General features: G+C 35.1%; 51 protein-coding genes and 1 pseudogene (2 of these 52 cut by a window edge). 31 read left to right on the plus strand and 21 right to left on the minus strand.

What is annotated here, in order from left to right; translation table 11 throughout:
* The 7 genes from C8N46_RS16870 to C8N46_RS16905 form a co-directional block, all read left to right on the plus strand.
* Positions 1-54: the end of a Crp/Fnr family transcriptional regulator gene (locus tag C8N46_RS16870; protein WP_108116202.1), read on the plus strand. The gene continues 534 nt to the left of window position 1, outside the view; the window shows 54 of its 588 coding nt (coding positions 535-588); the start codon falls outside the window, past its left edge; the stop codon is at positions 52-54.
* Between the two features lie 99 nt (positions 55-153).
* A complete protein-coding gene (locus C8N46_RS16875; protein WP_108116204.1) occupies positions 154-819 on the plus strand; it encodes a peroxiredoxin-like family protein in 666 nt (221 codons plus the stop codon).
* A 4-nt stretch (positions 820-823) separates the two neighbouring features.
* On the plus strand, positions 824-1,672 hold the full coding sequence (locus tag C8N46_RS16880; protein WP_108116206.1) for an oxidoreductase: 849 nt from the start codon (positions 824-826) through the stop codon (positions 1,670-1,672).
* A gap of 177 nt (positions 1,673-1,849) precedes the next feature.
* Positions 1,850-5,290, plus strand: a complete 3,441-nt coding sequence (locus C8N46_RS16885; RefSeq protein ID WP_108116208.1) for a methylmalonyl-CoA mutase family protein — start codon at positions 1,850-1,852, stop codon at positions 5,288-5,290.
* A gap of 31 nt (positions 5,291-5,321) precedes the next feature.
* Complete coding sequence (locus C8N46_RS16890) at positions 5,322-5,780, plus strand: DUF1877 family protein (protein WP_108116210.1); 459 nt, start codon at positions 5,322-5,324, stop codon at positions 5,778-5,780.
* Between the two features lie 174 nt (positions 5,781-5,954).
* The gene (locus tag C8N46_RS16895) at positions 5,955-8,990 is read left to right on the plus strand and encodes a T9SS type A sorting domain-containing protein (RefSeq protein ID WP_108116212.1); all 3,036 of its coding nucleotides are present in this window, start codon (positions 5,955-5,957) and stop codon (positions 8,988-8,990) included.
* A 300-nt stretch (positions 8,991-9,290) separates the two neighbouring features.
* Positions 9,291-10,679 (plus strand): hypothetical protein, encoded by a 1,389-nt coding sequence (locus C8N46_RS16905; RefSeq protein ID WP_146169868.1) that lies wholly within the window; start codon positions 9,291-9,293, stop codon positions 10,677-10,679.
* Between the two features lie 176 nt (positions 10,680-10,855).
* Here C8N46_RS16905 and C8N46_RS16910 read toward each other — a convergent pair whose 3' ends face one another.
* Entirely contained in the window at positions 10,856-11,965 is a 1,110-nt protein-coding gene (locus tag C8N46_RS16910; protein ID WP_108116218.1) for a helix-turn-helix domain-containing protein, read from the minus strand.
* 106 nt (positions 11,966-12,071) lie between these two features.
* Here C8N46_RS16910 and C8N46_RS20620 point away from each other — a divergent pair, with 106 nt between their 5' ends.
* Both C8N46_RS20620 and C8N46_RS16915 read left to right on the plus strand, forming a co-directional pair.
* Positions 12,072-12,227: a hypothetical protein gene (locus tag C8N46_RS20620; RefSeq protein ID WP_158269189.1), complete on the plus strand. Its 156-nt coding sequence runs from the start codon at positions 12,072-12,074 to the stop codon at positions 12,225-12,227.
* Between the two features lie 261 nt (positions 12,228-12,488).
* The gene (locus C8N46_RS16915; RefSeq protein ID WP_108116220.1) at positions 12,489-12,686 is read left to right on the plus strand and encodes a hypothetical protein; all 198 of its coding nucleotides are present in this window, start codon (positions 12,489-12,491) and stop codon (positions 12,684-12,686) included.
* A 103-nt stretch (positions 12,687-12,789) separates the two neighbouring features.
* On the opposite strand, the gene C8N46_RS16920 is transcribed toward C8N46_RS16915, so the two are convergent.
* The 6 genes from C8N46_RS16920 to C8N46_RS16945 form a co-directional block, all read right to left on the minus strand.
* Positions 12,790-14,436, minus strand: a complete 1,647-nt coding sequence (locus C8N46_RS16920) for a TlpA family protein disulfide reductase (RefSeq protein ID WP_108116222.1) — start codon at positions 14,434-14,436, stop codon at positions 12,790-12,792.
* A gap of 121 nt (positions 14,437-14,557) precedes the next feature.
* Positions 14,558-14,722 (minus strand): hypothetical protein, encoded by a 165-nt coding sequence (locus C8N46_RS20625; RefSeq protein WP_158269190.1) that lies wholly within the window; start codon positions 14,720-14,722, stop codon positions 14,558-14,560.
* A gap of 110 nt (positions 14,723-14,832) precedes the next feature.
* A complete protein-coding gene (locus tag C8N46_RS16930; protein ID WP_108116226.1) occupies positions 14,833-16,395 on the minus strand; it encodes a thioredoxin domain-containing protein in 1,563 nt (520 codons plus the stop codon).
* A 230-nt stretch (positions 16,396-16,625) separates the two neighbouring features.
* Complete coding sequence (locus tag C8N46_RS16935; RefSeq protein ID WP_108116228.1) at positions 16,626-18,200, minus strand: TlpA family protein disulfide reductase; 1,575 nt, start codon at positions 18,198-18,200, stop codon at positions 16,626-16,628.
* Between the two features lie 866 nt (positions 18,201-19,066).
* Positions 19,067-19,771, minus strand: a complete 705-nt coding sequence (locus tag C8N46_RS16940) for a DUF4328 domain-containing protein (protein ID WP_108116230.1) — start codon at positions 19,769-19,771, stop codon at positions 19,067-19,069.
* Between the two features lies 1 nt (position 19,772).
* A complete protein-coding gene (locus C8N46_RS16945) occupies positions 19,773-20,537 on the minus strand; it encodes a DJ-1/PfpI family protein (RefSeq protein WP_245896923.1) in 765 nt (254 codons plus the stop codon).
* Positions 20,538-20,692: 155 nt separating this feature from the next.
* Here C8N46_RS16945 and C8N46_RS16950 point away from each other — a divergent pair, with 155 nt between their 5' ends.
* The gene (locus C8N46_RS16950; RefSeq protein ID WP_108116232.1) at positions 20,693-22,621 is read left to right on the plus strand and encodes a CocE/NonD family hydrolase; all 1,929 of its coding nucleotides are present in this window, start codon (positions 20,693-20,695) and stop codon (positions 22,619-22,621) included.
* Positions 22,622-23,075: 454 nt separating this feature from the next.
* Here C8N46_RS16950 and C8N46_RS16955 read toward each other — a convergent pair.
* The 6 genes and pseudogenes from C8N46_RS16955 to C8N46_RS16980 form a co-directional block, all read right to left on the minus strand.
* A pseudogene (locus C8N46_RS16955) lies at positions 23,076-24,240 on the minus strand (sigma-54-dependent transcriptional regulator).
* A 6-nt stretch (positions 24,241-24,246) separates the two neighbouring features.
* Positions 24,247-25,074 (minus strand): mechanosensitive ion channel family protein, encoded by an 828-nt coding sequence (locus tag C8N46_RS16960; RefSeq protein ID WP_108116234.1) that lies wholly within the window; start codon positions 25,072-25,074, stop codon positions 24,247-24,249.
* Entirely contained in the window at positions 25,075-26,397 is a 1,323-nt protein-coding gene (locus C8N46_RS16965; RefSeq protein WP_170110097.1) for an ABC transporter permease, read from the minus strand.
* A 2-nt stretch (positions 26,398-26,399) separates the two neighbouring features.
* Positions 26,400-27,329 carry an ABC transporter ATP-binding protein gene (locus C8N46_RS16970; RefSeq protein ID WP_108116237.1) on the minus strand — a complete coding sequence of 310 codons (930 nt, stop codon included), beginning with the start codon at positions 27,327-27,329 and terminating at the stop codon, positions 26,400-26,402.
* 258 nt (positions 27,330-27,587) lie between these two features.
* Entirely contained in the window at positions 27,588-28,715 is a 1,128-nt protein-coding gene (gene dnaJ / locus C8N46_RS16975; RefSeq protein ID WP_108116239.1) for a molecular chaperone DnaJ, read from the minus strand.
* Between the two features lie 53 nt (positions 28,716-28,768).
* Positions 28,769-29,329: a nucleotide exchange factor GrpE gene (locus tag C8N46_RS16980; protein ID WP_108116241.1), complete on the minus strand. Its 561-nt coding sequence runs from the start codon at positions 29,327-29,329 to the stop codon at positions 28,769-28,771.
* Between the two features lie 169 nt (positions 29,330-29,498).
* Between C8N46_RS16980 and C8N46_RS16985 the strand changes: the two genes are divergently transcribed.
* Positions 29,499-30,170, plus strand: a complete 672-nt coding sequence (locus C8N46_RS16985) for a YceI family protein (RefSeq protein ID WP_108116243.1) — start codon at positions 29,499-29,501, stop codon at positions 30,168-30,170.
* Between the two features lie 191 nt (positions 30,171-30,361).
* Here the strand turns inward: C8N46_RS16985 and C8N46_RS16990 are convergent, their stop codons facing one another.
* From C8N46_RS16990 to C8N46_RS17000, 3 genes are all read right to left on the minus strand, one after another.
* Positions 30,362-31,273: a TIGR01777 family oxidoreductase gene (locus tag C8N46_RS16990; RefSeq protein WP_108116245.1), complete on the minus strand. Its 912-nt coding sequence runs from the start codon at positions 31,271-31,273 to the stop codon at positions 30,362-30,364.
* A 114-nt stretch (positions 31,274-31,387) separates the two neighbouring features.
* Positions 31,388-32,062, minus strand: a complete 675-nt coding sequence (mnmD, locus tag C8N46_RS16995) for a tRNA (5-methylaminomethyl-2-thiouridine)(34)-methyltransferase MnmD (RefSeq protein ID WP_108116247.1) — start codon at positions 32,060-32,062, stop codon at positions 31,388-31,390.
* A 2-nt stretch (positions 32,063-32,064) separates the two neighbouring features.
* Positions 32,065-32,577, minus strand: coding sequence for a DUF4920 domain-containing protein (locus C8N46_RS17000; protein WP_108116249.1), 513 nt, complete (start codon positions 32,575-32,577; stop codon positions 32,065-32,067).
* A 135-nt stretch (positions 32,578-32,712) separates the two neighbouring features.
* Between C8N46_RS17000 and C8N46_RS17005 the strand changes: the two genes are divergently transcribed.
* A complete protein-coding gene (locus C8N46_RS17005) occupies positions 32,713-33,777 on the plus strand; it encodes a branched-chain amino acid aminotransferase (protein WP_108116251.1) in 1,065 nt (354 codons plus the stop codon).
* Between the two features lie 334 nt (positions 33,778-34,111).
* Here C8N46_RS17005 and C8N46_RS17010 read toward each other — a convergent pair whose 3' ends face one another.
* Positions 34,112-34,498 carry a pyrophosphohydrolase domain-containing protein gene (locus tag C8N46_RS17010; RefSeq protein ID WP_108116253.1) on the minus strand — a complete coding sequence of 129 codons (387 nt, stop codon included), beginning with the start codon at positions 34,496-34,498 and terminating at the stop codon, positions 34,112-34,114.
* A 141-nt stretch (positions 34,499-34,639) separates the two neighbouring features.
* Here C8N46_RS17010 and C8N46_RS17015 point away from each other — a divergent pair, with 141 nt between their 5' ends.
* The 8 genes from C8N46_RS17015 to C8N46_RS17045 all read left to right on the plus strand — a co-directional run bounded on the left by C8N46_RS17015 (position 34,640) and on the right by C8N46_RS17045 (position 42,929).
* Positions 34,640-34,828 (plus strand): hypothetical protein, encoded by a 189-nt coding sequence (locus tag C8N46_RS17015; protein WP_108116255.1) that lies wholly within the window; start codon positions 34,640-34,642, stop codon positions 34,826-34,828.
* Between the two features lie 172 nt (positions 34,829-35,000).
* Positions 35,001-35,615 (plus strand): response regulator, encoded by a 615-nt coding sequence (locus C8N46_RS17020; protein ID WP_108116258.1) that lies wholly within the window; start codon positions 35,001-35,003, stop codon positions 35,613-35,615.
* A 101-nt stretch (positions 35,616-35,716) separates the two neighbouring features.
* Positions 35,717-36,727 (plus strand): trypsin-like serine protease, encoded by a 1,011-nt coding sequence (locus C8N46_RS17025; RefSeq protein ID WP_108116260.1) that lies wholly within the window; start codon positions 35,717-35,719, stop codon positions 36,725-36,727.
* Positions 36,724-37,176 (plus strand): hypothetical protein, encoded by a 453-nt coding sequence (locus C8N46_RS17030; protein WP_108116262.1) that lies wholly within the window; start codon positions 36,724-36,726, stop codon positions 37,174-37,176. The genes C8N46_RS17025 and C8N46_RS17030 overlap by 4 nt, the downstream gene beginning before the upstream one ends.
* Before the next feature lies 1 nt (position 37,177).
* Complete coding sequence (locus C8N46_RS17035; protein WP_108116264.1) at positions 37,178-38,920, plus strand: tetratricopeptide repeat-containing sensor histidine kinase; 1,743 nt, start codon at positions 37,178-37,180, stop codon at positions 38,918-38,920.
* Between the two features lie 60 nt (positions 38,921-38,980).
* Positions 38,981-39,130, plus strand: coding sequence for a hypothetical protein (locus tag C8N46_RS20630; RefSeq protein ID WP_158269191.1), 150 nt, complete (start codon positions 38,981-38,983; stop codon positions 39,128-39,130).
* A gap of 273 nt (positions 39,131-39,403) precedes the next feature.
* Complete coding sequence (locus C8N46_RS17040) at positions 39,404-40,240, plus strand: caspase family protein (RefSeq protein ID WP_108116266.1); 837 nt, start codon at positions 39,404-39,406, stop codon at positions 40,238-40,240.
* Positions 40,241-40,310: 70 nt separating this feature from the next.
* The gene (locus C8N46_RS17045) at positions 40,311-42,929 is read left to right on the plus strand and encodes a coiled-coil domain-containing protein (protein ID WP_108116269.1); all 2,619 of its coding nucleotides are present in this window, start codon (positions 40,311-40,313) and stop codon (positions 42,927-42,929) included.
* A 3-nt stretch (positions 42,930-42,932) separates the two neighbouring features.
* Here the strand turns inward: C8N46_RS17045 and ade are convergent, their stop codons facing one another.
* On the minus strand, positions 42,933-44,552 hold the full coding sequence (ade, locus tag C8N46_RS17050; RefSeq protein WP_108116271.1) for an adenine deaminase: 1,620 nt from the start codon (positions 44,550-44,552) through the stop codon (positions 42,933-42,935).
* Positions 44,553-44,647: 95 nt separating this feature from the next.
* Between ade and C8N46_RS20200 the strand changes: the two genes are divergently transcribed.
* The gene (locus tag C8N46_RS20200; protein ID WP_146169869.1) at positions 44,648-44,884 is read left to right on the plus strand and encodes a hypothetical protein; all 237 of its coding nucleotides are present in this window, start codon (positions 44,648-44,650) and stop codon (positions 44,882-44,884) included.
* A 60-nt stretch (positions 44,885-44,944) separates the two neighbouring features.
* On the opposite strand, the gene C8N46_RS17055 is transcribed toward C8N46_RS20200, so the two are convergent.
* On the minus strand, positions 44,945-46,999 hold the full coding sequence (locus C8N46_RS17055; RefSeq protein WP_108116273.1) for a dipeptidyl-peptidase 3 family protein: 2,055 nt from the start codon (positions 46,997-46,999) through the stop codon (positions 44,945-44,947).
* Positions 47,000-47,220: 221 nt separating this feature from the next.
* Here C8N46_RS17055 and C8N46_RS17060 point away from each other — a divergent pair, with 221 nt between their 5' ends.
* From C8N46_RS17060 to C8N46_RS17075, 4 genes are all read left to right on the plus strand, one after another.
* Positions 47,221-48,267, plus strand: a complete 1,047-nt coding sequence (locus C8N46_RS17060) for an SRPBCC family protein (RefSeq protein WP_108116275.1) — start codon at positions 47,221-47,223, stop codon at positions 48,265-48,267.
* Between the two features lie 267 nt (positions 48,268-48,534).
* Complete coding sequence (crcB, locus tag C8N46_RS17065) at positions 48,535-48,906, plus strand: fluoride efflux transporter CrcB (RefSeq protein ID WP_108116277.1); 372 nt, start codon at positions 48,535-48,537, stop codon at positions 48,904-48,906.
* A 192-nt stretch (positions 48,907-49,098) separates the two neighbouring features.
* The gene (locus tag C8N46_RS17070) at positions 49,099-49,437 is read left to right on the plus strand and encodes a P-II family nitrogen regulator (protein WP_108116279.1); all 339 of its coding nucleotides are present in this window, start codon (positions 49,099-49,101) and stop codon (positions 49,435-49,437) included.
* 8 nt (positions 49,438-49,445) lie between these two features.
* On the plus strand, positions 49,446-50,678 hold the full coding sequence (locus C8N46_RS17075; protein WP_108116280.1) for an ammonium transporter: 1,233 nt from the start codon (positions 49,446-49,448) through the stop codon (positions 50,676-50,678).
* Positions 50,679-50,841: 163 nt separating this feature from the next.
* Here the strand turns inward: C8N46_RS17075 and C8N46_RS17080 are convergent, their stop codons facing one another.
* The gene (locus C8N46_RS17080; RefSeq protein ID WP_108116282.1) at positions 50,842-51,447 is read right to left on the minus strand and encodes a DUF1684 domain-containing protein; all 606 of its coding nucleotides are present in this window, start codon (positions 51,445-51,447) and stop codon (positions 50,842-50,844) included.
* Between the two features lie 192 nt (positions 51,448-51,639).
* On the opposite strand from C8N46_RS17080, the gene C8N46_RS17085 reads away from it, so the two are divergent.
* From C8N46_RS17085 to C8N46_RS17110, 6 genes are all read left to right on the plus strand, one after another.
* Complete coding sequence (locus C8N46_RS17085; RefSeq protein ID WP_108116285.1) at positions 51,640-53,121, plus strand: tail fiber domain-containing protein; 1,482 nt, start codon at positions 51,640-51,642, stop codon at positions 53,119-53,121.
* Positions 53,122-53,342: 221 nt separating this feature from the next.
* Positions 53,343-54,833 (plus strand): tail fiber domain-containing protein, encoded by a 1,491-nt coding sequence (locus tag C8N46_RS17090; RefSeq protein WP_108116287.1) that lies wholly within the window; start codon positions 53,343-53,345, stop codon positions 54,831-54,833.
* A 353-nt stretch (positions 54,834-55,186) separates the two neighbouring features.
* A complete protein-coding gene (locus C8N46_RS17095; protein ID WP_108116289.1) occupies positions 55,187-56,398 on the plus strand; it encodes an MFS transporter in 1,212 nt (403 codons plus the stop codon).
* Between the two features lie 89 nt (positions 56,399-56,487).
* Positions 56,488-56,691, plus strand: coding sequence for a hypothetical protein (locus tag C8N46_RS17100; protein WP_108116291.1), 204 nt, complete (start codon positions 56,488-56,490; stop codon positions 56,689-56,691).
* Between the two features lie 11 nt (positions 56,692-56,702).
* The gene (locus tag C8N46_RS17105; protein ID WP_108116293.1) at positions 56,703-56,888 is read left to right on the plus strand and encodes a hypothetical protein; all 186 of its coding nucleotides are present in this window, start codon (positions 56,703-56,705) and stop codon (positions 56,886-56,888) included.
* 6 nt (positions 56,889-56,894) lie between these two features.
* The gene (locus tag C8N46_RS17110) at positions 56,895-57,443 is read left to right on the plus strand and encodes a GNAT family N-acetyltransferase (protein ID WP_108116294.1); all 549 of its coding nucleotides are present in this window, start codon (positions 56,895-56,897) and stop codon (positions 57,441-57,443) included.
* Positions 57,444-57,476: 33 nt separating this feature from the next.
* Here the strand turns inward: C8N46_RS17110 and C8N46_RS17115 are convergent, their stop codons facing one another.
* Positions 57,477-57,671, minus strand: the end of a protein-coding gene (locus tag C8N46_RS17115) for a hypothetical protein (RefSeq protein WP_108116296.1). Its footprint extends 1,017 nt past the window's final position; only the last 195 of its 1,212 coding nucleotides appear in the window; its start codon lies off the right edge, out of view — the gene reads right to left on this strand; it ends in the stop codon at positions 57,477-57,479.

Raw genomic sequence — 57,671 nt, forward strand, 5'->3', positions numbered from 1 at the left:
ATGTCTGCAGAATTTTTAAGCAAGATTCGGAAACGTTTGACACAAAAATCTTGAACTAGTTCAAGATGATTTCTTAAATCAGTTCATTTTTTATCAACGCTGCAAGCTGCAATTTTGTACTGTCAATATTGGCATTATCAAAATCACACGAAAATGAATTCAAACAAAAACATTCCTTCCTATGCAGAAGGGTTAGAAGAATTACAAAACAATTTAGGAAACATGTTGCCCAAAGAAGCATTAGCCATATTTGAATCTGATGCTGCGCAGTTACAAGCAACACACACAACAATTTTACAACTTCAAAAAGGAGATACCGCACCTGACTTTTCTTTGTCCAATGCCATTGGAGAAACCATCACGCTAAATGTGCTTTTGCAAAAAAGCAAAGTCGTTTTAACATTTTACAGAGGTACTTGGTGTCCGTATTGTAATTTACAATTGCATCAATACCAACAAGTATTGGGGGAAATAACATCACTCGGAGCTCAATTAGTTGCAATTTCTCCACAAACACCTGACGAATCACTAACCATCAAAGAAAAAAACAATTTGCAATTTGAAGTGTTGAGTGACAACGGAAATATAGTGGCAAAACAATTTACAACAGTATTTAAAAATGATGAAAAGCCTATTGCAGCGATGATCGACTTGGGCATCAATTTTGACAATCACTATGCAGATGATTCACAAGAATTGCCAATACCAGCTGTATTCATCATTGAAAAAGACCGAACAATTTCTTTTGCAAAAGCCATTGATGGTGACTATAGAAATAGAGTAGAAGCTTCCGAAATTATCAATGCATTAAAAAAATAATACGATGAATCAAAAAATATGGTATATCACGGGAATTTCTAGCGGATTGGGTAAAGCTTTGGCGAACGCTGTCATGGAAAAAGGCGATTTTGTCATTGGAACGTTTAGGAATTCAACGCAAGTAGATACCTTCAATTCAAATCATAAAGGCAAAGGATTTGCTGTTAAACTAGATATTACAAATCATGAAGAAATAGACCAAACAACAAACATGCTAATAGAAAAGTTTAAGCGAATCGATGTACTGGTCAATAATGCAGGTATTGGATTTGTAGGAGCTATTGAAGAAGCTAGTATTCAAGAAGTTAGAAATGTTTTTGAAGCAAACTTTTTTGGTGTTTTAAAACTAACACAGAATATATTGCCATTCATGCGAAAAGAACACAAAGGACACATTGTTCAAATTTCTTCGCACGGAGGTATCAAAGCATTTGCAGGATTTGGAATTTACAATGCCAGTAAATTTGCTTTAGAAGGATTTAGTGAAGCTTTGGCGCAAGAAGTTGCTGCGCTTGGTATTAAAGTGTCCATCATAGAACCAGGACCATTTCGAACCAATTTTGCGAGTAGTAATTTAGGAGAAGCTCAAAAAATCATAAAAGCGTATGAAGCAACTGCTGGAGCTTTTCGGACGAAGCTAAAAAGTGTACACGGCAAACAAGAAGGAAATCCTGAAAAAGCAGCACAAGCAATCATTCAGTTGGTTTCCTCAGAAAAATCACCATTACGCTTGCCTCTAGGGAAAATTGCGTTGATGACAATCAAAATGAAATTAGAAAGTGTACAATCTGATGTAGAGTCGGGAAGAAGCATTGCAGAAAATGCGGTTTATGAGTCAACTATCTCGGGGTAAGTCCACGAAGCATCAAATAGAAACTATTGAAACATTCGATGCAAGCGTCGGAGCATTATTAATCTCGATTATCGAGTAAAAGTTTCATAAGTCCAACTCTTATATATTTCTTAAAAAATTCCCGTTTTTTTTGAATATTCCGTAAATTGCACCCTCAAAATTAAGACTTCATTACCAATGGAACAAGTGCAACCTTATAAGCCAACTCATAAAGTTCGAATCGTAACTGCCGCATCACTTTTTGACGGACACGATGCCGCTATCAATATCATGCGAAGAATCATTCAATCTACAGGTGTGGAAGTGATTCATCTCGGGCACGATAGAAGTGTGGAAGAAGTAGTCAATACTGCCATTCAAGAAGATGCCAATGCGATTGCGATGACGTCGTATCAAGGTGGACACAACGAGTATTTTAAATACATGTACGATTTGTTGCAAGAAAAAGGTGCAGGTCACATCAAAATTTTTGGCGGCGGTGGCGGCGTTATCCTTCCGGAAGAAATCAAAGAACTGATGGACTACGGAATCACGCGAATCTATTCACCCGACGATGGACGCGAAATGGGCTTGCAAGGCATGATTAATGATTTAGTGAAGCAATCTGATTTTGCTATTGGCGATACGTTAAATGGTGAAGTCAATATATTACACGAAAAAAATCCAAAAGCGATTGCACGTGTCATTTCTTCGGCAGAAAACTTTCCAGAAGTCGCAAAAGATGCCTTAGAAACGATTCACATCAAAAATAAAAACTCAAAAACTCCAGTTTTAGGAATCACAGGAACTGGTGGCGCAGGAAAATCGAGTTTGGTAGACGAATTGGTACGCCGATTTTTAATCGATTTCCCAGAAAAAACCATCGGACTCATTTCGGTAGATCCTTCCAAACGAAAAACGGGTGGCGCGTTGTTGGGCGATCGTATTCGTATGAACGCGATTAATTCGCCAAGAGTCTACATGCGTAGTTTGGCTACGCGGCAATCGAATTTGGCATTGTCAAAATATGTAAATGAAGCGATTGAAGTTTTAAAAGCTGCGGAATACGATTTAATTATTCTAGAAACCTCCGGAATTGGTCAGTCGGATACTGAAATCATGGAACACAGCGATGTGGCGTTGTATGTAATGACACCAGAATTTGGAGCGGCAACGCAATTGGAAAAAATTGACATGCTCGATTTTGCCGATTTGGTGGCGATTAACAAATTTGACAAACGCGGTTCGTTAGATGCCTTACGCGATGTAAAAAAGCAGTACATGCGCAACAACAATTTGTGGGATACACCACAAGATGAATTGCCAGTGTACGGAACCATTGCATCACAGTTCAACGATCCTGGCATGAATACCTTGTACAAAGCGGTGATGGACAAATTGGTTGAAAAAACCAACGCCGATTTGCAATCTACCTCAAAAATATCTGGGGAAATGAGCGAAAAAATCTTTGTCATTCCACCATCGCGTACACGTTATTTATCTGAAATTGCAGAAAACAATCGCGCGTATGACAAAACGGCTTCAGAGCAAGTAGAAGTCGCACAAAAACTCTACGGAATCTACAAAACCATTGGTTCTGTCGCAAATGTAAAATCGCACGAGGTCGAGATGAAATTCATGTCCAAAACTGGTTTGGATGAAAACATTATTTTAGAGCGATTGGACAGCGAATCGGATATCGAATTGGTCAAATTATTACTGAAAGAGTTCGATCGCGTCAAGCTCAATCTCGATCCGTATAACTGGGAAATCATCAACGGTTGGAATGATAAAGTCAACAAATACAAAAACCCGATTTACACGTTTAAAGTTCGTGACAAAGAAATCAAGATAAACACACATACCGAATCCTTATCACACTTGCAAATTCCTAAAGTTGCCTTGCCAAAATATCAAGCTTGGGGCGACATCCTAAAATGGTGTTTGCAGGAAAATGTACCAGGAGAATTTCCATATACCTCAGGATTGTATCCTTTCAAACGTACAGGAGAAGATCCAGCGCGTATGTTTGCGGGAGAAGGTGGTCCAGAACGTACCAATAAACGTTTTCACTATGTAAGTGCTGGCATGCCTGCAAAGCGTTTATCCACAGCGTTTGACAGTGTAACCTTGTACGGAAACGATCCGGATTTGCGACCAGATATTTATGGTAAAATTGGAAACGCAGGAGTTTCTATTTGTTGTTTGGACGATGCGAAAAAGCTTTATTCTGGGTTTAATTTAGCCGATAAAATGACGTCAGTAAGTATGACGATTAACGGTCCAGCGCCAATGTTATTAGGATTTTTCATGAATGCTGCCATCGATCAACAATGTGAAATTTACATCAAAGAAAACGGACTAGAAGCTGAGGTAGAAGCTAAAATCGCGGAAATTTATAAAGATAAGGAACGTCCAAAATACAATGGCGAATTGCCAGAAGGAAACGACGGTTTAGGATTGATGTTACTTGGCGTAACAGGTGATCAAGTGTTGCCAAAAGAAATTTACGAAGACATCAAAACCAACACCATTGCACAAGTTCGCGGAACGGTTCAGGCAGATATTTTAAAAGAAGATCAGGCGCAAAATACCTGTATTTTCTCAACAGAATTCGCCTTGCGTTTGATGGGGGACGTACAAGAATACTTCATCGAAAATAATGTGCGTAACTTCTATTCGGTGTCTATTTCTGGATATCACATCGCGGAAGCTGGCGCGAATCCAATTACGCAATTGGCATTGACCTTATCCAACGGATTTACCTATGTTGAGTACTATCTGAGCAGAGGAATGGACATTAATAAATTTGGTCCAAACTTATCGTTCTTTTTCTCTAACGGAATTGATCCAGAATATGCGGTCATTGGTCGTGTAGCGCGTAAAATCTGGGCGAAAGCCTTAAAACATAAATACGGAGCCAATGCACGTGCGCAAATGTTAAAATATCACATTCAGACGTCTGGACGTAGTTTGCATGCGCAGGAAATCGATTTCAATGATATTCGTACAACCTTACAAGCCTTATACGCGATTTACGATAACTGTAACTCGTTGCACACCAACGCGTATGACGAAGCGATTACCACACCAACAGAAGAATCGGTGCGTAGAGCGATGGCAATTCAGTTGATTATCAACAAAGAATTAGGATTGGCGAAGAACGAAAATCCAATTCAGGGCTCGTTTATCATTGAAGAATTGACCGATTTGGTAGAAGAAGCTGTCTTAGCAGAATTTGACCGAATTACAGAACGTGGCGGCGTATTAGGCGCGATGGAAACCATGTATCAACGTTCTAAAATTCAGGAAGAGAGTTTGTATTACGAGACCTTAAAACACAACGGACAATTCCCGATTATCGGTGTAAATACCTTCTTGAGTAGTAAAGGTTCGCCAACGGTCATTCCAAAAGAAGTCATTCGTGCCACGGAAGAAGAAAAGCAATATCAAATCAAAATATTGAACAACTTACACAACGCACACGACACTAAAGACTTATTGCGCGACTTGCAACAAAAAGCGGTCAACAACGAAAACATTTTTGAGGCCTTAATGGAAGTTTGTAAAGTCTGTTCATTAGGGCAAATTACTTTGGCGTTATTTGAAGTTGGTGGACAATATCGAAGAAATATGTAAATCGAATATCAATTTATTTAGCTGATATAAGTTGGGACGCGTATGTGAACTTTACAGGATTTCTGATGTTGATATTGATGAACTATCTAAGCTTTCTTATGAAGAATCAGAGAATTTTCTAGATGAGAAATATGCTTGTGTTGATGGTGAGTTACATCATAAAAATGATACGGTATTTAGTATGGATAAAGGTTGGGATATTGTAAAGTTTTTACTCAAAAAAGTAGCATATCCAAAACATGAAATACTAAATCAACTTGATACACGATTTATAAAATCGAAAGAAGTGAAATTGATTCATAAAACGATCAAGGACATTACTATTGATGATATAATGAAAGTTTTGAATATCCCTGAAATGATAGAACAAAAAGTATACAAAGCCGGAGTTGATGATAAAAACTATATCAATTACCATTTAAAGACTTATAAAACCGCATTTAAAAAAGCTTCGGAACTTAATAATGGAATTGTAATACATTTCTACTAAAAAACACTTAGATAATTAATTTCCAAACTACACCGAAAAAATCCGTAGTTCATCTAAACAAAAAATAAACCCTACCAAAAATGTATGAATCGTGTCGGTTCATACATTTTTTGTTTCTAAGTAGTTGTAAACAAAGTAATTTGTGATTCGTAAAACTAACTAGGGGCAAATTACATGAAAACAAGACTACTTTTTTTAACAATATTTTTTTTAACAACTTTTTTCTGTTACGCACAACCCGCTAATGACGATTGTGCCAATGCAGAAATCATAAACGTTACCACCGCAACAACCACACTAGTTACTTTCAACAACGGAACCGCAACAGAAAGCTTACAAAGTAGTTGTGAAAATGCAAGCAATACCTATTTCGATGTTTGGTATGAATTTACCATGCCTGTCAACGGAAACATTCAAATTACAGGCGTAAATTTTGCAGATGGTTTCGCATTATACGATACCTGTGGAGGTACAGAAATCGCTTGTTTTTATGATGGTGGATTTATCTACAGTCTTTCCGTCGGAACCTATAAGTTACGAGCTTCCAGTCTTGATATACAAGCTGGCGCCGATAGTTTTAGCATTCAGGCGTTTGAAACTCCAACAAATGACGAATGTACTACGCCAATTGTCATTACCGACGATATTACCACGCAACGCTCTTTCAGTTATGATAACCGAGGCGCTACCGAAAGTTTGGACGCTAGTTGTGACAATGCTTCTAGCACGTATTTAGATATATGGTATGAATTTACCATGCCCGTGAATGGAAATGTACATATTACGGGTGTGAATATTTTTGACAGATTCACGTTGTACGATTCCTGTGGTGGCACTGAAATTATATGTGATGTTGATGATTCCTTTGCGTACAATCTCTCAACGGGAACGTATCTTTTACGCGTTTCCAAGCAATCCATTTACGCTTCGGTAGACAATTTTAACATACAAGCATTTGCCACGGTTGCAAACGATGAATGCGCCACAGCGGAAGTCATTACCGACGATATCAGCACGGAAAGAATCATTACATATGAAAGCCGAGGCGCTACCGAAAGTTTGGACGCCAGTTGCGATACCGCTACCAACACACACTTAGATGTTTGGTACGAATTTACCATGCCTGTCAATGGAAACTTGCGTATTTCAGGTGTGAATATTTTTGACAGATTTACGCTGTATGATAGCTGTGGCGGAACTGAAATTAGTTGTTTTTCTAGCGAAGGATTTGTGTACAATTTAACCACAGGAACTTATATTCTCAGAGCCTATAAGCAGGACATTTATGCTTCCGCAGATAGTTTCCGAATTCAAGCATTTGCTACAGTTGCCAATGACGAATGTGCTACAGCAGAAGTCATTACAGACGATATTACTACGGAAAGAACCATCAATTTTGACAACAGAAACGCAACCGAAAGTTTAGATGCCAGTTGCGATACGGCTAGCAATACCTATTTAGACGTTTGGTATGAATTTACCATGCCAGTCAATGGAAATTTACAAATTACTGGGACTGGCTCTTTAGATCGATTCACGCTGTACGATTCGTGTGGTGGAAGCGAAATACACTGTGGTGCAGCCAACTTTTTTGCATACAATCTCTCAACAGGAACCTATTATCTTCGAGCGTATAGTCAATCTATTTACGCTTCCGCAGATAGTTTCCGAATTCAGGCTTTTGCCTCTGCAGCAAATGATGAATGCGCTGCGGCCGAACTTATTACGGATGACATTTCCACGCAAAGAATCATCAATTACGACAACAGAAGCGCTACCGAAAGCTTGGATGCAAGTTGCGACAGTGCCAGCAATACCTACTTGGATTTATGGTACGAATTTACCATGCCATTTGCTGGAAACGTAGAAATAACAGGAGTTGGTAGCTTGGACAGATTTACGTTTTATGACAGTTGCGGCGGAACAGAAATTAATTGTTTCAGTAACAACGGATTTGCCTTTGGACTCAGTGCAGGAAATTACATACTCAGAGTCAGTAGTCAATCCATTTATGCATCAGCAGATAGTTTTAGAATTCAAGCGTTTCAAGCATTGCCAAATGACGATTGTGCAAATGCCGAAATGATTTCTGTAGCAGGTGTTGGTGCATGTAGTTCACAAAATATTACGGTTGATACACGCAGAGCTTCCGAAACCTTTGCTCCTGATATTGGAAACTGTTTCAGTACGTCACAAACGTGGTTAGATGCTTGGTATAGTTTTGAAGCTCCAATAACAGGAAATATAACCTTAAACTCTTCAAGTTTTAACAATACGTTTGCCGTGTATGAAAGTTGTGGTGGAACAGAAGTGGCTTGTTTTGGGCAAAATGGAGTCATTCCAGTAGTCTTTGGAAACACCTATTACATCCAAGTCGCAAGAACTACAATATCCGCAGGAGAACTTACCTTTTGTCTAGAAGGCGCTCCAGATGTCGCACTCGGAACTGCAGGAGTTTGTGAAGCCATTCCAACAGTAGATATATCAACTGCGCAAGGAAATACCAACGAATGGGTGCCGATTTTAGACGCTGCTGGCGATATTGTAGCAGCTATTAATGCCAATGGAAACGATTTAGGAACTGTAACAACTACACTATTTATTGAAAATACTGATACAAGAGACTTCTCTGGGCAACCGTATTTACGGCGAGAAGTCTCTATCAGTACCTCAAATGTACCTTCAAGTGCGGTGAATGTTCGATTGTATCTTTTAGGTGATGAGGTAGACGATTTGATACTGGCTGATAGTAACTTAACCGCAATTTCAGGGTTGGAACTCATGAAAGTCAACGGAAACACATGTACCACAGGTTATACTTCTGGCGGCGATTATATCATTGCTAGCGGGAGTTCATATTTGAATAATTATTACCTGCAATTTTCAACCAATTCGTTTTCAGTTTTCTATCCAACATCCACCAATTTAGATACCACATTAAGTATTCCGTCCGTAGCAACTAATGAATTAGGCATTACGATAGCACCAACAGTCACAGATGGAATCATTCAGATACATACAGAAAATACGCTTACAGATGTCACCGTGAATATTTTTGATATTACAGGAAGAGCAATCTATCAAGCAGATTTTGAAACGCTCAATCAAGTTCCGCAATCAATACATTTGCGTGGATATCAATCGGGCATGTATTTTATGAAAATTTCGCATCAGCAAAAACAAATAACTAAAAGAATCATATTAAAATAGTTAGTAATATGATATTTCGAGAAACAGTATCACAGCATTTTTTAGTCTTTATGCCACGTGATGCTGTTTTTTTATAGCAATCGTTTAAAAACATATTCTGCTTTTTCTGCAACCCAAACATGTTGGTCATTGGCATCAAAAACATAATCTCAATTTTCAATTGCATTGGGTATAATCGTGACTATTGATGCAAGTAAAACAAATATCAGTTTAGTTTTCAAATGCTGTATTGTTGCATACAAAATGTTAAAAATAGGGATGCTTTCTGTAAAATTGATACCTTTAAAGAAACTGTTTTGCATGCGTTTTGTGTATTTCTTTGTGTTGAATTTTTATGCTTTCATCGGATTTTCGCAACCAAATTCGTTTGAGAAAGGAAAAATTTTACCTGAAATTTCTGTGAATAATAGCTCAGAAACCTACGCTTTGTATCTTCCAAAATCCTTTGATGAAACGGTATTGTCGGCAGTAGTTTTTATTTTTGATCCAAGTGGAAATGGTGTGAATGGAATGCAGCACTTTGTCACTTCTGCTGAAAAGTTCAATTACATCTTGGTGGCTTCTAATAATACAAAAAACGGTGTTCCGTACGATACGAATTTTGAAATTACAAATCGTTTATTTGCGACGATTTTTAGCACTTTTAAGATAGACGAACGTCAGATTTACGCAGCAGGATTTTCAGGCGGTTCGCGTTTGGCAACAGCAATTGCGGCGTTGACAGGAAAAATACAAGGTGTCATTGCTTGTGGCGCAGGTTTGGCAATTAATAAATCAGTTACACCTACTCAAAAAATGTTTTCCTTTATTGGTTTGGTAGGAGATGAAGATATGAATTACCAAGAAATGTTCAATACCAAAACATGGCTTGATCAATTTTCGGTAGCTAATGAATTGTTTGTGTACAACGATACGCATCGTTGGCCGCCAAGCGAGCAGATAGAGCGTGCATTCGGTTGGTTGGAATTGCAAGCCTACAAAAAGGCTATCCGTAGTATTGATTCGCAGTTTGTACAATCGTATTTTGAAACGCAGTATAAAATTGCCGATTCACTTGTGATTCACAATAAATTTCGCGCTGTTCATGAATATGAAAGCATCATGCGTAATTTTGCGCCGTATTTTGAGATTGATGCGACGCAGCAAAAAGTAATTGCTATTAAAAAATCACCTGAATATCAACAACAAGTTGCTGCGCGTGCTGCAATTATTCAAGAAGAAAATGATTTGTATGAGAAGTTTTCTAAAGTATATTCTAACGATATTTTGGCAGCTGAATCGACCGATAATTTTCAATGGTGGCGCAAAGAATTGCATCAACTCAATACTGCTATTACACAACAAGCAAATTCACCAAGAGGAAAAATGTTGAAACGTTTAAAATACTCCATTTTTGCAGGTGCTTACGAGTCTTCAGAAAGTTATGTAGCAGCTAAAAAGTACAAACATGCTTTGTATTGCAATCAGTTGTTGGTGTATTTTAATCCCGAAAAAGCCTATTGGTACTTTCGTGTAGCGCAGAGTTATGCTCATACAAATGATTTTAAGAATACGATTCGAAATTTAAAAAAAGCAAAAGATTTAGGATTGCCACAATTTGAGCGTATTCAGCAATTGCCACTTTTTGCAAAATTCAAACAAAAAAGAAGGTTTCAAAAGTTGTTTGAAGTTTCTGAAAAAGACAAATAAACAACGAAGTGATTTAAACTTTTTCTTATGGCTGCAAATTTATCTTGTTTCGCCCTGATTTTGACTTTTTTTCGTAACGTAGCTACGGCTATGCTACTCAAAAAAGGCTTCATCAGGTCAAAAAATCTATAATTTTCGCTACAAAACAAAAAGGTTAAACCACTTCAACATCAAAATTACGACGAAAACTTCTTTTCAATATAGCTTGATGGTGTATCGTTCATCAGTAATTTAAACGTTTTATTGAAAGTCGATTTTGAATTAAATCCCGCATCCATAGCAATGGCAAGTAGGGTTTGTTTTTTGTGTTCGCCAGCTTCTATTTTTTTTAAAAACGCTTGTATGCGAAATTCATTAATGTACTCGTAAAAAGTTTTTTCATACACTGAATTGAGCAGCCATGAAAGGTTATTGGCTGATGTATGCAATTCTTTGGCTAAAATTTTTAAGCTCAAATCAGCGCGTGTATAAATATGTTCTTCTTCAATAAGGATTTGTAACTTTTGTTGGATTTCGGAGATTTCTTTTTTAGTCAATCGGTCTTTTTGTGGTGTTTTTTTAGGAACAGGCAAGCGTATGATTTCAGGTTGTGTAAAACTAAAATATCCTACAATAAAGAGAAAAACAGCAATACAAAACCAAATCAATTTGTAGCTGATAACAGCATCGTAATTTTTTAAAATGTACCTATTAAAAACACCAATTCCCCAACAGATAGCAATAAACGAGATTCCCACCGTAACATACTGTATATATCTTGCTATTTTTTGCGTATACTCCGTGGCATGTTCCGAATTTCTAATTTGACGTACAATTTTAAAAGACAAATACGCGTATATGGCAAAGGAAAGCACTCCTGTAAGCTCCATCGTAATATAGATGGTAAACATGCCTACAGGACCAAGGATAGCTCTGTATTCTTCAAAAGTGAACGAAAGTGTCCATAAGAAATACAAAAGCATCAAAATGGAAGGAATATAGTGTTTGAGCTTAAGTGTTTGTTCGGAAGCATTCTTAAAGACCAATCTTTTGAAATACAAATACAAAAACGGACCAAAAATGTACATGGTGGATTCTGTCAAAATCGCGGTTCGCCAAAAGATGTTTCTGTCTAATCGATAGCTTAGCATTTCTCTCACAAAAACGATGACAGAAATTCCAATAAGAATCATTAAAATTTTGTTGGCGGCTTTATGTTTCTTTGAAATGAATTGTAGCGAAATCATTAAAAAGATGCCTTGAATGATTCCCGTAAATAAAATAAGGTCTATAAAGGTAAATGACATCAGATTTTTTGAGTAAATATAGTCAGAAAATGTTTCGAATAGTATTAAGAATACACGAATGCGTTCCTTTTTTGTATCTTATCTTTTAAACCAAAAATACATAATCATGAAAAAACAAAACATTAAAAGTTTAGCAATTCACAAAAAAACAATTTCAACATTGACAGCAGCAAACACACTAAAAGGCGGCACAGGAACATCGCACACAAGTTGTTTGTGTATGGACACAGTTTGTGAGTGTGAGATGGAAGCTCCGTATTAATCAACAAGTAGAAAAATGACGAAAAGATGCGAAATCGCATCTTTTTTTGTTTATAAAAAATGTTTATGACGATTATAAAATTAACATTAAATCATTATCCTTTTTTATAAAAAATAAGATGTAATATATTGAATTGTAGTTAGTTGTTTGTTTTTTTATCAACAGCGTATTCATAAAGAGAGAGAAATTATTTTATAATTTAATTGTGAGAAATTTAACACTTTTACTCGTAGCTTTGTAAGAAATCAAAAAAAATTAATTATGAAAAAGAAGCACATTAAAAGCCTAAAATTACACAAAAATGTTGTGTCAAAAATCAGCGAATTGAACAAAACCGTTGGAGGAACCGACAGTTTCGGTCCAGAAGAATGTATGGAAGAATTCACGCTAGGTTGCAGTCCATCGTTTTTACGTCAATGCCCAATTACAAAAGACACCGATCCGCAGTATTGTTGGTAAACGTTTATTGAATTCCGAAAGTATAAAATGAAGAAGGAATGCCATTTGGCATTCCTTTTTTTTGTTTTAGTATTTTAAAGATAACACAGACTAACTTATATAATTATTCTCGGTATGTTAGTAAAGCACTTGGTTTTATTTCATCAATGATTTTTTCAAAAGCTTCCTCGTTATTTGGACTTGGAGCATTGTTTACAACAATTTTATTTTGTTCGTTAATGATAAGATATCTTGGAATTTGCTGCACATTTAATGCTTTCGCCAAAGAAGATTTTTTGCCTTTTAATAGTAAATAGGAATTTCTAAAATGTAATGTTTCGCTCAGTTCTTCTTGTTTGGCTAGCCATTTTTCTTTGTCGGTATCAATGGAGAGATAAATCCACTCAACATTATTTTCTACAGAAAGACGATCTTTAAATGGTTTATTTTCCTTGATTTGTTTGATACACGGCGGACACCAACTCGCCCAGAAATCAATTACTTTTACACGCTGATGCGACCGATCAAAAATTGATTGTAAGGTGATTGTATCTCCTAAGTGGTTAATCATTTTGGCATTTAAAGCACTTTCAGAGAGTTTAAAGTCATATGTGTTAATATCCTTCAGAATTGTTTGCATAGCTTCGATATGCATTGTTTTTCCTTTAACAGAAGCCATATACTCATCAATTTTTTTCTGCATAAATTGAATACGATGCAAACCGAAAGCAAACCCTTTGTTGTAATAATCTACAATCATTCTCCCAAGGGCGTAATCACGAATTTCCCCAGAAAAGTTAGTTTCAATAAATTCTTTTTCCGCTATAAAATATTCTTTTGAAAAATACGGAGCAGTCGTTTTTACGAAGTAATGACGAATACAGGCAGTTAAACTATTTTTTAAAAAATCGGTATGCCGCATGGCGGAAAAATCTTGAAAATCTTTTACGGTAATATTATCCAAATATGAAGTCAAATCAAATGGAATTTCACTATTCCCATATTCCTTTTCAATGAGCGATGGCAATGCATCGTAATCATTGACATAAAATTTACCATTTTGAACCGAAATTGTTCGTGGACTTACCAAATTATCAACATATTCAAACTTTAAGTGCTTTTTAAAAATTGCCACAAACTCTGGCGATAGGGAATTTTCGGTTTGATACTTTTCTAAAAAAGCTTGTTTTTGCTCGTAAATAGATTGAATACCATTTTTATACAAAAAAAGATTTCCGTTGTAAGGAAATCTTGAATAATCGGGTGTTTGCGCTTCTAGTGCTGCATATAAATTGTTTTGAGCGGCGTTTTTTCCCGTAAATTTCAAAACATTATTTTTTATTTCAAATTTCACTGTATCCGTTGGTTGAATGAAAATTCGAGATGAAAAAAAGTTTTCATCTCCACTTGGGCTAAATTCCATATACAGTGGTTTTTCTATGTTCTTCAGCACAAAAGTGATAGAATCTTTTTGAATCGTTTTTTCGATATCTTGATGCGGCTTTCCAAACAAATACGTATTGTTTAGAAAATTCGGACGTTCAAACACACCAGCATCATCAGAAGTTCCTGTAACAACAATTGTTTGCTCACTTTTCAGAGTCGAAATGTTGTCTTTTTTAGTATTTTTTTTTAAGCTAATTTCAGAAGAATTTCCAGAAAGTGTGGAATGCTCTTTTTGTGGAATACAGACATACAATGTGCTAATTGCAGTAAACACCGTAATACCAAAAACGATTTTTTTGTTTTTTTTAGATAGTGATCGTAGCATTGCGTAATATAAGATAATTAGGTACTATAAACCTTACGGGTTTCCGTAAGAGAAAAGAATTTTGAATTTTTAATTAAAAAAAGAGAGCGCCATTTGTTAAAAACAACGCTCTCAATCTGTTTTAATTTTCGCCTCCAGAACAAATCTTAGCACCACCATTCAAACTACATGCTTCTTCCATGGTATCGCAGCTCTTTATAGAGTATTCTTTTCCGTCATTGCATAATACAGTAGCATTATTGTGCAATTCAGGAGCATTTCCAAATCCGGCAAGGATGGATTTCATTTCCGATCTGCTTAAGTTTTTTCGGGTTTTTAGGTTGATTGTTGTTTTCATAATAAAAATAAATTAATTAGTAAATGCCTACTCTATTACTAGCTTTTCGGCTTCCGCTTTTATGGTTTTGAAGTATCTTCTATTAAATCATCAATAAAATGGCTGAGGTCATCAATAGCATACGATTCGGGAAGGATATAGCTATTTACTAAAAGAGCAGGAGTGAAGGTAATTTTGTGCTGTAGGCACCAATTTCGTTGTTGTTGTAGTATGTAAAGAATTCTATTTGCATCAATGTTTTGTCGGTATTTCGCTAACCATTTTTCATAATCTTGAGTTTGATACCAAAAATTCAAAGCTTTAAAAAACGCTTCATCACCTTTTGTTTCATGCAAATGATATAACTGTTGTAAAAAATGTATATCATCGTCATGTAAATGCTTAAAGTTTACGTTGTAGATAAACCTAACAGCAATTGCGTCAGCGTACGTTTCTAATAGTTTTCTTAGTTGTTGTAATGGCTTTTTGCAATATCTGCAGTATGGACTCGTAATAAAATCAAGAGTCACAAGCGCATCAGGATTTCCAAAAGTTAAGGTAGGTGGAGTAGCAACTGTTTTAGAAGTTGAAGTAAGGGTGTTTTTGAAAACCGTATAATTGCGTTTAAATTTTTGAGCGAGAATTTGTTTCTGTTTTAGTGTTTGATTTTCAATTAAAATATTTTTTAAAAAATACCAGCCAAGTGCAATTGCGAAGAAGAGAAAAGCAGTAAAATTGTACTGTGAAAATGGTATTTGATCAAAAGAAGTAATATTTGATAAGGTAGTTATGTATACCAATTCCAACAGAATAATACCTGCAATAGACATACAAATTGCACACCGTTTTTTTACGACAGCAAACTGATAATACAGTGAAAAAAGGATAACAGGAATAGTTGTAAATACTATTATTTTTTGGAGAGAAAGATACCATTGAAATGTTTGCGTAGCTACAGAAATCGTAAATGCAAGAAGTTGATATGTAAAAAAGACAAAACATAAATCGCTCAGAATAGTCAATTTTCCAGCGGTTTGCATCACACTTTTACAATTTGTCGTTGTTTCTCCATCGCACAAAGCGGCTACAACAGGATTTTTTATATTGAAAACATCCTTCAAAGCCACTATTGAAAGCGTACAACCGATAACGGGCAATAGAAAGAAAACGAAATATGGAAGCGATTGAACATACGCTGTACACAATCCAAAAAAAGATAAAACACAAAGAGTCAATAGTATATGTTTCCACGAATAGCGTATTTTTTTTAGGTTAGTTTCTTCGGTATTCTCAATTAGAAATACAATGCCTAGCCATTCTTGCAATAGATTGCTTTTGGAAATAGTTCGCTTGTTGGAGTTTTCGTAAATAGTGTATCGATGGGAATTTTTAATTTCTACAAGCGCTAGTGAGTCTTCTTGTGCGTGTTTAAACTTTGTCATGAAGAAGTTCGGCAATGCGTCAATTTCGGAAGATTGTACATGCAAGGCACCATTTTCCACATTAAAAAAACGCAGGGTATCACTTAAAGCCAATAACGATGGAAACGCTGGATGCGATTCGTATTGTACAATAAACTCTCGTCTATTAAGATGAATATTTCGTTTTTTCAAATACAAGAACAAAAAGCGTAGATTGTTCATTTACTTAGTCTTAGTTTGAAGCTAAATATAGAAACTTTTGTAAGTTAAAAATTACGGAAAACCTTAATTTGACTAAAAATACTTACAAATAAGGAGGCACTCTCATTAATTTTGTGGAGTATGTATGTAATTGATATTTAGTTTTTTGCTAAAAAAGCAATTATAAAAAGGCAATGATGAATGCCTTTTTACAACTGACTTTTAAATATTTACTTTTGAAGAAAAATATTTTATGGAATGAATGTTTGTGGTTGAATATCGTCAATCATGCGTTCAAAAACATCATTATTTGAAGGACTTGGCGCGCTATTCATCAAAATTTCACCGTTTCTACCAAAAATGACATAGCGTGGAATTTGTTGTACCTGCAAGGCTTTCGCCAAAGATGATTTATTGCCTTTTAGAAGCAAATAGGAATTCCTAAAATGTAATGTTTCGCTCAGTTCTTCTTGTTTGGCTAGCCATTTTTCTTTGTCGGTATCAATGGAGAGATAAATCCATTCTACATTGTTTTCCACGGAAAGCCGATCCTTAAACGGTTTATGTTCTTTAATTTCTTTGATACATGGCGGGCACCAACTTGCCCAAAAATCGACTACTTTTATTCGTTTTGTGGAGCGGTCAAAAATATCTTGCAAGGTTATCGTATCGCCCAAATGATTCACCATTTTTGCATACAAAGCTGACTCGGATAACTTAAAATCATATCGCAATATATCTTTTTTAATCGCTTCCATTTTAGACGTATACGATGCTTTGTCTTGAATGGTTTTGGAGAAGTTGTCAATCAGTTGCAACATATATTTTCTATTTTCCTCATTATAGGCAAATCCTTCATTGTAATAATCCCAAATCATTCTTCCTGTTGCATACTCTTTTAAATCGCCATCCAAATGATTGTCAATATACATTTTCTCAGCTTCTAGCTTTTCCTTTGAATACAATGGATAATCAGAGGTTTCAAAATAATGACGGATAAAATCGTTTAGACAATTTTTAAAATAGTGACTATGATTCAATGCACTACGTGAGGCTATAAAGTCCTTAATTTTAATATTGTCAAGATAATCTGAAATATCAAAAATAATTTCTTTTTCAATCGCTTCTTTTTGTATCAAATTTTTTAAAACATCAGATTGGTTAAGGTAGATATCCAAGCTAGTTGACTTTACATTTCTTGGGTTGATTAAATTAAAATAGTATTCAAACTTTAAAAAATCATTGAAAACTTTTGTAAAATTCTCAGAGAGAGAATGTTTGTGATAATATTTTGTGGCAAATTCTAGTTTGTCATCATAAATAGATTGAATTGTCGCCTTGTAACGATGAATGTCGTTTTGATAATATTGTTTGGAATAATCACGCGTATTTTCTTCTAACAATGTATATAAATTGTTTTGCGCTGCGTTTTTTCCAGTAAAAAGAATTTTTTTATTCTTGACCTCAAAAGAAACGTTATCACCAGGAGAAACATAAATATAGGTGCGATAAAAAGCTTCATCTCCAGAAGGACTAAACTCCATCAGCATAGGTTTTTTTATATCTTTTAGGACAATTTCACCAGAATTTTTATTGATAGTTTTTTCAACTTTTTCATGTGATTTACCAAAAAGATATGTACTGTTCATTAAATTTGGACGTTTAAAAATGCCCATATCTTTTGATTTTCCTGCAATAACAATATTCCCCTCTGAAAAATTGTTACCAATCTTACCAGATTCTTCCTTTGTGTAATTAGTAATTAATATGATTACAAATATTACTGCAATAAATGGTATATACGAAGAATAGATTTTTTTTGACATACATCTTTATATAATATGTGATGAGATAATTATGAATCAATATCCTTTAAGGAAATTGACAATTTAGGTTGCAGTATACAAATCAAAAACATTACAAATTTGTCTTTTAAATGTACCTGATAATTGAGAAGAATCTAAAAGTACAATTAATACAACTCAAAAAGTAAGTATTTGCATGTGAATTACTGCAACTACAGCCAAACATAGAAGAAACATTGACCAAATAACTCATTAAATAATCTATTTTGTCATAAAAGCTTTTCTATTATTTATAACTTAGGTCAATTCAGGAGTATTTCCTCTGCCAACATGTAATCTCGCGGATCTCTATTCTAGTAAGCTTGTGTAAGTTTTTTGAATTCTTTTTTTTCATGATGTAAAGTTTTAGTGTTAACTGTTGATTGACGGCTTTTTTGCTATCAATGAATAAAATGATTCTCTAATTTTGGCTTAAAAGGGTACGGAGCAAGTAATTTTAGTATTAAAAGGTGCAAACTTTCTGGGAAGAGGTAAAGGGATATTTTTTTTAAATGAAGAAATATGCGCATAAACAATGAACAGCTTATAACTTGAAATGTTCGTGGCAAATTCATTCTGATATAATTTTAATGAAACGTATGTTTTTTCGATTTTAAAATTATGCGAAATAGTAAAATCCTACATAAATGTAAGAAAATATATTAAATAAAATGAATTTTGACAGTTTTTTAACTAAAAACATGACAAAAAGTAAGCTTTTATCCTCAGAATTGATGATTTTAGTATGTGATTGTGCTATGCAAATGTCGTAGAAATATGATATGAATGGCGATTCAAAAACGTGCTAAAATGAAGCTAGATATTTAAAAACGTATCAATACGCATATTTATTCCATCGCTTTTCCGATATCGTCTATTTCAGAAAACGTACTACTTGTTTCTCTGAGTGTTGTCTCTAATTTAGAAATTTTATGAATAAAATATAAAGCGCATGCAATAGCGATAAGTGTCATTACTTTTGATGCAATAACATATCCGTTTGCGTCCGAAAAAGCATCAATATCTCCAGCAGATATAGCCTTTTCTTGTACTCTTGCCGCAAAGCTTTCAAAAAAAATACTTCCAATATATAAAAACCACCAAAGGCCAACAAAAGTAGCATCTTTATCAATCCTGAAACTACTGTTTAACTCTTTAATTGCATATTGAGTTTTTAAGAAGATTTCTTTTCCCTCCTTATATGGACGATAAAAATTGAGTAAAGGGATGAAAAATCCCCAAGCAGCACCATTTTCACTATATTCCATTGGTTGATGTCTACGTATCAAGTTACCGTAAGCTCTTTTAAACCAGCGTACAAAAAATACAATTATAACAATGTATAGTACCAATCTAAACACATAAGTAATTTTTAATACCAAATCTAGGAACTCAATACTCTCCAGTTCTTCTCTCTTGTATGAAAAATTTTGTAAAAGACTATTTTGATAAAAAATAAGAAGTATCAATATAACATTAATACAAGCTGCAACAATAAATACCAATATGGTATCCTTACTTCTTGAAGAATTATCTTTAACGTGTTCTATCATATTATTTTGTTATTATCGTATGCGGATAACCATCCAAGGTCCAATCAATTACCAAACCGCCAGCCAAACTTTTCGCAATCGCTTTTCCATACAAATATTCACACAAATACAAAGCGGCTTCAAAAGATTTTGCACCGCCAGCAGACGTAATATACTTTCCATCGTGTACAAATAACGTGTTGTCTCTGATGTCTAACTTCGGAAACATTTTGCGCATCTTCTCAATATCGCTTGGAAACGTTGTGGAAGCTACATCATCCAACAAACCTGCTTTTGCCAACACAAACGCACCATCGCAATGTGAAGTGACAAATTGTGCCTCTTTCGCAACGTTTTGTACAAAAGAAATCATGGCTTCATCTTCCAAATCACTATCTAAATGATGCTCCGCACTCGGAACGACCAATATATCAATTTTTGGCAAACTATCTTTCAAATAATTAAAATCAGGGAGAATACGCATACCTTCAAACGTTCGCACAGGTTCGTCGGTATTGGCAACCGTAAATACATTCATCGCTTTGATATTTTCACGATATATCGTGTGTTGAAAAATATCATACGGCGCAGTCAATTCGGTATTATACACGCCATCCATAATCAAAAAACCAACATTATAACGATTCGGTTCCAGCGTTGGGAATTGCTTTTTTGGAGTGCTTTCTTCTTGAATTTCCGTTGACGAAATGTTTGCATCTTTCGAAGCATTCGTTTCACAACTCACAATACAAAGCATAAACGTTAAAATGAGGAGTATTTTTTTTATCATCATATAATAGCGATTAATAATTTGTAAATTTAGCCATTAAAAAATTACAAATCCTAAGGAATGAAATGAACCTTCACACTATTTTGACAAAAACTCAAAATAATGATGAGACATTCTATCCGACCAAACCTGAAAAATAATAAAAATCATAGATGAAAACCTTTCTAAAATTCACCCTAATTCTAGCATTTTTAGGTGTTTCCTGTACCAAAACGTCAAAAACGACCAAAGACACCGCTGAAGTTGAAGATACCTATGTACAAGATCATTATGACAAAAAAGAAGTGACAATTGAAATGCGCGACGGAATTAAATTGCATACAACCATCTATTCGCCAAAAGATAAAAGTCAAACCTATCCTATCTTGATGATGCGAACGCCGTACAGTTGCAGACCGTATGGCGAGGATAAATTCCGCAAAAAAATTGGTCCAAATGTACATTTGATGAAAGAAGGCAACATCATTGTATATCAAGATGTTCGTGGTCGTTGGATGAGTGAAGGTGTGTATGACAATATGCGTGCCTACATTCCAAATAAAACAGATAATACACAAATTGATGAGTCTTCCGATACGTATGACACAATTGAATGGCTGGTAAATAATGTGGAAAATAATAACGGAAGAGTAGGAACGTGGGGAATTTCATATCCAGGTTTTTATGCTACGTATTCTACGATTGACGCGCATCCAGCACTAAAAGCGGCTTCTCCGCAAGCGTGTATTGGCGATTTCTTTTTTGATGATTTTCATCACAATGGCGCGTTTTTGCTAAGCTATTTTAGAGCGGTTTCTCTATTTGGAACGATGAAAGATGTGCCGAAAGATTCTGCTTGGTACAAATTACCCGATTTAGGCACCAAAGACCAATACCAATTCTTTTTAGATGCTGGACCGTTGAGCAATTTGAACAGTTATTTTGAATACGAAAAATTAGACAATGTCATCACGTCAAAATCTGATGAGGTAGACGATGTATTTTGGAAAGAAATCATTGATCATCCAAATTATGACAGCGTTTGGAAGCCGAAAGGATTGATTCAAAATTTAAAAAACATAAAACCATCTGTTGCCACGATGATTGTAGGCGGATTGTTTGATGCGGAAGATTTATACGGACCTTTTGAAACCTATAAAACCATCGAAAAATACAATCCCGAAAATTATAACACTATGGTTTTTGGCCCTTGGGATCACGGAAGATGGTCGAGTAGTGATGTGAAAAATTTTGTAGGGAATTACTATTTTGGCGATTCTATTTCGCTCAATTTTCAACGCGATGTGGAAACGAAATTTTTCAATCATTTCTTAAAAGGTAAAGGTGATAAAAATACAGGATTGCCAGAAGCGTATGTTTTTGATTCTGGAAAGAAAGAATGGAATAGTTTTGAGAGTTGGCCGCCAGCAAATACGGTAAAGCAAGACATGTATTTGAATGCCAATCAAGAATTGTCAACAACCAAAAACGGCAATACAAAAGAAGTGTTTGTAAGCGATTTAAAACGTCCGGTTCCGTATTCAGAAGATATTAAAACCGTGTTTACGCCAAGAAAATACATGACAGACGATCAGCGATTTGCCGCACGTCGCCCAGATGTGTTGATTTTTGAAACGGATGTGTTGGAAGAAGATGTTACCCTTGCGGGAGATATTCTAGCAAAATTACAAGTCGCAACTACAGGAACCGACGCCGATTGGATTGTAAAAATCGTAGATGTACATCCACCAGATGCGGAAGAACAGGAAGAAGGCATGCAAGATCACTTGGCAATGAGCAATTATCATTTAATGGTGCGAAGTGAAGTGATGCGCGGACGTTTTCGTAATAGTTTTGAAAACCCAGAACCGTTTATTCCGAATCAGAAAACAGCGGTGACTATTAAATTACAAGATGTGCTGCACACTTTTAAAAAAGGACACAAGCTTCAAATTCAAGTGCAAAGTACTTGGTTTCCATTGATTGACTTGAATCCGCAAACGTTTGTACCCAATATTTACAAAGCTAAAGAAGAAGATTTTCAAAACCAAACACATACCGTTTTCAACGATTCTAAGATTGAGTTTACAGTGTTGAAGTGATGTTAGAATCGCTGGCGTTTTAGATTTTTTAGATGGTTAGAATCGCTTTGCTTTTAGATGGATGGAAGTGCTTGCGCACTTTGGTATGCTGGTATTTTTGTAGGTTGGTATATTGGTTTCGATTTCGAGTTCTCAAATTCAAGTTCATTTTCACAAATTGTCCCTTCGAGTGATTTTTCGTAGAAAAATTGTATCGAGAAGTGCTGTGAAACGTCATTACGAGTCAGCATGATGAAGTAATCTGTTTATAGAAAAACGGTTGTGTTATTTGAAGTAAAAGATTGCCGCGAATTTCTATGAAATTCTCGCAAAGGCGTATCAAATAATAAAGCAAATACATTTCAAATCAAAATAGAATTTCGCTAGAAATTCAAAAAAAACACTGATACATCGTTACATTGAAAAATTAGTACATTAAAAAAAATCAGCTTTACAAAAAGCTGATTTTTTTATACTATTTTGAAGCAAACAACTTGACATCTTCTTCAGAGACTTCTTTGCCTCCTAAAATTATCAAGCGTTCTATGACGTTTCTGAGTTCTCGGATATTTCCTGTCCAATCGTATTCTTGGAGTAGTTTTACAGCTTTGTCAGAGAATTTTTTCGGAGCGTTTCCTTGTTCTTTGGCAATTTTTCCCCGCAAAGTGTTCAATCAACAATGGAATGTCATCTCTGCGGTCGTTTAAGGCAGGAACTTTAATTAAAATTACCGCCAATCGATGGTATAAATCTTCACGGAATTTTCCGTCTTCAATTTCCTTTTTTAAGTTTTTATTTGTTGCAGCAATCACGCGAACGTCCACTTTAATATCTTTATCGCTTCCCACACGTTGCACACGACTTTCTTGCAAGGCACGCAATACTTTCGCTTGTGCAGACAAACTCATATCGCCAATTTCATCCAAGAAAATTGTTCCACCATTCGCCGCTTCAAATTTTCCAGCTCGGTCTTTATTGGCACTGGTAAACGCACCTTTTACATGTCCAAATAATTCACTTTCAATCAATTCGCTTGGAATGGCTGCACAGTTCACTTCAATCATCGGACCTTTGCTACGATCGCTTTTTTGATGTAACCAATGCGAAACCAGTTCTTTTCCCGTTCCGTTTGGTCCAGTAATGAGCACGCGTGCATCGGTTGGTGCTACTTTTTCAATAATATCTTTGATTTGCTGAATGGCTTCCGAATCACCAATCATTTCGTAGTTTTTGCTGACTTTCTTTTTAAGTCGCTTGTTTTCAACTACCAATTCTTTTTTGTCAAGTGCATTTCGAACCGTATTTAGCAAACGGTTTAAATCTGGCGGTTTCGAAATATAATCAAATGCGCCTAAACGCATTGTGTTTACTGCGGTATCCAAATCACCATGTCCTGAAATCATGACAAAAGGGATTTCTGGCTTTATCTTTTTGGCAGCTTCCAATACTTCCACACCGTCCATTTTTGGCATTTTTATATCGCACAGCACCAAGTCGTAATCTTGATTCTTAATCAATTCGATTCCAGCCAAACCATCTTCCGCTTCTGAAACTTGATAAGCATCATTTTCTTCCGATAAAATTTTTACCAAAACCCTGCGAATCGCAGATTCGTCTTCTATCACTAATATTTTAGACATTGTCTTCTATTTTTTATTAAATATATGTACATCTCTTTGCGGGAAAGGAATGGTTATGTTATGTTCTCTAAACAACCTATCGACCTCAAAACGCAAATCACTTCGTACATTAAATGCAGTAAAACTATTGTTGAGTGTAAATACCAATTTAAAGTCTAGCGAACTGTCTCCAAAGTTAGTAAAAAGCACTGTAGGTTCAGGCTCTTTTATCACTTCTTTATGATTTTCTGCAGCTTGTAAGAGGAGTTTTTTTACCAAAGCAACATCACTTCCATAGGCAACACCAACGGTAATAGATTCACGCGTGGTTACGCCATTTTGTGTCCAGTTGTACAAACTGTTAGTCAAGTATAAATGATTGGGAATGATGAGTACTTTATTATCAATGGTCACCGCTCTGGTTGTACGTAATTTGATTTCTTCTACGCGACCAACTTTGTCTTCGATTTCAATAATATCGCCTACATGCACCGTTTGATCAATTAGAATGAAAATTCCAGAAATGATATCTTGAAAAAGCGTCTGCAATGCCAATCCAATTCCAATCAATAAGGCAGCAGAAGCGGCAAAAATTCCTGTGACGTTTACGCCAACAGCACTCAGCGTGACTAATACAATTACAACATACGAAAACCAAGTAGCGTACGAAAAAATGCTTTTAAATTTGAGTTTGTTTTCACTGTTAAGTTTTCTGGTGACAAAGCGTTGAAACAATCGTAACAGTATATTGGCGAGTATTAAAACGACACAAAGCACCAAAATATGCTTGATACTGATTTCTATTGTTTTACCAAGATGAATCGATTTGTTGAGAATGTTGTTGATTTCTTCCATTTAGTACTTTAACCACTTAAATATTTCCTTGTAGCTTGGTTTCTTCCCGTACATTAAAATACCTACACGGTAAATTTTGGACGCAAACCAAACGGTTCCTACAAAGGTAACATATAAAAGTAATATGGAAATGAGTTGCTCCCAAATTGGTACACCAAACGGAATTCGCATCAACATTACTACAGGTGATGTAAACGGAATGTATGAAAATACCGTAGCAACGGTTCCGTGCGGATCATCTAATACGGTAAATCCACCAACATATACTGCGAGAATCAACGGCATTAAAATCGGCATCATAAATTGTTGTGTATCCGTTTCATTGTCTACCGCAGCGCCAATGGCAGCGTACAATGAACTATACAACAAATATCCACCAATAAAAAAGATAAAAAACGCAGCTAATAAGTTCACAATTGGCAAACTATTGATGAGTTCTGTAATTTGAACTTGAAAGTTTACATCTGCACCTTGTTGAGCTAATAATGCTTGTTGTTCTGCGGCTTGCGAGCCGATAAGGTCAATTCCGAAAACAAAGCTGATGATGACGAGTAAAATTCCACCAAAAACAATCCACATTAAAAATTGCGTGATTCCTGCTAAAGAAGTTCCGATGATTTTTCCCATCAACAATTGAATCGGTTTTACAGACGAAATAATGATTTCAATAATACGATTCGTTTTTTCCTCAATCACGCTGCGCATAATCATATTTCCGTAAATGATGATAAACATAAACAGTAAATATCCTGCGGCAAAACCAAATCCGAGTTTGGAATAGTTGATGAATTTTGAGGTGCGTTCGCCCGTAAATGTTTCTTGTCCAATAGACACATTCATCTTCGAATTTTTTACAACGTCAATATCTACATTGTTTTGCAATAAAGTTTCTTGGGTAAGTTTTCGACTCAAAATCGCTTCTAGTTTTGAAATGATTTTTTGTGAAGGCGAATCTTCTGAATAAAACTTAATTTGTCGCGCAATTTCTTCCGTAGACGCCATTTGACGAATGTGCAACAAACCGTATTCTTCCGTTTCTTGGACTTGCTTTTTGGCTTCTTCCAACGTAATTCCTGTTAGAAGTTTATACGTAGTCATTTCATCTTTCTGTGCATTTTCAGTCAAAAACACCTCTGAAATTTTTCCAGTTTCATCCAAAATCGAAATTGTACGTTCTTGATTTTTGTTTAACTGTGTCAAATACACAACTAACGAAATCAATCCGATGAAAATTAACGGACTTAAAAACGTCATGATGATGAATGACTTGTTTCTAACTTTCGTTAGATATTCTCTTTGGATAATTAGCGGTAAATGGTTCATGTCTAATTATTATTTTCTACGGTTTGAATGAATATATCGTTAACGCTTGGAATGACTTCCACAAAGTGATTGACTTGTCCTTTTGAGGTTAAAAAGGATAGCAAATCGTTGGCAGTATCGCCATTTTTAAGTTGGATGTTTACTTTTAAATCGTCATTAATCGATTTAAAATCAGCATCCGTAACGTCAAATTTTTCGTTGAGCATGGAGCGCAACTGTAGATTGTCTGCTGCGCCAATACCAACTTGATAGGTATTGCTTTTGTATTGACGTTTTACATCGGTCAACTTTCCATCTAACACTTTATTGGATTTGTGAATCAGCGCAATATGGTCGCACAATTCTTCAACCGATTCCATTCGGTGTGTAGAGAAAATTACCGTGGCACCTTCGTCGCGTAGTTGTAAAATTTCGTCTTTAATTCGGTTTGCGTTAATTGGGTCAAAACCACTAAACGGTTCATCAAAAATCAACAACTTTGGTTGATGCAACACGGTAACGACAAACTGTATTTTTTGCGCCATTCCTTTGGAAAGCTCTTGAATCTTCTTGTTCCACCAATCGGAAATTTCGAATTTTTCAAACCAATATTTCAAGCGTGCTCTGGCTTCTTTTTTGCTCAACCCTTTCAATTGTGCCAAATACAACGCTTGTTCACCAACTTTCATCGATTTGTACAAACCGCGTTCTTCGGGCATATAGCCAATATCTTTGATGTGAAATTGCTGCAACGGCTCGCCATCAAGTAATACTTGACCTGAATCGGGCGCTGTAATTTGATTGATAATTCGGATAAGGGATGTTTTTCCAGCACCATTTGGACCAAGCAGTCCAAAAATGCTTCCTTTCGGCACATCTATAGAAACGTTATTCAATGCGGTGTAATCACCATATTTTTTTACGACGTCTTTCGCCTGAAGAATTGAACTCATAAAAAGTTTTTTATATAAGTAATGATCTTAGTTGATTTGTTACAGCAAAAATAGCATTCATTATTGTTCTTGAAAAATCGCTTTTGAAGCGACGGGAGTTTGAAATATAATTACAATAATGTCAATCTATTATAAAACAAAACCCACCCTTAATGTGATCAAGGATGGGAAAAAATTGCTATGAAAAAGAAAAAATTACTAGCTGGTCTCAGCCAGTAACTTATCAAAGATAGTTTTTTTTTCGTAATAGCAAAAAAATTACGAAAACATGTCTTTGACTTTTTCAAAAAATGATTTATCACTCTTCTCTGGATTCGGTACAAAATTTTCCTCATTTGCCATTTTTTCAAAGAAGGTTTTCTGTTCTTTCGTCAATGTTTTTGGCGTCCAAACGTTGATGTGTACTAGCAAATCGCCTTTTCCGTATCCGTTGACACTTGGAATTCCTTTTCCGCGTAAGCGCAATATTTTTCCTGATTGTACTCCTGATTCAATTTTTATACGAACTTTTCCTGTTACGGTGTCAATTTCTTTAGAAGTTCCTAAAGCGGCTTCTGAAAAACTGATATATAAATCGTAATGTAAATTGTCACCTTCGCGTTTTAAAACTTCGTGCTCTTTTTCTTCAATTACGACTAATAAATCTCCCGAAATTCCATTGCCAGGTGCTTCATTTCCTTTTCCAGCTACTTTGAGTTGCATGCCTTCTACTACACCCGCAGGAATTTTGATAGAAACCGTTTCTTCCTTTGTTAGCATTCCTTGTCCGTCTGCACCAGCTGGTCGTTTGTCCATCACTTGTCCAGCGCCACCACAAGTACTACACGTTGTAGAGGTTTGCATTCTTCCCAAAATAGTATTGGTAATGCGCGTCATTTGCCCAGAACCGTTACAGGTTTCACAAGTTTTATAGGTTACGCCAGGCGCTTGTACTTTTCTACGAACTTTTACCTTTTTCTCAACACCGTTGGCAATTTCTTCAAGGGTAAGTTTTAAACGAATTTTAAGACTGCTTCCTTTTACACGGCGTTGTCTTCCGCCGCCGCCAAAGCCGCTAAATCCGCCACCGCCGCCAAAGGCTCCACCGAAAATATCACCAAACTGACTGAAAATATCGTCCATATTCATTCCGCCGCCGAAACCGCCACCGCCAAAGCCGCCGTTTTCAAATGCTGCATGGCCATATTGATCATAGCGCGCGCGTTTGTCATCGTCACTCAATACTTCATAGGCTTCTGCTGCTTTTTTAAACATTTCTTCCGCTTCTTTATCATCCGGATTTTTGTCAGGATGATATTGAATTGCTTTTTTGCGGTATGCTTTTTTAATTTCAGCTGCCGAAGCTCCTTTGCTTATTCCTAATATTTCGTAATAATCTTGTTTCATTTTGTTTCAGCTTGTGTTATAAAGGTCCTTTCGTTGCGGGGAACAACTCAAAATTATTGTCCTACCACTACTTTTGGATAGCGAATGATTTTATCGCCTAAGGTGTATCCTTTTTCGAGAACGTCAATGATTTTCCCTTTCATGTCGTCCGTTGGCGCAGGAATTTGTGTGACTGCTTCGTGGTCTTCCGCATCAAAAGTATCACCAGCATTGACAGTCATTTGCGCCAAGCCTTTTGCTTTGAGTGTTTCTTTGAATTTATTGCTAATCAATTCAACACCTTTTTTCAAATCTTGCACTTCTTTGTCATCAATTTTTGCAATTTCTGCCAAAGCTCTATCAAAATCGTCCAAAACTGGCAACATGGCAACTAAGACATCTTTTCCTGCCGTTTTGAACAATTCTACACGTTCTTTACTCGTTCTTTTTTTATAGTTTTCGAATTCGGCAAACAGACGTAAAAATTTGTCTTTTTCCTTTGCCAATTCCTCTTGTAATTTTTCTTCTGTAGATGGTTCCTCTACTGTATTTTCAGTTGCTTCAGCTGCTTTTGCTTCTTCATTTACTGCTGTTGCTTGCTCTTTTTCTACGGTATTATCCTTTTTTTTGCTCATGATATTATGTCCAAAAAATTTATTGTTTTCCTTTTAAGATGGCAAAAGTACTGCCATTTCTCGTAAAATGTCAAAATGTCACGAAAAATATTTTTTAACATTTCGAATATAAAATTTAGACAGTATTCGTAATTTTACAGAAAGACTTTATGAACTAAAAAAAATAGGTATGAAAAGAAAAATTTTAAGTTTGATGACTTTCGCAGTAATGACAATACTAGTTATTTCTTGCGGAGAAAAAAAGAACGAGACCAACGCAGCTGATGCGAAAGCTGAAAAAGAGATTACAGTAGCGGCAGTAAAGTACAATGTTGATCCAGCCAATACGACTGTAACATGGAAAGGTTCTAAAGTGATTGGAGGAAGTCACAACGGAACGATGAATGTGTCTTCAGGAACTTTTGCCATGAACGATGGAAAGTTGGAAAGCGGAAACTTTATCATTGATATTACTTCGTTGAAGGTTTTAGATCTTCCTGAAGGTAGTGATGATAACGCCAGTTTGAAAGGTCATTTGTTGTCAGCAGATTTCTTTGATGCAGAAAATCATGGAAATGCAACTTTTTCTGTGACAGGAATTAGTGAAAAAGACGGAAAAACGATGATGGAAGGAAATTTAACCTTGAAAGGTGTAAAGAAAAATATTTCGTTCCCTGTAGCAATCAGTACGGAAGGTGATACTGCTAGGATTGTAAGCGAAGTGTTCACTATTAATCGGACGGATTTCGGAATGAAGTATGGTTCGTCTTCGTTTTTTGACGATTTAAAAAACAAAGCAATTAGTGACGATGTAGAGTTGTCAGTAAGCGTTACTGCCACGAAAGAAGCTCCTGTTCAGTAGTTTTTTGATATGCTATTGAATGTCAAATCGAGCGCAGTCGCAATTCAATTGAAGTTTTAGCTTCTCTAAAGTGTTCTCGACTGCGCTTGAACTGACAAACGGTTGTTTCTATGAAATTATAAAGATTTTAATGATTTCTTATTCTTGTACTAGAATAACGTCGCTGGCTTAATTGAAATTTAAAAACAGTTTTATTTTTTAAGTAAATTTTCCAACGCTGGTGTTAATGCTGGAAATTTGTGTTGGAATACTGTACTTTCTAATTTTTCTGAACTTACTTTTTGACTCGAAAAGAGCAGCGTACTCATTTCTCCCAATACCAATTTCATCATAAATTTAGGAATGTTTGGCATGAAGAACGGCTTTTTAAGCACACTTGCAATTTCTTTGGTAAGGAGTTTGTTGGTGGTTGGATTTGGACTGACACCATTGTAAACGCCTGTAATTTGTTTGGAGAGAACGTGTACATACACGCGTGCAATATCATCCAAATGAATCCACGATTGCCATTGTTTTCCAGAACCCATTGCCGCACCAACGCCATATTTTACCGGTTTTGCCATTTCAACCAACACGCCGCCTTTTTCTGAAAGTACCAAACCTGTTCGTATGATGGTGACAGGAATTTCAATAGATTTGAATTGATTGGCGTGCAATTCCCATTGTTTTACAACTTTTCCAAGAAAATCATCTGCTTCTTTTTCAGTGTCTTCTGCGTAATATTCAGTGAGTGAACTTGGATAAATAGCCGTTCCAGAAGCAGAAATGTAATGTTTTATTGTGTGGTCTTTTTTGTTACGAAGGACTTTGAAGAGTATGTTTGCCGTGTCTACACGACTGTTCATAATTTCTTGCTTGTAAGATTCTGTCCAGCGTTTGGCAATATTAGCTCCTGACAGATTTACAATCGCATCAACGCCTTCTAGGCAGGCTTCGTCTATTTCTCCTTCGGCGGGATTCCAGTGAAAACCTTTATAATTTTCAGAGGTTTCAATTTTGCTTTTCCGCGTTGTTAAGTAATGTATTTGATGATTTTCTTGTAAACAGAGTTCAGTCAATGCCGAACCAATTAATCCCGTAGCACCGCAAATTAGTATTTTCATCGCAATTAGTTTTCTTCTTCCCTGTAAAAATACGCTAAAAAGAACAGATATAGTGAGTTGTGCTTTTGTTGAAGTCTTAAAAGTTAGTTAAATGTGTGCTTTTTTAAGAAGAAGCTATTGTTTTGTAGCACGTAACATTTCGCGTTTGCCTGGCGGTCCTGGTAAGCGTTCTACTTTGAAACCAACTTCTTGCATGGCGCGTCGTACGCTTCCTTTAGCGGCATAAGTGACCAAAACACCATTGTTTTTCAACGCATTGTACATTTTTTGAAAGATGGTTGCAGTCCATAATTCAGGTTGTACGCGCGCGCCAAACGCATCAAAGTAGATGAGGTTAAAGGCTTCTTTGTCGTCAATTTGTTCGAAGAATTGTTGCCGTTTGGTGAGTTTGAAGTTTTCTGAGAGTTGCACTAATTTTTCCCAATCGCAGGAATGCATGTTGTGAAAGGTTTCGGCATGGTTTTCGGCTTGCAACTCGCGGATGTAGTTGAGCTGAGACAATTCTGCGGAAGCGACAGGATAGGCTTCCACACCAACATAGTTAATGGAAAAGTTGTGTTTTTCTGCTTCTAGAAAGGTCATAAAAGCATTCAATCCTGTGCCAAAACCCATTTCGAGAATGTGAATTTGCGCAGGATTGAACGTGTTTTGTAGATGATGCAGTCCCGTATTGATAAAAACGTGTGCTGCTTCTTGAATAGCACCATGCGTGGAATGGTATTGTTCATTCCATTCTTCTAGATGAATCGTGGTAGAGCCATCTTTGGTGGTGATGATTTTTCGCTTCAAGCTTAGTTTTTCAATAATACTCCGTCCGCTACAAACGAAAGTGTTTTTGAAGGTTCTGTGATTTTAGCGATTTCTTCTTCAGATTTTCCAGCGTCTTCAGCATAGTGTTTTAATTCGTCTACAGAAGTTTCTTGCACAAATGCTTTTCCGTTTACAATTACTTCTCCTTTTGCGTCTAATGGCATGAAAAATCCGTAGTCTTTAAATCGCACCATTACTTCTTCGTCGTTTCCAGCATCTAAGCGCATCCAGCATCCTTTTTTAGAACAAACCGAGTTGATTTTTGACGTGAATTTTACATTGATAGTATCACCAACTTTCATGTTATCGTACTTTTCTTTGATTTCTGCTGCAGTGAGTACATTTTCAGCATCAATTTTTTCGCCATACGAAGCGTACGCCATTTCTGGAGCTTTTGTTTCTTGTTTCGTGTCAGCAGTTTTGTCGGTGGTTTTAGCATCTTTACAAGCGATTACCGCAGTAAAAGCCACTAAAAAAAATACAATTTTCTTCATGTTTATTAAATATTTCTTAAAATTATTAAGGTTTTGTTGTGAATCTTTAATTTTACGAACCAAATTTTGTTGAAAACTAAGATTTTTTTAAAGTTATTATTTATGTAACTTTGCACAAAATTAAGAATAAATATGATGAGTGACCTTTCTATTGATATAAAAATTTCCAAAGTTTCTGAGAGTAAGATACAAAGTGTTGATTTTAACAACTTAACCTTTGGAAAGGTGTTTACAGACCATATGTTTGTGTGCAACTTTGTAGATGGCGCATGGCAGACACCAGAAATTAAACCGTATCAGCCACTCACTATTGATCCTTCGGCGCGCGTGTTTCATTACGGACAAGCAGTTTTTGAGGGAATGAAAGCGTTTAAAGATGCTGATGACCAGATTTGGTTGTTTCGCCCGGAAGATAATTTTAATCGTATTAATAAATCGTCGCATCGTATGGCGATTCCAGAGTTTCCTAAAGCCTATTTTTTTGAAGGATTGACGCAGTTATTGCGCATGGAAAGCGATTGGATTCAGAAAGGAAAAGGAAATTCATTATATATTCGTCCGTTTGTGATTGCGACTGAACCTGCAATTTCGGCCTCGCCTTCAAATTCTTATAAGTTTATGATTATTTGTTCGCCTGCACAATCGTATTACGCAGGTGAAGTAAAGGTATTGTTTGCGGAGCAATTTAGTAGAGCTGCTGATGGTGGTGTTGGTTATGCAAAAGCAGCTGGAAATTACGGAGCACAGTTTTACCCGACGAGTTTGGCACATGCGAAAGGATATCAGCAAATTATTTGGACAGATGCCAATACACACGAATATTTGGAAGAAGCGGGAACGATGAATATTTTCTTTAGAGTAGGCGATACGTTGTTGACTGCGCCAACGAGCGACCGTATTTTGGACGGAATTACGCGAAAAAGTGTGATTCAGTTGGCAGAAGATAACGGCATTACCGTTGAGGTGCGTCGTGTTTCGGTAGCTGAGATTAAAGAAGCTGCGAAAAACGGTTCGCTAAAAGAGATTTTTGGTGCAGGAACTGCGGCTGTTATCAATCCAATTGCGGGATTTGAACATGCAGGTGATGCGTTTGAGTTGCCAAAATTAGAGAACAGTTATGCTTCTTTCTTTAAAGAGAAATTGATGAATATTCAATACAATCTTTCCGAAGATCCACATGGTTGGAGATATGGAGTTTGATTTTTGGTTGCTGGTTGTTAGTTGCTCGTTGTTGGTGATGTGCGACTTTTAGATTGTTAGAAACTTAGATTATTAGATATATGAAAAAGTGACTTCCTTTGGAGTCACTTTTTTGATTTATTTATTTTGTCATTTTGAACTTCAAAATACTTCTCGATACTAATTTGCTTTCATTTCGACAGGCTCAATGAGCAGCAAATTCACTCGAAGTGACGGTTTTGATTGACGATTAACGATTGCAGATTTTTGATTTTCGATTTTTAATTGAAGTTTATAGGTTTATAAGTTTAGGTGTTTAGTCTTTTGAAAAAATCTCACTACTCACATCTCAAAACTATTTTTCCAAAATTTTTCCAATATTTGGTTTGAAGTAATTTGGTCCTTTTAGGACTTTTCCGTCTTCGCGATAGATAGGTTTTCCGTCGGCGCCGAGTTTGCTCATGTTGCTACGTTGAATTTCTTCGAATACTTCCACGATTTTGTCTTGCATTCCGTGTTCAATGATGGTTCCGCAGAGAATGTAGAGCATATCGCCGAGAGCGTCGGCAACTTCTACCAAATCATCATTTTGAGCAGCTTCTAGATATTCTTCATTTTCTTCACGCATGAGTTTGTAGCGCAGTAAGTTTCTGTTTTCTCCAATATTGGCAGTTGGTGTGTGTTTGATGCCCAATCCGAAGGCTTCATGAAATTCAGTTACGGCTTCAATGCTTCTTTTCAAAATTGTATTCTTTTTAGATTTTTATAGTGGAAATATACTTTATTATTCAGCACATTTTTCAGGATTTTTGATTTTATTTTGAAACTTTTATTAACAACTGTTTCGGTTTAATTCGTAATTTTGCCAAAAATAATTCACGCTATGTTTACGACAGGTCAGTTAATTTTTGCCGCTTTTTTTATCATCGTTTTTACAGTGATAATGGTGTATGCGTATCGAAAAGATTTACAGTTGCACAAGCGTCATTACAAAGGAAGTTTGCGTGTGTTATTGGTTTTTATTCTCTTCATTATCACCATTGTAGTGATTAAGAAATTTATTGTTTCTTAAATTTTTATTCTTTTCTGTTTGCCATTTTTTTGTAAATTGTAGGAAAACTAACTAACTGACATCAAAATATAGATACTTTTCATTGCTGTTTTTACAGTAATAGGATTCCCAAATCGTTACAATTTATATTGCGAGTGCTGATAGTTTGTTTGTAATAAATACTATTTACATAATGATTACAGTCGCTATTGCAGAAGACCATCAGGCATTGATTGATGGTATGTTATCGTATTTGGAATACGAAGAAGATATTTCAATTGTAGGATGCGCCAACGATGGAGAAGCGTTGTTGGAAATCGTTCGTCGAAAACAACCTAAAGTCGTGATTTGCGATATCCGAATGCCCAAAATGGATGGTATTGTGGCGACGCGTCACATCAAAAAAGAATTTCCACATATTAATGTATTGGCTTTTACGATGTATGACCAAGATAAGGCGGTGCAGCAAATGTTGGATGCAGGTGCGACGGGTTATATTTTGAAGAATTCCCCGTTAAAAGTCGTCTTGGAAGCCATTCACACCCTTTCGGAACACAAAACGTACTATGATGCCAAGTTGAATATTGCGGAAGTTTCTAAAAACAGTTCGAAGTCAATTTTATCACGTCGCGAAAAGGAAATTCTGGCACTCATTGCACAGCGAAAGACCTCACAAGAAATCGCCGATTTACTATTCATTTCAAAATCTACTATAGACACACATCGCAAAAACATGATTCAAAAGCTCCAATTACAAGGCGCTAATGAGTTGTTAGGGTATGCGATAGAGCAGAAGTATGCTTTTTAAGGGCATTTATTCAAATGATTTTGAAAATACCTATATGTGGGGATGTTTTGGTGGTTGGGATTTTGGGAAATTTGTGATGTAAATAATTTTAAGTATAAATTATGACTTGGAGTAAGGCTAACTCAATATTGCATAGATATGCAGAATCCTTATTGAAAACAGAAGAAATTCAATATTTAGCAATCGTTAATGATGCTGATTCGAATAATGATAATGATTTTGCACTTGAATTGGGAGTAAGTTTCGATATACCAACTCAATTAGATAGGCCATCTACTCATATTGGTTTTCAAAATCCGGCCTTTTATTCTTCTAAGAGAGACAAGATTGATTCTTATAATAAAGAATTATTCATAAACTTACCCGAGATAGAACCTATTAACGAAATTACAATAAGGAAAGTAAATAAAATTTCTTCACAAAGTACTATTCCTGTTGAACAGGGAAATAGAATAAAAAGCTCAAATAAAGTAAATAAGGGTACTATTGGAGCTCTTGTGAGGTTAGATAATTATCCCGATGATTATTTTATATTATCTAATTGGCATGTATTAATGGATGATAGTGGGGATATGAGTCATAATATATTGGATGATCATAAAAATGTTATTGCAGAACCATTTTGGGGAATTAATAATAAATATTATGACATTGCTTTAGCTAAAATTATTCCAGGTTATAATGTTGAGCAATCATACGAAACAGCTTCAGTGAGAGATTATAATAGCATAAAACTAGGTATGGATGTAGAAAAATTTGAATATATAGGACCGAGAAAAGTTAAAAAAATCATTTCGTCAAATGCATTTGTAAAAGTATATACAAATGACACAACTACAAATTATAAAATTTATAAGAATCAAATCTTGGTTGAAAAAGTTTCTGTTAGTGGTGATTCGGGTTCGGTAATACTAAGTTCAGATAGCAAAGACGTAATCGGTTTAATTTTCGCAGGCGATAGTCAAAATGTAACAGTATGTAATCATCTTCATTTACTTGCAAATTTTGATAATATAATTCCAAAATACCTTTATCAATATGGTAAAAATAGTTATTTAATGCCCGAAATAAGCTTTAGAAAATTATTAATAAATAAATCCTTTTCAGAATGAGATTAATTAAATTAGACGATGCCTCTCCAGCAATTGTAGAGAGAATTTTTAAAGAAGAATCATTAGAAGTTAGTGCTGAAGTTCACTTTGATAATGTAACTAAAGAAATATCTAGAATCACACTATACCAGAGTAAACATTACGTAAAATATAAATTTTTGCATAGCAATTTATGCGTTAAAAAATTTACAGATGTAGGAATCAATAATTTATCTATTTTAGAAATTCATTATTTATTTGATTCATCTATTAATGTTCCTGTTGAAAAAGATGATTTTCAAGTTGAAATTCCAAACAAAATCAATTTGAAAAGAGGCGATGTAATCGGGGTAGAAATCAAAGAGTATAAAAAAAATGGAACAGGTACTGTGCTACCAGATACATGTAATTTTAATTTGATAAATCCTACACCTGAAACCAAAAACGGAGCAATCATAGTAAGTATATGATATGAAACTACTTTTACATACAAAAAAACTTATTTTACCAGCACTTTTGTTAGTTGCTGGTTTTTGCGTTTCTCAGAATTCACTGTTAGACTCTTTGTCAGATAACTTTAATAAATTTTCTGTAGAAGAATCTAGACAATTATTAAAAAAAATTGACACAACTGAACTAGAGTCTTATGATAAAGCTTTATGGTATTTCTATTCAGGATTGAATTACCGAAAAAATGACCAACATGATTTGGGATTTAATGATTTATTGATAGCAGAAAAAAAGTTTTCTTCTCTTGACAGTTTAAAAGAGGCAGCAGACACTAACTACGAACTTCATATTTTATTAAGTCATCAAAATGATTTGGAGATAGACTCGAAATCATATTTGAACAAATATTCTGAGTATGCGAAATCCCAAAAAGACACCTTAAAATTAGCACGTGCATATTCAAGAATTGCATCGGATTATATGAATTCTGATGATTTTTATAATTCTAAATTTTATTATGAGAAAACTTTAGAGCAACTTCGACTCATCAAAGACACTTTTCGAATTGCAGCTGTAGAGATGAATGTAGGGACTTTATATTATTCAGTTAAAAAAGATGTAGATTCCGCTTTGTATTTTTATGAGAAGACGTTACCTGTTTTTGTTGACAAACAGCATAGTATTCTAATTTCCAATAATTATAATAATCAAGCCAAAGCGTATGAATTAAAAGGAGAGCCCAAAAAAGCTGTATTGTTTTTAGAAAAAGCACTTTCTCTTGTTAATGAGTCTAACAAAAAAACAAGATTATTATATTATGATAATATTATTAGAAATCTAGAAAAAACTAAAGATTACAAAAAGTTAATTTCATATTACCAAAAATGGAAAACTCTTAATGATAGTATAAATGATATCGCTCAAAATATAAATATTGCTGATATTAGTGAAAAATATAAAACTGCTGAGTTAAGAGCAAATCAAGCAAAAACAAACACCTACCTAACAATCGCACTAGCGCTACTCGCCCTAGTAATAATCTCTGCATACCTACTCCAAAAAAATACCCGAAAAAAACAACTCCTTGCCGAACAAGCCAAAGACCTAGAAGCGCAAAAAGTAGAAAACCTATTGCAAGAACAAGAACTCGCGAGTATTGACGCTATGATTGAAGGGCAGGAAAAAGAACGCAAACGCATTGCGGAAGACTTACACGACGATCTCGGTGCATTGATGGCGACTATCAATCTGCATTTGGAAAATGTAGGTTCTGAAAATAGTCCGAATGCACTTTCTAAAACAAAATCCTTGTTGGCAGAAGCGTATGACAAAATTCGAAATTTATCGCATGTCAAAAATGCAGGAGTTATTGCGAATGAGGGCTTATTGGTTGCTGTGAAAAATATGGCATCAAAAATCAGTAGCGCAAACAAAATTGACATTGAAGTCATAGCGCACGGATTGGAAAACCGATTGGAAAACTCACTCGAATTATCGCTATTTCGAACCATACAAGAACTGATTACCAATTGCATCAAGCATGCAGAAGCTACTAAAGCAACGATTCAACTCACACAATTTGAAAACAGCTTAAATATCATCGTAGAAGACAATGGAAAAGGTTTTGATACGCATACTATCAAAGAAAAAGGAATCGGACTCAATAATATAAAAAAACGCATTCAACACTTAGAAGGAACATTTACTATTGATAGTACTGTTGGGAAAGGAACTACTATAATTCTTGATATTCAAATTAAATAAATTGACACACATATGTATTATTTTTTAAATTACATAAGTCTAACATAAAATCATTTTATTATGAAAAAAAGAAATTTGAAAAGTATCAGTATTAAAAAAACTCCAATCTCTGATTTGCGACAAACAGAAATTAAAGGAGGACCAGAAGTGAAAACAGGAAATATTTTAGTTGGAGGTGTAGTAGCTCATAAATGTAAAAAAGTAAATTAATATTTTTAGTTTTTACAGAAAATTATCAGAAAGTTAGAATTGACTATAAAAAAACATAGGTGATTCTAACTTTTTGTGTTAATAATGAACTTATTTGTCAAAAAACACATCAAACACTTGGAGGGAACGCTGATAATTGATAGCACCATCGGTCGCGAAACTGCCATTGTGGTAGATATTACTTATTTAACGGAATTTTAAAATACCCAAAGATGGGTATAGAATTAGCTCAAATAATACAATACTTTTATTAAAATCTTAAAATTAATTATTATGAAAGCTTATTCACTACATATTGGTTTAAATTATATCGATCAAAATCATTATAGTTGGGATGGAAGGCTAAAGGCTTGTGTAAATGATGCAACAGATATGGAATACATTATGAGTTCTTTAGGTTATCAAACAAAAAAATTATTAAACGAAAATGCGACTAGAGAAAATGTAACTAAATACATAAAAGAATTGGCAAACAAGTCAAAAACAAATGATATAGTTGTTATCACTTATTCTGGTCATGGAAGTGTAAAGCCAGATTTTAATTCAGATGAAGATGATGATTTAGATGAGACTTGGTGTTTATACGACGGTGAATTAATTGATGATGAATTAAGGGAATTATGGACACTTTTTAAAGACAAAACTAGAATAGTCTTTATTTCTGATAGCTGTTTTAGTGGCGATGTGGTAAGAATGCATAATAATCCAACAAATGATTTACAGAGAATCACAAATATAAATATTGTAGATAATAAACTAGCTTACAAATCAACACCATGGGAGATTGCACATACGACATATTACAGAAATAAAGAATTCTATGATTTAATACTAAATAAAAAACAAATGATTATAGATAAAGATATTAAAGCATCAATAATATCTATATCTGCAAGTTTGAGCAATGAGCCTGCTTATGAAGGTTTTTTTAACGGGGAATTTACCAATCATCTAAAAAAAGTTTGGAATGGAGGTAAGTTTTCTGGAAATTATCGACAATTCCATCGTTTAATTACAAAATCTATTACAAGACCACAAACACCTGAAATAAAATATATAGGGCGACCAAACCCTAAATTCTATAAACAATCTCCATTTCAAGTGAAATAGTTAATGTGAGGCTATTAACAAATAGCTTAAAAATAGTACATTTATGTAAATTAACAACAACCAAAACACCATGAAATTATTCTCACTTTTAATTGCCTGTTTTTTTTGTGTAACGATAGTATATGCTCAAAAAATTCCCGAAAGTACATTCAAAAAACAATTAGAAAACAAACAAAAAGAACTCTACGAAACAGTAGATAAAAAGGAAAAGCTATCAAAGGAAATAGCAACGCTTGAAAATGAAATCATAGCTGAGAAAGATGAGACTAAGAAGAAAAGCAAGATTGAAAAGAAAGTAGCACTAGAGAAGCAAGAGAAAGCGACTAAAGAAAAAATTGTAACTCAATGCAACGATTACAGAGAGTATAGAATGTTTTTAAAAAAGCATCAAGATGTTTCGCAGGAATATTTAGATAAATTTAAAGTGCGTGTCTGTGATTTTTATACAGATGCTACCGCAGAAAATGAAAAACATGCTGATGGAGTAGAAAAAATACTAAAAGAAAAACAACAGGAAATAGCGAAACTTGAACAAGAAATTTTTGCGTCAGATGCTGAAGTAGCAACTGCGAAGAATAACGTAAATACTACGAAGAATCAGATAAAAATAGAAAGTGCTGAAAATAATCGAGTTGAATTAAAGAAAAAATTAGCTAACGAAGAAAATATATTAGAACGTAAAATTGAAAATAATAAAAAATTAATTTTCAAAATTAACAGCAAGTGCCAAGACTTCTCCAATTACAAAAAAATGCTAAAAGAAAAATACAATGTTGAAGATATTATTTTAGAAGCATATAAAGTTCCTGCTTGCACGTTGTATGTTCAAAAATCAGTTGCTTCCGCAGAAGAAACAAACGATGCCAAAAAAGAAATTGAAAAAAGAATCGCATCGATTGACGCTATTGTAGACCTTAAAAAAGAAATTGAGCAAAAAGTAATTGCGCAAGCTGCCGATGTTAAAAAACTAGAGGTTGAAATTAGTTTGGAAAAAGATGAAGACAAACTTGAAAAGCTAAAAGAGCAGTTGGAAACTGCTAAAAAAATCAATAGAGAACTTGTTAGAAAAAACGATGAAACTTTAGCGTTGATACAAAGTTCTTGTAAAGAATTTAAAGCATATAAAAAGTTTCTCAAAAAAGAAAAAAATATTGATGCCGCTGTCGTTGATGCGTATGCATCTGAAAAATGTGGTTTATACGCAGAAGAGGTAAAAAGGGATACGAAAAAATTTATCATTGTTGGTGATAACGAACCTATTAAAAAAGAAGACTTACTCAGCAATGAAAATACACAAAAAGTATTAGCAGATGTGTTTAGTATTGATAGCAAAACCAATTTAGGGACGTTTGAAATTCCAGGAGACAATGAAGTGATTAATTTATACGTTGATAAAGAAGTTGTTGAAAAGACTGACAAACTTGAAAATTTTAAAAACACAAAACTCAATAAAGAAGCACCTGATAAATTGATTACGGTGGAAACAGCAAGTGATATTGTAAGTAGTAATTATAAAGAGGTTCCTAAAAAAGCAATTTTCAAATCGATTCAAATAGAATTGTTAGATGGTGGTATTGTTGATTCGCGACTTATTTTAGAATCGCTCGATGGAAAAATACATTTTTACTTTGAAGGAACCGATCCAGTGAGTTTACTAAACTATTCTCGAAGATCTCCACAAAGAGGTGCGGCTCTCAAATTTTCTCACTATGTAAGTCTAAATGGAGACAATATTTATAATAATCAAGCATTAGAGGAATTAAGAGTACGATATACGGACGTATTGGATTACCATCCAAATGCTGGAAATAATTATGTGCCAGATGATGTTTCATATACCTTTCCATCCAAAGAAGATGATGAAGAGAAAACTAAAAAAAGACGCTCATATCAAATCATCAATAACAGTCATTTACAAAATGTATTAGATATTCGTACGTACACAGATTTCATTGGATTGTTCGGTGATGAAGCAAATGGATTATTTCAGATAGAAGGAAAAGCTGATTTTTTTATTCATCCGTTTAACTTTAGTAAAACCTCTATTTACATATTCAAAAAAGTATCTCCTTATGTGCGATATTCTCGTTTGGACAAAGAAGATAATTTTGTAGAAGCATTACCATTGCCATTGCCATTGCCAGACTCTCTTAATCTTGACTTATACGAATTTGAAAATAGAAAGCTTTCCATTTTGGAAAAAACTAATTTGGAAATGGGCTTCAATACGAATTTTTTCCAATTTAGATTTGCCAAAGAAATTCCATTTTGGATATCTCTTTACGTCCCGCTTAGCTATCATGTGACAAATGTAAAAAGACAAGTCCCTGAAGAGGAAACAGTCGATTTTGATGCTGACGAACTTATAAATTTTAGAACTTTTGGTGTGGGAATTGGGGCAAGTATTGAATTGAAACGCTTAAATAATTTTGGACTCAACGTAGGCTTTGAAGTAAAAAAATACTCAAATGTCGGGCAATACGAAAAGAACAATATTATTGAACCTAGCAAATTGGAAACAAAAGCTGTAAACGCTGAAATTTTCTACTATCCAAACAATAACAAATCACAATCTGTTTTCTTAAGAATGCGAAGTATTCATGATCTTGGTAGCAGTAAAGATGCTTTCTTTCAACTGCAATTCGGATATCGCTTTACCTTAGGATTGGGTGCAGTAAAAGCAAAATAAAAACTAAACTTCCAACGAAGTAAACGCAAAAGTAGTCCCGTTGAACAAGCCTTTATCACTAAGTTTTAACGACGGGATTACTAACAATGCCATAAAGGAAAGTGTCATATATGGCGCGCGTAACGTGCTTCCCATTTGTTTGGCTAATTGGTCCAATTCCGCGTAAGCGGCACCAATTTCCCAACCCGATTTGTCACTCATAATGCCCGCAACAGGCAGCGAAACGACTTTTTCTACCGAATCCGAAACAGCGCAAATTCCACCTTTGTTAGCAATCAAAAGATTCACAGCTTTGCAAATGGCTTCATCCGAAACGCCCACAGCAATAATATTATGCGAATCGTGTCCCACCGAAGAAGCAATCGCGCCTTCTTTCAATCCGAAATTCTTAATAAACGCCATCGCTGGCGCATCATCTTGATAACGATTGACGACCGTCATTTTTAGTATGTCTTTCTCAACGTTTGATACCAAATTGCCATCTTTCACCAAGCTTTTTTCAATCAGCTCGTTAGTTACCAACTCACCATCAAGAGCTTCTATAACGCGGATTTCACTTTTCGTGGCTTTGACTTGAAAATCATTCACACGTTTTGGTGAAGTATTAAAATTATTCAGCACTTCAAACGGCACGCTCTCTATATGCGTCGTTTCCCCAGAAGCAACTCGGAAGCCGTCAATATAGGTTTCCAATACCGAAAAGCTCGTCAAATCTTCCACAATGGCGAAATCGGCAGCATCGCCAATTTGTAACTGTCCAACGTCCAAATTGTAATGTTTCACGGGATTTATACAGGCGACTTGCAATACTTTAAACACATCGTTTCCTTTGGCAACCGCACGCGCGCACAATTCGTTGATATGTCCGACTAGCAAATCATCAGGATGTTTGTCGTCCGAGCAAAACATCATTTCGTTGTAATGTTCATCCAACAACGGAATCAACGCTTCAAAATTCTTAGCGGCGCTTCCTTCACGAATAATCACTTTCATGCCTTTTTGTAGTTTTTCCAAGGCTTCATCGTAGGTAAAACATTCATGGTCGGTTGAAATTCCTGCCGCAATATATTTAGAAACGTCATCACCGCGCAAACCTGGCGCATGACCGTCTACAGGTTTGTTAAAATGTTTCGCCCAAGCGATTTTTTTTAGTACTTCCGCATCGTCAAACAACACACCTGGATAATTCATCATTTCTGCCAAATACTTGATTTCTGGTTTGGCGAGTAATTCTTTAATTCCGTCCGAATCAATCACAGCGCCTGCCGATTCAAAACTCGTTGCTGGCACACACGATGGCGCACCAAAATTGAACTTAAACGGTACTTTTTTACCATTCTCAATCATAAATTCCACACCCGCTTTTCCAAGTACATTCGCAATTTCATGCGGATCGGAAACCGTAGCAACTGTTCCGTGCAAAACCGCCAAACGTGCAAATTCAGACGGAACCAACATCGAACTTTCAATATGAATATGTGCATCCACAAAGCCAGGAATGATATAGTTTTCTACCGAATGTTCTTTTTTGACAATCTGCAAAATTCTTCCTGCTTCTACATGAATTTCTCCTTTAAAAATAGTTCGATTAGCGATGTCGACGATGTTTCCTTGTATTTTCATTTTAGTAAAATTTTAACGTAAAAACTTACAATAAGAAGTTTTTGCTTACGTTTTAAAAAGTATTAGTGAAAGTAAAACATTAAAACGATTTAATTATGAAAAAAAAGAATTTAAGTAATTTGAAACTAAGAAAAAATATTATTTCAAAATTGAATGACTCATATAAAGTCATTGGAGGAGAGGAAAAGTCAGAAAGAAGAACTAATTGTGAGCAATGTCCACAAACAGGAACTTGTGATAACACATGTCCTTGTCTTCCTGAGCCTCAGCCGCAAACTCAGGTACAAACATGCGGTTTGTTTTGTTCACTAAATATAGCATGTTATATATAGTTTATAATATAGTAAAGGTCTTTCGAATCATCAATTCGAAAGACCTCTACTAAAAAAATATTACTGAGGAGTTAAAAAACCAAAGTTCTTTGCATAAAACAACATTTGGTTGTCAAATGCTGCCGGTTGCATAACTTTAATATTGGTTATTTCTCCTGTATCATCAGTTTCAGGAACTAAATAAGGATTTGCAAAGCCACCATTCGGATTTGCTTTAAACTGCTCGTTTCTTTTCAATACTTCCGCATGAATTTTTTGATCAACTTTAATTCCGTAACCTTCTACCAACGCTTTAGCCGCTTCAAAATCACCTTCTGATTTGATACGTTGTGTTTCACGTAGTAATTGTCCGAATAATTCACGCAATTTTGCATAATCGTTAATGTTGTAATAGGTTTTTCCATCACGCGTTACTTTTTCAATCACGTTATCTTTGGCACCTTTTTCAAAAACCCACGCAGAAACCCATTGTCTGTTCACCATGTGATCTTCTTCTACGTCATCACCTAATTTTAAGCGAATCAACTGTGTCATCAACCCATTTCGGATATAACCGTCATACGCTGCTTTTCCAACACCTTCGGTATCTTCAACCAAGCCTAATTCTTTCAATTTTGGGTCCATTAAATAGTACAATCCAACCAAGTCAGCACGTCCTTCTTCCATCGTAGAAGCGTAGTTTTTCAGGGTTTCTTTTGGTTGCCCGATTCCCGGATTAATTTGTCCAGAAGCATGTCCAATTACTTCGTGAAGAGAAGTATGCAATTTGTCTGCTAATTTACCATATTTTAATTCTAGTTGTAATTCTTCTTCGTCATGTACAAATTCTTTCAATCTTCCTGAACCTCCATTTTGATTGTATGAATTTATAATATTAGCTAATGAAACTGACTTTGAACCGTGTTGCTGACGAATCCAGTTATTGTTTGGTAAGTTTACTCCGATAGGTGTTTTAGGTGAAGCATCTCCGGCTTCTCCAGCTACGTTTATTGATTTATAAGATATACCAACAACATCTTTCTTTTTATGGCTTTCTACTAAAGGAGAATTGTCTTCAAACCACTGTGCATTATCTGATAAGACCTGCATTTTTTTTGACATGTCAACGTCTTTCACCTGTACAATTGTTTCGTATGAACCTCTGTATCCTTTTGGGTCGTTGTATACTTCAATGAATCCGTTAATCCAGTCAATATCTCCGCCTGTTGAAGTTACCCACGAAATGCAGTATTTGTCCCAAGTATCTAAGCTTCCTGTTTTGTAATATTCAATCAATAAGCCTAAAGTGTTTGCTTGTTTTTCGTTTTCGGCAACACCTTTTGCTTTTTCCAACCAATAAATAATTTTATCAATCGCTTCGCCGTACATTCCGCCAGACTTCCATACTTTTTCGACTAATTTTCCGTCTTCACGAACCAATTTTGAGTTCAATCCAGCTTCAATAGGTCTTCCTTCTGGACCTTTATAAGCAGTTGCATAAAATTCTTCTACGTCTTTGCTAGTGATATCTGGTCCATAAAAATTCACCGCAGAAACTAAGACATTGTCAACACCTGCTTTTTTGTTGACTTTCTTCATGTCTTTATCATTAAAAATCACGTCAAAAGCTTCTCCAGTTAATTTTGTGTCTGTGGCTTCGAGTAAACTTTTTAAATATTCTGCAGAAAACCCTGGCTCTAGTTTATCATTTGAATTATGATGATGGATACCGTTTGAAACCCAAATCATTTTTAAGTATTCTACGAAGGCATTCCAATCGTCTGTAGTTTTATCTCCTTCATAATTAACATATATATTTTCCAAAGCTTTTCGGATAGTGAGATTGTGACGATAATTTTGATCCCACATAATATCTCTACCGGCAAGCCCAGCCTGTGTTAAATAATAAACTAATTTCTTTTGTTCTAAAGTTAAGTTATCAAATCCTGGTATTTCGTATCGTAAAATATCAACATCACCGAATTCTTCTACCTTAATTTCCATTTTTCCATTTTCAGCGACTTCAATAAATTGAGGTTCATATGGATCTATTTTTGTTTTTTCTTTAGTTTCTTCTGCACAAGAAAATAGCATTCCTGCCGCCAAGGCAATTCCTGCAATTGATTTTAATTTCATTTGTTTGTTTTTAGTGTTTTTGGTTACTGCAACTGAATATGTGTTATGTAAATTTAGACATGCTAAACTTGATATTTTTCAGTCGTTTTTTATTGGTTTTAGAACTCGCAATCGAAAAATAATCACCTATCGATTTTTTTCCGATTCTGACAAATGTAAACAATTCAACAAAACATTAAAAATTTGTACATTAGCAATACTAACTAATACACCTAAACGATATGAAAATTTTAAAGTATGTACTGTTATTACTGCTTGTTGTGGTTGTTGCAGGCGCAATTTATATTGCTACGAGACCAAACAGCTATGAGGTAAGCAGAAGTAAAGTGATTAAAGCACCACCAGCCGTGGTATTTAATAACGTAAGCGATTTTAAAAATTGGGAAGCGTGGAATCCATGGATGGAAAAAGACACAACGATTAAAGCAACGTATCCTGAACAAACCTCAGGAATTGGCGGTTCGTACAGTTGGACAAGTGAAGAAAGTGGCGGCGGAACAATGACCAATTTGGAAATGGTAGCCAACAAATCCTTAACACAAGAATTAAAATTTGACGATTTTGATGCCAGTACGGTTACTTGGAATTTGGAAGAAGTAGAAGACGGCACCAATGTCACTTGGACAATGAAAGGTGATAATATGGGATTTATGTTTAAAGCTATTGTTGCGATTTCTGGCGGAATGGACAATATGGTAGGAGAAGATTATGCCAAAGGATTGGAAAATTTAGACAAAGTCATCACGGAGCAAATGAAGAATATGCCACAAGCCACTTTCCGATTGGGAGAAGTAACGCAAGGAGAAGTTTCTGGAAAGCAATTTGTAGGCTATTTTCAAAAGACAACAACGGATGCCGCGATTGACGAAATGAACAAACTGTTTATGGAATTTATGCCGAAAGCAGGAATATACGGAGAAATGAATAAGCTCGATTATACACCAGGTTCTTTATACACCAAATGGGATGAAGAAACCAAAGAAGCTGAATTTTATATTGGCTTATTGGTGCATTCCACAGAGAAACTTCCAAAATCAGAAGGATTGACCATTATGGATGGACCAGAAGGGAAAATTGTAAAAATTTCCAAATTTGGACCGTATGGTGTAGGCGATATGGAAGCACATGCTAAGATTGCTGAATATATGACCAAAAATAAGCTTATGCCTGCAGGACCAGTTTGGGAACTCTATGAAAATGATCCAATGGAAGTACAACCAGCAGAAGTTCAAACAGATATTTACTATTTAGTTACTGACGCAGAATAAATTTTTTAAGAGAGTCTAGAATCTAGAGTCAAGAGTCAGGAATCAAGATTCTTTGTTTTAGGTTCTTGACTCTTTTTCTATTTTTGGACTCTTAATTCAATTTCTCTTAACAGTTGTAAATTAAATGAAGAGATTCTGAAGCCTGGGCTAAACTCGATTCAGTATCAAGCTCAAAATGACGTTAATATCAACCTGTAAGGGCATAAGTCTAGGGTCAAGATTCTTGAATCTAGATTCTTGACTCTAAACTCTTGATTCTAAATAAAAATGAAACACCTCTTATTAGTTTTTCTCGGTGGCGGATTTGGAAGCGCGATGCGCTATCTTTTAGCCAAATTCTTAAACAGTCCAGCAAACGGAATCCCGTATGGAACCTTTGCGGCGAATATTTTAGGAAGTCTGCTTATCGGAATCATCTTGGGAATTGCCGCTAAAAACCAAGCCATCAGTCAGCAATACACGTTATTACTTGCTACAGGTTTTTGTGGTGGCTTCACTACATTTTCCACATTTGCCTACGAAAATCACGTTTTTTTAAAGTCAGGCGACTTTATGACGTTCTTCTTCTACACCATTGCAAGTTTTATTATCGGATTTGCCGCAGTCTTCTTAGGAATATTTTTGGTGAAATACTTCTAATTATAATTCTACCCTTAAAAATCATTAGAAATATTTTAGTAAAACTACTTTAAAATGAAATTACCCTAAAAAAAATAGGGTTAAAATCTAAAAATTCATAAAAATTACAATCAACACCCTAATTTTTAACGCACATACTTATCTTTAGCACGGAAATTTCAAAAAACGAATAGTACTTAAACTTAGTTAGACGTGAAAAAGATAGAAGCGATCATTCGTAAATCAACATTTGAAGATGTAAAAGACGCACTTCATGAAATTGGAGTGAATTTCTTTACCTATTGGGATGTAACAGGTATTGGAAATGAGAATAAAGGACATGTGTACCGTGGCGTAAGTTACAGCACGCGCGATATAGCACGTCGTCATATTTCTATAGTGGTTTCTGACCATTTTCTAGAAAAAACAATTGATGTGATACTCAAACACGCCTACACGGGCGAAGTTGGTGATGGAAAAATATTTGTTTCCAACATTGAGGAAGCATACAGAATTAGAACGAAAGAAAACGGAACAGCATCACTACAATAACAGTTACTATGGACACTTCTTTATTTACCGCAAACAATATATGGATGATGATTTGTATTGCGCTTGTTTTCATCATGCACTTAGGATTTTCTTTTTTGGAAATCGGGCTGACACGCGCCAAAAACACCATCAACATACTATTTAAAAATATTATCATCATTATCATCGGATTGCTCACCTATACGCTTATCGGATTTAGCATCATGTATCCTGGAGAAGCTTTTGAAGGAAGCTGGATAGGATTTAAAAGCTTCGGACTTTTACTTCCTGAAAACGGTTTGACAGCTGCGTATGCCAAAGGACAATACACGTACTGGACCGAATTTTTATTCCAAGCAATGTTTGCCGCAACGGCAGCAACTATTGTTTCTGGAGCGGTTGCAGAACGTATCAAACTGGGAAGCTTTATCATATTTTCATTGCTATATGTAGGATTAATTTATCCAATCGTAGGTATGTGGAAATGGGGCGGCGGCTTCTTAGAAACCTTAGGTTTTTATGATTTTGCAGGTTCTACCATTGTACATTCTGTCGGTGGCTGGGCAGCGTTGATGGCTGTGATATTGTTAGGCGCACGTATCGGAAAATTTAAAAATGGTGTTTCTGGAGTGATTCCTGGTCACAATTTACCCTTAGCAACTGCAGGCGTATTATTATTGTGGTTTGGCTGGTTTGGGTTTAATGGCGGCTCGGTACTTTCGGCTGCTCCTGGCGCGACTTCACTCGTATTGGTCACAACTTGTTTATCGGCAGCAGCTGGTGGTTTGGGAGCTTTTATAGTTTCATTTATCAAATACAAAGAAAATGACCTTTCTATGGTATTGAACGGAATTTTGGGAGGCTTAGTCGCAATTACCGCTGGAGCTGACCAAATGGGCGTTTTAGATGCGATTATTATTGGAAGTATTGGCGGAATTTTAATCGTATTTGCCGTTTCTTGGTTGGATAGATTAAAACTAGACGATCCTGTAGGAGCGATTTCTGTACACTTAATTTGTGGAATTTGGGGAACACTCGCCGTCGGAATTTTTGGCGCTTTGGCAGGAATTGACCAATTTTTACATCAAGTATATGGTATTTTGATAATTGGCGCATTTTGTTGTGCGACTTCCTTCGGAATTTTATTCGCATTGAAGAAAACTACAGGTATCCGAGTTTCCAAAAAAGAAGAAGTAGAAGGTTTGGATATTCACGAACACGGAATGCAAGCGTATGGCGATTTCCGTTTAAACGATCATTAAATATAGCGTACGTTGGTAATTCGGGTTAAAAGGTTATAGTTCAATATTACAATTTAGACTTACCAAACGTACGTTATCCTCGATAATCGAGATTAAAAAACGAGCACAGCATAACCATAGTAGTTACTGTGCTCGTTTTGTTTTTTTAGTTTATAGCTAAAATTTAATGCTTGTCAAAAGCTTTTACGCCTGCGTTGATTTCCGTTTGTAAAAAGTTTACCCTTGGCGGGATAGGACACGAATATCGGTCATTGTATGCGCAGTATGGGTTGTAGGCTTTGTTAAAATCAATTTCAATAGTATCACCTTGAGGAATTTCTAAGTCAATATAACGTCCGCCGCCATAACTTGAAAAGCCATTCGTTTCATCTGTAAATGGTAAAAAGAGGTAATTTTTATACTCTTCTTCCTTCATTAATGACTGATTTTGATAAATTTCCAATGAAAATTGTTTTCCGTTCAATGTAAATGTTGCAATGCCATAACGTCGATATTCTGGCTTTCTATCGGTAGAAGTAGGCATTTTAAATACAGGTGAATCGGGCGTGCGCTTAAATGTAGCTGTCACTTTATAGGTATCGTCCACTGGGAAAAAATCGAGTCCTTCAAAAGTTTTCAAATCTTTTTCTTTTAAAGGTGATTTGGAAGCATCTTTATATTCTGCATTCAGTTCTCTTTGAAACTCAGTTTCTCCTTTTACTTGATTTTTTTCTTGCGAACAACTAATGTTCAGTATCAATAGACTTATCAATAGACACCACTTTTTCATCCGTTATAGATTTTAATTGATTAAACGTAGGTTTCAAAAGTACAATATGTCACAAACATATTGAATATTTCTTCAAATGCTTTTTTAAAAGATAGCATAACTAACTGATAATAAAAAAACTACGGTATTCCCGTAACTTTGTTTAACTTTTTTATGATAAATTTAAACAATTAACCAAAAATTCAAAAACTTATGAAAAAAATTACATTAGTATTTGCCTTGTTTTTTGCTGCTATTGCATTGGGGCAAAATGAATCTTCTGGTAGTATTGCAACTACCATTACAACACCTAGTCCAATCAGTGGAGAAACATTTAGATTTGGTCCTGGTATCGTCACACAATTAGACTCAGGTTCTGGTTTCGGTTTTACGAACGATCGTTGGTTTTCTTTGGGTCGACTCAATACGGGAAGCCAAAATGTGTACGGATTGCGTTTTCAAATACCTAACCGATCTATTACATTAGGATATCAAGACATTAACGATGTAAATCCAAGAATTCAGTGGATTGGAGCTTCGTCTTTCTCTGGAACTGATTTAGAATTTAGAGCAGCCAACAGTTTTACTTCTACAAGTTCAACATTGGTAGCAACGATGACCAATGACGGAAAAACCTTTTTTGGGCAGCCATTTACTAGTTCAGGTTCAAGTACTAAAGTAGGTGTGGACTACACGGATGTATCTAGTGGAAGTCGTACAGGAGTTGAAGTGCTAAATACATCGGGTTCCAGTGGCTCTGCTACAGGATTCAAATCTGTTAATAACGTATCGTGTTATGTAAAAACAGGACTTTCGATTTCAAGTTCAGGTGGCGCGTATGGCGATACTGGTGTAAGTGTGAGTTTAAGAGATGGGTTTTACAGTTCAGGAGTAAGTACATTTGTAACAGGTAATGGTGGATATACGTACGGAGTTAGCGGAAGAATTACACTTCCTTCTGGTGTAACTTCTAATAGTTTTGGCGCAGGAATCTATGGAAATTCGGCAGCAGTTACGAATCGTTTTGCAGGATATTTTGATGGAAATGTAACGGTGAACGGAATGTTTACCTCTTCTGACAAAAAATTAAAAGAACAAATTGAAACCGAAGAAAATGTACTAGATAAAATCATGGAACTGAATGCGGTAACGTACAAGTTTAAAGAAAATGATCAATTGAACTTACCAGCAGAATTACAGCACGGTTTTATTGCACAAAACATTGAAGAGGTTTTTCCAGAATTGGTAACGACTATTAAAAAACCTATTATAGATAAGGAAAATAAATTAGTAGGTGAATACGAATACAAAGCGGTAAATTACACAGGATTGATTTCCATTTTGACTTCTAGCATTCAAGACTTGAATGAAAAAGTAACCGCTTTAGAAAACGAAAAGAAAGCACGTAATACTTCAGACGAGCTAGGTTTACTAGATGAAGCTGATTTTTCTATGGAGCAAAACATTCCGAATCCATTCAACAGTCAGGCAACGATTAGCTATACATTGCCTCCAAATGTAAAAGCAAATATTACCATTTTTGATATGACTGGAAAGTATATCAGAGAATACGATTTGCGAGATGAAAAAGGAAAACTTGTCATCAACTCGAATGATATAGGCAAAGGAATGTTTTTATACAGCTTAATCTCGGGCGGAGAAATCATCATCACCAAAAAGATGATTGTAAAGTAAAAACAATGATAATTTACTCGATAATCGAGATTAAAAATTCTCCGACGCTTGCGTCGAAATGTTTTAATAGTTTCTGCTGAATACTTTGTAGGCTTGCCTCAAAGTAGTTGACTATAAAACAGACAGCAATCAGTAGTAATTATTGATTGCTGTTTTTTTATTCTACATACTAAAAATCAACTCGAAATAGATATTAAAAAATTAACCAAAAATTTAAAATCATGAAAAAAATTACATTCGTATTTGCGCTATTTTTTGCGGCAATCGCTTTTGGGCAAAATCAATCGTCAGGATTTGTACAATCCTCAATTTTCAATCCAATTCCACAGCAATTTAGTGGTGGAGAAATTTTCAGATTCCAGCCAGGTTTGGTCACACAAATCGATGCAGGTTCCGGTTTTGGATTTACAAACGATCGCTGGTTTTCGATTGGAAGATTGAATACAGGAAGTCAAACCGTTTACGGAATGCGTTTTCAATTACCAAACCGCTCCATCACAATGGGATATCAAGACATTAACGATGCAAATCCACGAATTCAGTGGATTGGAGCCTCTTCGTTCTCTGGAACTGATTTAGAATTTAGAGCAGCCAACAGTTTTACTTCTACAAGTTCAACATTGGTAGCAACGATGACCAATGACGGAAAAACGTTTTTTGGGCAGCCATTTACTAGTTCAGGTTCAAGTACTAGAGTAGGTGTGGACTACACGGATGTATCTAGTGGAAGTCGTACAGGAGTTGAAGTGCTAAATACATCGGGTTCTAGTGGCTCTGCTACAGGATTCAAATCTGTTAATAACGTATCGTGTTATGTAAAAACAGGACTTTCGATTTCAAGTTCAGGTGGCGCGTATGGCGATACTGGTGTAAGCGTGAGTCTTAGAGATGGGTTTTACAGTTCAGGAGTAAGTACATTTGTAACAGGTAATGGTGGATATACGTACGGAGTTAGCGGAAGAATTACACTTCCTTCTGGTGTAACTTCTAATAGTTTTGGCGCAGGAATCTATGGAAATTCGGCAGCAGTTACGAATCGTTTTGCAGGATATTTTGATGGAAATGTAACGGTGAACGGAATGTTTACTTCTTCTGACAAAAAATTAAAAGAACAAATTGAAACCGAAGAAAATGTACTAGAGAAAATCATGCAACTGAATGCGGTAACGTACAAGTTTAAAGAAAATGATCAATTGAACTTACCAGCGGAATTACAACACGGTTTTATCGCGCAAAATATTGAAGAAGTTTTCCCAGAATTGGTAACGACTATCAAAAAACCTATTATAGACAAGGAAAATAAATTAGTAGGTGAATACGAATACAAAGCGGTAAATTACACAGGATTGATTTCCATTTTGACCTCAAGCATTCAAGACTTGAATGAAAAAGTAACCGCTTTAGAAAACGAAAAGAAAGCACGTAATACTTCAGACGAGCTAGGTTTACTAGATGAAGCTGATTTTTCTATGGAGCAAAATATTCCGAATCCATTCAACAGTCAGGCAACGATTAGCTATACATTACCACCAAATGTAAAAGCAAATATTACGATTTTTGACATGACTGGAAAGTATATCAGAGAATACGATTTGCGAGATGAAAAAGGAAAACTTGTCATCAACTCGAATGATATTGGCAAAGGAATGTTTTTATACAGCTTAATTTCTGGTGGAGAAATCATCATCACCAAAAAGATGATTGTAAAGTAAAAATATTAAAAATCAACTCATAAATTACAGCAACTGATGGGAAACTACTGGTTGCTGTTTTTTTTGTTTTAACTGTTTCTGTGAGTAGAAATTTGCAGAAAATTAAAAACTTTTTGTCAATCGTAAATAAATTTTGCGTAGTTTTGATTCAAACAAATAGAAAAATGAGAATTACCACAGTATATAAAAACGTACAAAAAGCTTCTTGGAAAAGAAGTCTGGACGCCTATATATTGTGTTGATATAAAATATAATGTAACCCAATTTTAAAAGTCCGACTTCACCAGTCGGACTTTTTTTTTAAACCAATCCCAAATCAAAAACTAACTATAAATCATCAAAAAACAACAGTCATGAAAAAAATGTACACCAACTACATTGCTTCATTCAAAGGATTATCAAAAGAAATATGGTTTTTAGCGCTGATTTCACTTGTAAACAGAGCAGGAACCATGGTGATTCCGTTTTTATCGTTGTATCTTAAAAAGGATATGGGACTTACTGAAACTGATATCGGCTCTATTTTTGCCTTTTTCGGTATAGGTTCGGTTATTGGCTCATGGTTAGGAGGAAAATTAACAGACATATTTGGCTTCTACAAAATAATGATTGTAAGTCTTTTTTTAACTGGCTTTTGCTTTATAGCATTACAGTACATCCACACATTTTGGGGATTTTGTATCGGTATCTTAATAACTATGTCTATTGCAGATTCATTCAGACCTGCAATTTTCGTGGCAATAAAAGCCTACAGCAAGCTAGAAAATCAAACTAGGTCAGTTGGGTTAATTCGTCTTGCAATCAATGCAGGTATGGGAATTGGACCAACATTGGCTGGACTTATTATTGTAATGAATGGGTATGGATTATTGTTTTGGATTGATGGGGTAACGTGTATTACTGCGATAGTATTATTCAGCTATTTAGTAAAAGATTCAAAAGTAAGACCATCAGAATTGCGTAGTAAACAAGAAAACTTAGATAAAAATGCGGTGTATAAAGACGTTTCTTTCTGGATTCATTCGTTTATCTGTTTTCTATTTGGGATGGCATTTTTTCAGTTATTCACAACAATACCTTTGTATTATGATCAAATATTTCATTTGGATGAATTTAAAATTGGAATTATTTTATTTCTCAACGTAGCCATCATAGTCGTTTTCGAAATGCCGCTGCTTAATTATTTAGAAAAGCAAAAAATTCCTTTTACAAAGTACATTACCATGTCTTGTATTTTCTTGGCGTTGAGCTTCTTTGTATTGTATCAAAATTTCTGGATTGGAATTATAATTATCAGCATTGTATTGATGACTTTGAGTGAAATGTTAGGTTTTCCATATACGAACAGATTTGCACTAAATAGAGCAAAAGAAGGATTGGAAGGAAGTTACATGGCATTATACGCAATGGCATTTTCAGTAGCGCATATTTTTAGTCCGAAAATTGGCTTAGAAATCGTAGCAAAATTTGGGTATCAAGTCAATTGGTTGGTAACAGGAATGTTTGGCGTAATTGCTATTGTATTATCTTTATGGCTACATCGAAGAATACAAAAAGGATTGTAAGTAAATTCAATTAATTTTGTTATATTTAGATACTTAAACTACAAGTTATAAGTGGAAAATCATATATAATTGACTAATTTTTCTTAAAAATGGGTAAAAACAGTAAAGAATATTATCATGATAAAGGAGAAAAAGATCGTGCAGAAGGTCGTTACAAACCACCACATGATATCTTAGATGATTTTTTAACATGGTCTGACAGTGGAATGAAAAAGATTAACGAAGACAATGAGGCCTATAATAAAGGCTGGAGAAATACTGACAAGCAAAAAAAAGGGAATAGCGGAAAATGAATAAATAAATTATGGGAAATCGTTCAAAAGGAAAAAATAGAGGTGGTACTTCAGGAAATAGAAATCAACGTACTAAAATTCGCTCTAGTGGTATGAAACAACGAGGGAAAGGTTCAGCAAGTAGCTATAAACCTAATTCTCGTAAAGGTTATAGCGGTAATTCGAGTGGTTCAAAGAAAAGCGGAAGCGGTAAATAAAAGCATTTGCAATTATTTTTAACACCATTAAGTAAAGAAAATTTTAAAAGCTTATTCAAATTTAGGAATGAGCTAAGCTTTTTAGAAAATTGTACATCTAGAGAAAAATTAAATTCTATAGCTGAATTTGAAGAAGAACTTGAAAATGATTTTTTTAGAGATCGACTAATTCAATTTTTAGTACTTAATGCTAAAAAGAAAACAATTGGAACCGTATATGCATACAACTTTAATTCTTATGACGGATTCGCCTTTGTAACAGTATTTATTACAGAAACAATGACCAATCAATCTTATGGAATCAAAGCATTTCTAATTTTTGTAGATTTCTTATTTTACAACTATAATTTATATAAAATCTATTTTGATGTTTACGATTTCAACAAGAGTATGCTATCTATATTAAAAAAATGTAATTTTTCAATGGAAGGTAGATTTATAAACCAAAAATACAAAAACAATACGCGACACGATGTATATAGATTTGCTTTCTATAAAAATGATTTAGATTATTGGAAAAACAAATTAGAAGTTTCTATTGTAAATATCATTTAAAAATAATTAGACATATTTATAATTCTGAATTAGTTAAATCCCAAACTTCACACTCACGCCAGTTTGCAAATCGGGATTGTTGTTTACGGTAAAATCTTGTTGGATGTAAAACGACGTCGAAATTTTTCGTGTAAACGTATACACCAACGTCCAATAATTGGTGTCTTTATATAAATGTCGCGTTCCGTGTCCCCAAGATTTGAACGATTCGTCATCGCGCACGTAAAT

The organism is Kordia periserrulae, from assembly GCF_003054265.1.
Lineage (GTDB): Bacteria > Bacteroidota > Bacteroidia > Flavobacteriales > Flavobacteriaceae > Kordia > Kordia periserrulae.

Bases quoted from the DNA above. Each gene is read 5' to 3' on its own strand.
- C8N46_RS20200 (WP_146169869.1), top strand. From the start codon at position 44,648: ATGAAAAAAAAGAATTTAAGTAATTTGAAACTAAGAAAAAATATTATT.
- C8N46_RS16920 (WP_108116222.1), bottom strand. From the start codon at position 14,436: ATGCTACGATCACTATCTAAAAAAAACAAAAAAATCGTTTTTGGTATT.
- C8N46_RS16915 (WP_108116220.1), top strand. From the start codon at position 12,489: ATGAAAAAGAAGCACATTAAAAGCCTAAAATTACACAAAAATGTTGTG.
- C8N46_RS16905 (WP_146169868.1), top strand. From the start codon at position 9,291: ATGCGTTTTGTGTATTTCTTTGTGTTGAATTTTTATGCTTTCATCGGA.
- C8N46_RS16970 (WP_108116237.1), bottom strand. From the start codon at position 27,329: ATGAGTTCAATTCTTCAGGCGAAAGACGTCGTAAAAAAATATGGTGAT.
- C8N46_RS16950 (WP_108116232.1), top strand. From the start codon at position 20,693: ATGAAAACCTTTCTAAAATTCACCCTAATTCTAGCATTTTTAGGTGTT.
- C8N46_RS16965 (WP_170110097.1), bottom strand. From the start codon at position 26,397: ATGAACCATTTACCGCTAATTATCCAAAGAGAATATCTAACGAAAGTT.
- C8N46_RS16880 (WP_108116206.1), top strand. From the start codon at position 824: ATGAATCAAAAAATATGGTATATCACGGGAATTTCTAGCGGATTGGGT.
- C8N46_RS16930 (WP_108116226.1), bottom strand. From the start codon at position 16,395: ATGAACAATCTACGCTTTTTGTTCTTGTATTTGAAAAAACGAAATATT.
- C8N46_RS17040 (WP_108116266.1), top strand. From the start codon at position 39,404: ATGAAAGCTTATTCACTACATATTGGTTTAAATTATATCGATCAAAAT.
- C8N46_RS17105 (WP_108116293.1), top strand. From the start codon at position 56,703: ATGGGAAATCGTTCAAAAGGAAAAAATAGAGGTGGTACTTCAGGAAAT.
- C8N46_RS16895 (WP_108116212.1), top strand. From the start codon at position 5,955: ATGAAAACAAGACTACTTTTTTTAACAATATTTTTTTTAACAACTTTT.
- C8N46_RS17035 (WP_108116264.1), top strand. From the start codon at position 37,178: ATGAAACTACTTTTACATACAAAAAAACTTATTTTACCAGCACTTTTG.
- C8N46_RS17020 (WP_108116258.1), top strand. From the start codon at position 35,001: ATGATTACAGTCGCTATTGCAGAAGACCATCAGGCATTGATTGATGGT.
- C8N46_RS20630 (WP_158269191.1), top strand. From the start codon at position 38,981: ATGAAAAAAAGAAATTTGAAAAGTATCAGTATTAAAAAAACTCCAATC.
- C8N46_RS17030 (WP_108116262.1), top strand. From the start codon at position 36,724: ATGAGATTAATTAAATTAGACGATGCCTCTCCAGCAATTGTAGAGAGA.
- C8N46_RS17080 (WP_108116282.1), bottom strand. From the start codon at position 51,447: ATGAAAAAGTGGTGTCTATTGATAAGTCTATTGATACTGAACATTAGT.
- C8N46_RS17000 (WP_108116249.1), bottom strand. From the start codon at position 32,577: ATGAAGAAAATTGTATTTTTTTTAGTGGCTTTTACTGCGGTAATCGCT.
- C8N46_RS17015 (WP_108116255.1), top strand. From the start codon at position 34,640: ATGTTTACGACAGGTCAGTTAATTTTTGCCGCTTTTTTTATCATCGTT.
- C8N46_RS17090 (WP_108116287.1), top strand. From the start codon at position 53,343: ATGAAAAAAATTACATTCGTATTTGCGCTATTTTTTGCGGCAATCGCT.
- C8N46_RS17060 (WP_108116275.1), top strand. From the start codon at position 47,221: ATGAAAATTTTAAAGTATGTACTGTTATTACTGCTTGTTGTGGTTGTT.
- ade (WP_108116271.1), bottom strand. From the start codon at position 44,552: ATGAAAATACAAGGAAACATCGTCGACATCGCTAATCGAACTATTTTT.
- C8N46_RS17100 (WP_108116291.1), top strand. From the start codon at position 56,488: ATGGGTAAAAACAGTAAAGAATATTATCATGATAAAGGAGAAAAAGAT.
- C8N46_RS16985 (WP_108116243.1), top strand. From the start codon at position 29,499: ATGAAAAGAAAAATTTTAAGTTTGATGACTTTCGCAGTAATGACAATA.
- C8N46_RS16885 (WP_108116208.1), top strand. From the start codon at position 1,850: ATGGAACAAGTGCAACCTTATAAGCCAACTCATAAAGTTCGAATCGTA.
- dnaJ (WP_108116239.1), bottom strand. From the start codon at position 28,715: ATGAAACAAGATTATTACGAAATATTAGGAATAAGCAAAGGAGCTTCG.
- C8N46_RS17095 (WP_108116289.1), top strand. From the start codon at position 55,187: ATGAAAAAAATGTACACCAACTACATTGCTTCATTCAAAGGATTATCA.
- C8N46_RS17085 (WP_108116285.1), top strand. From the start codon at position 51,640: ATGAAAAAAATTACATTAGTATTTGCCTTGTTTTTTGCTGCTATTGCA.
- C8N46_RS17075 (WP_108116280.1), top strand. From the start codon at position 49,446: ATGGACACTTCTTTATTTACCGCAAACAATATATGGATGATGATTTGT.
- C8N46_RS16980 (WP_108116241.1), bottom strand. From the start codon at position 29,329: ATGAGCAAAAAAAAGGATAATACCGTAGAAAAAGAGCAAGCAACAGCA.
- C8N46_RS17055 (WP_108116273.1), bottom strand. From the start codon at position 46,999: ATGAAATTAAAATCAATTGCAGGAATTGCCTTGGCGGCAGGAATGCTA.
- C8N46_RS16990 (WP_108116245.1), bottom strand. From the start codon at position 31,273: ATGAAAATACTAATTTGCGGTGCTACGGGATTAATTGGTTCGGCATTG.
- C8N46_RS16875 (WP_108116204.1), top strand. From the start codon at position 154: ATGAATTCAAACAAAAACATTCCTTCCTATGCAGAAGGGTTAGAAGAA.
- C8N46_RS16910 (WP_108116218.1), bottom strand. From the start codon at position 11,965: ATGTCATTTACCTTTATAGACCTTATTTTATTTACGGGAATCATTCAA.
- C8N46_RS16935 (WP_108116228.1), bottom strand. From the start codon at position 18,200: ATGTCAAAAAAAATCTATTCTTCGTATATACCATTTATTGCAGTAATA.
- C8N46_RS16960 (WP_108116234.1), bottom strand. From the start codon at position 25,074: ATGGAAGAAATCAACAACATTCTCAACAAATCGATTCATCTTGGTAAA.
- C8N46_RS17045 (WP_108116269.1), top strand. From the start codon at position 40,311: ATGAAATTATTCTCACTTTTAATTGCCTGTTTTTTTTGTGTAACGATA.
- C8N46_RS17005 (WP_108116251.1), top strand. From the start codon at position 32,713: ATGAGTGACCTTTCTATTGATATAAAAATTTCCAAAGTTTCTGAGAGT.
- C8N46_RS17025 (WP_108116260.1), top strand. From the start codon at position 35,717: ATGACTTGGAGTAAGGCTAACTCAATATTGCATAGATATGCAGAATCC.
- C8N46_RS20620 (WP_158269189.1), top strand. From the start codon at position 12,072: ATGAAAAAACAAAACATTAAAAGTTTAGCAATTCACAAAAAAACAATT.
- C8N46_RS16940 (WP_108116230.1), bottom strand. From the start codon at position 19,771: ATGATAGAACACGTTAAAGATAATTCTTCAAGAAGTAAGGATACCATA.
- C8N46_RS20625 (WP_158269190.1), bottom strand. From the start codon at position 14,722: ATGAAATCCATCCTTGCCGGATTTGGAAATGCTCCTGAATTGCACAAT.
- crcB (WP_108116277.1), top strand. From the start codon at position 48,535: ATGAAACACCTCTTATTAGTTTTTCTCGGTGGCGGATTTGGAAGCGCG.